39 protein-coding genes (1 of these 39 running past the window's edge) are annotated in these 57,671 nt (G+C 50.1%); 9 read left to right on the forward strand and 30 right to left on the reverse strand.

Annotation, left to right across the window (positions count from 1 at the left end; translation table 11 throughout):
* The coding region (locus C162_RS37140) for a hypothetical protein (protein ID WP_235218558.1) at window positions 1-205 on the reverse strand (205 nt) is incomplete at its 3' end.
* Between C162_RS37140 and C162_RS28490 the strand changes: the two genes are divergently transcribed.
* Window positions 204-470, forward strand: coding sequence for a DMT family transporter (locus C162_RS28490; protein ID WP_442792481.1), 267 nt, complete (start codon window positions 204-206; stop codon window positions 468-470). The genes C162_RS37140 and C162_RS28490 overlap by 2 nt on opposite strands.
* 39 nt (window positions 471-509) lie before the next feature.
* Complete coding sequence (locus C162_RS28495) at window positions 510-1,436, forward strand: metallophosphoesterase family protein (RefSeq protein WP_036700348.1); 927 nt, start codon at window positions 510-512, stop codon at window positions 1,434-1,436.
* Between the two features lie 89 nt (window positions 1,437-1,525).
* Here the strand turns inward: C162_RS28495 and C162_RS28500 are convergent, their stop codons facing one another.
* The 15 genes from C162_RS28500 to C162_RS28570 all read right to left on the reverse strand — a co-directional run bounded on the left by C162_RS28500 (window position 1,526) and on the right by C162_RS28570 (window position 20,723).
* A complete protein-coding gene (locus C162_RS28500; RefSeq protein WP_036700350.1) occupies window positions 1,526-2,353 on the reverse strand; it encodes a MetQ/NlpA family ABC transporter substrate-binding protein in 828 nt (275 codons plus the stop codon).
* Window positions 2,354-2,408: 55 nt separating this feature from the next.
* Window positions 2,409-3,071, reverse strand: a complete 663-nt coding sequence (locus C162_RS28505) for a methionine ABC transporter permease (protein ID WP_036700352.1) — start codon at window positions 3,069-3,071, stop codon at window positions 2,409-2,411.
* On the reverse strand, window positions 3,064-3,825 hold the full coding sequence (locus tag C162_RS34735) for a methionine ABC transporter ATP-binding protein (RefSeq protein WP_084649077.1): 762 nt from the start codon (window positions 3,823-3,825) through the stop codon (window positions 3,064-3,066). The genes C162_RS28505 and C162_RS34735 overlap by 8 nt, the downstream gene beginning before the upstream one ends.
* 293 nt (window positions 3,826-4,118) lie before the next feature.
* Window positions 4,119-5,081 carry a carbohydrate ABC transporter permease gene (locus C162_RS28515; RefSeq protein WP_036700355.1) on the reverse strand — a complete coding sequence of 321 codons (963 nt, stop codon included), beginning with the start codon at window positions 5,079-5,081 and terminating at the stop codon, window positions 4,119-4,121.
* Entirely contained in the window at window positions 5,081-6,055 is a 975-nt protein-coding gene (locus C162_RS28520; RefSeq protein WP_036700357.1) for an ABC transporter permease, read from the reverse strand. Before C162_RS28520 ends, C162_RS28515 begins: the two co-directional genes overlap by 1 nt.
* 90 nt (window positions 6,056-6,145) lie before the next feature.
* Complete coding sequence (locus C162_RS28525; protein ID WP_036700360.1) at window positions 6,146-7,846, reverse strand: sugar ABC transporter substrate-binding protein; 1,701 nt, start codon at window positions 7,844-7,846, stop codon at window positions 6,146-6,148.
* Between the two features lie 112 nt (window positions 7,847-7,958).
* The gene (locus tag C162_RS28530) at window positions 7,959-9,506 is read right to left on the reverse strand and encodes a response regulator transcription factor (RefSeq protein ID WP_036700363.1); all 1,548 of its coding nucleotides are present in this window, start codon (window positions 9,504-9,506) and stop codon (window positions 7,959-7,961) included.
* Window positions 9,507-9,509: 3 nt separating this feature from the next.
* Window positions 9,510-11,333: a cache domain-containing sensor histidine kinase gene (locus C162_RS28535; RefSeq protein WP_036700366.1), complete on the reverse strand. Its 1,824-nt coding sequence runs from the start codon at window positions 11,331-11,333 to the stop codon at window positions 9,510-9,512.
* Window positions 11,334-11,544: 211 nt separating this feature from the next.
* The gene (locus C162_RS28540) at window positions 11,545-13,092 is read right to left on the reverse strand and encodes a response regulator transcription factor (RefSeq protein WP_036700369.1); all 1,548 of its coding nucleotides are present in this window, start codon (window positions 13,090-13,092) and stop codon (window positions 11,545-11,547) included.
* 513 nt (window positions 13,093-13,605) lie between these two features.
* Entirely contained in the window at window positions 13,606-15,009 is a 1,404-nt protein-coding gene (locus C162_RS28545; protein WP_036700371.1) for an ADP-ribosylglycohydrolase family protein, read from the reverse strand.
* 3 nt (window positions 15,010-15,012) lie between these two features.
* On the reverse strand, window positions 15,013-15,969 hold the full coding sequence (locus C162_RS28550) for a nucleoside hydrolase (protein WP_036700373.1): 957 nt from the start codon (window positions 15,967-15,969) through the stop codon (window positions 15,013-15,015).
* 34 nt (window positions 15,970-16,003) lie between these two features.
* Window positions 16,004-16,942 (reverse strand): ABC transporter permease, encoded by a 939-nt coding sequence (locus C162_RS28555; RefSeq protein ID WP_036700375.1) that lies wholly within the window; start codon window positions 16,940-16,942, stop codon window positions 16,004-16,006.
* A complete protein-coding gene (locus C162_RS28560; protein ID WP_036700383.1) occupies window positions 16,939-17,985 on the reverse strand; it encodes an ABC transporter permease in 1,047 nt (348 codons plus the stop codon). The genes C162_RS28555 and C162_RS28560 overlap by 4 nt, the downstream gene beginning before the upstream one ends.
* Window positions 17,978-19,540, reverse strand: coding sequence for an ABC transporter ATP-binding protein (locus C162_RS28565; RefSeq protein WP_036700385.1), 1,563 nt, complete (start codon window positions 19,538-19,540; stop codon window positions 17,978-17,980). Before C162_RS28565 ends, C162_RS28560 begins: the two co-directional genes overlap by 8 nt.
* A 40-nt stretch (window positions 19,541-19,580) precedes the next feature.
* Complete coding sequence (locus C162_RS28570) at window positions 19,581-20,723, reverse strand: BMP family ABC transporter substrate-binding protein (protein ID WP_036700387.1); 1,143 nt, start codon at window positions 20,721-20,723, stop codon at window positions 19,581-19,583.
* Window positions 20,724-21,050: 327 nt separating this feature from the next.
* On the opposite strand from C162_RS28570, the gene C162_RS28575 reads away from it, so the two are divergent.
* Together C162_RS28575 and C162_RS28580 are read left to right on the forward strand one after the other, a co-directional pair.
* Window positions 21,051-21,806 (forward strand): AraC family transcriptional regulator, encoded by a 756-nt coding sequence (locus C162_RS28575; protein ID WP_036700390.1) that lies wholly within the window; start codon window positions 21,051-21,053, stop codon window positions 21,804-21,806.
* A gap of 198 nt (window positions 21,807-22,004) precedes the next feature.
* Window positions 22,005-24,245 carry an AraC family transcriptional regulator gene (locus C162_RS28580; protein WP_036700392.1) on the forward strand — a complete coding sequence of 747 codons (2,241 nt, stop codon included), beginning with the start codon at window positions 22,005-22,007 and terminating at the stop codon, window positions 24,243-24,245.
* 1,124 nt (window positions 24,246-25,369) lie between these two features.
* Here C162_RS28580 and C162_RS28590 read toward each other — a convergent pair.
* The 3 genes from C162_RS28590 to C162_RS28600 form a co-directional block, all read right to left on the reverse strand.
* Entirely contained in the window at window positions 25,370-26,968 is a 1,599-nt protein-coding gene (locus tag C162_RS28590) for an extracellular solute-binding protein (RefSeq protein WP_036700396.1), read from the reverse strand.
* A 149-nt stretch (window positions 26,969-27,117) separates the two neighbouring features.
* The gene (locus C162_RS28595) at window positions 27,118-28,011 is read right to left on the reverse strand and encodes a carbohydrate ABC transporter permease (protein ID WP_036700398.1); all 894 of its coding nucleotides are present in this window, start codon (window positions 28,009-28,011) and stop codon (window positions 27,118-27,120) included.
* Between the two features lie 36 nt (window positions 28,012-28,047).
* Window positions 28,048-28,914 carry an ABC transporter permease gene (locus C162_RS28600; protein WP_339314977.1) on the reverse strand — a complete coding sequence of 289 codons (867 nt, stop codon included), beginning with the start codon at window positions 28,912-28,914 and terminating at the stop codon, window positions 28,048-28,050.
* Between the two features lie 573 nt (window positions 28,915-29,487).
* Between C162_RS28600 and C162_RS28605 the strand changes: the two genes are divergently transcribed.
* A complete protein-coding gene (locus C162_RS28605) occupies window positions 29,488-30,369 on the forward strand; it encodes a helix-turn-helix transcriptional regulator (protein ID WP_036700400.1) in 882 nt (293 codons plus the stop codon).
* A gap of 49 nt (window positions 30,370-30,418) precedes the next feature.
* Here C162_RS28605 and C162_RS28610 read toward each other — a convergent pair whose 3' ends face one another.
* Both C162_RS28610 and C162_RS28615 read right to left on the reverse strand, forming a co-directional pair.
* Window positions 30,419-33,484, reverse strand: a complete 3,066-nt coding sequence (locus tag C162_RS28610) for a glycoside hydrolase family 2 TIM barrel-domain containing protein (RefSeq protein ID WP_036700402.1) — start codon at window positions 33,482-33,484, stop codon at window positions 30,419-30,421.
* 108 nt (window positions 33,485-33,592) lie between these two features.
* Entirely contained in the window at window positions 33,593-33,985 is a 393-nt protein-coding gene (locus C162_RS28615) for a MerR family transcriptional regulator (RefSeq protein ID WP_036700403.1), read from the reverse strand.
* Window positions 33,986-34,142: 157 nt separating this feature from the next.
* Between C162_RS28615 and C162_RS28620 the strand changes: the two genes are divergently transcribed.
* Window positions 34,143-35,063: an aldo/keto reductase gene (locus C162_RS28620; RefSeq protein ID WP_036700406.1), complete on the forward strand. Its 921-nt coding sequence runs from the start codon at window positions 34,143-34,145 to the stop codon at window positions 35,061-35,063.
* Between the two features lie 67 nt (window positions 35,064-35,130).
* On the opposite strand, the gene C162_RS28625 is transcribed toward C162_RS28620, so the two are convergent.
* Window positions 35,131-36,090, reverse strand: a complete 960-nt coding sequence (locus C162_RS28625) for a carotenoid biosynthesis protein (RefSeq protein ID WP_036700408.1) — start codon at window positions 36,088-36,090, stop codon at window positions 35,131-35,133.
* Window positions 36,091-36,254: 164 nt separating this feature from the next.
* Here C162_RS28625 and C162_RS28630 point away from each other — a divergent pair, with 164 nt between their 5' ends.
* Complete coding sequence (locus C162_RS28630) at window positions 36,255-36,824, forward strand: TetR/AcrR family transcriptional regulator (protein WP_200869242.1); 570 nt, start codon at window positions 36,255-36,257, stop codon at window positions 36,822-36,824.
* Between the two features lie 80 nt (window positions 36,825-36,904).
* On the opposite strand, the gene C162_RS28635 is transcribed toward C162_RS28630, so the two are convergent.
* Together C162_RS28635 and C162_RS28640 are read right to left on the reverse strand one after the other, a co-directional pair.
* Complete coding sequence (locus C162_RS28635) at window positions 36,905-37,171, reverse strand: hypothetical protein (protein WP_235218556.1); 267 nt, start codon at window positions 37,169-37,171, stop codon at window positions 36,905-36,907.
* Window positions 37,152-37,667: a MarR family transcriptional regulator gene (locus C162_RS28640; RefSeq protein WP_036700409.1), complete on the reverse strand. Its 516-nt coding sequence runs from the start codon at window positions 37,665-37,667 to the stop codon at window positions 37,152-37,154. The genes C162_RS28635 and C162_RS28640 overlap by 20 nt, the downstream gene beginning before the upstream one ends.
* 209 nt (window positions 37,668-37,876) lie before the next feature.
* Between C162_RS28640 and C162_RS28645 the strand changes: the two genes are divergently transcribed.
* Both C162_RS28645 and C162_RS28650 read left to right on the forward strand, forming a co-directional pair.
* A complete protein-coding gene (locus C162_RS28645) occupies window positions 37,877-38,554 on the forward strand; it encodes a FadR/GntR family transcriptional regulator (protein WP_036700411.1) in 678 nt (225 codons plus the stop codon).
* Window positions 38,551-39,792, forward strand: coding sequence for a CynX/NimT family MFS transporter (locus C162_RS28650; RefSeq protein ID WP_036700414.1), 1,242 nt, complete (start codon window positions 38,551-38,553; stop codon window positions 39,790-39,792). The genes C162_RS28645 and C162_RS28650 overlap by 4 nt, the downstream gene beginning before the upstream one ends.
* Window positions 39,793-40,055: 263 nt before the next feature.
* On the opposite strand, the gene C162_RS28655 is transcribed toward C162_RS28650, so the two are convergent.
* The 6 genes in view from C162_RS28655 to C162_RS28680 are tightly spaced (at most 40 nt apart) and all read right to left on the reverse strand, a layout consistent with a single transcriptional unit that may run on beyond the window.
* On the reverse strand, window positions 40,056-41,966 hold the full coding sequence (locus C162_RS28655) for an ABC transporter ATP-binding protein (RefSeq protein WP_051494004.1): 1,911 nt from the start codon (window positions 41,964-41,966) through the stop codon (window positions 40,056-40,058).
* A complete protein-coding gene (locus C162_RS28660) occupies window positions 41,963-43,687 on the reverse strand; it encodes an ABC transporter ATP-binding protein (RefSeq protein ID WP_036700417.1) in 1,725 nt (574 codons plus the stop codon). The genes C162_RS28655 and C162_RS28660 overlap by 4 nt, the downstream gene beginning before the upstream one ends.
* A 31-nt stretch (window positions 43,688-43,718) precedes the next feature.
* Window positions 43,719-44,762: a methyltransferase gene (locus C162_RS28665; protein ID WP_036700419.1), complete on the reverse strand. Its 1,044-nt coding sequence runs from the start codon at window positions 44,760-44,762 to the stop codon at window positions 43,719-43,721.
* A complete protein-coding gene (locus C162_RS28670) occupies window positions 44,755-51,459 on the reverse strand; it encodes a non-ribosomal peptide synthetase (protein WP_051494005.1) in 6,705 nt (2,234 codons plus the stop codon). The genes C162_RS28665 and C162_RS28670 overlap by 8 nt, the downstream gene beginning before the upstream one ends.
* The gene (locus C162_RS28675; protein WP_051494006.1) at window positions 51,452-52,993 is read right to left on the reverse strand and encodes a phytoene desaturase family protein; all 1,542 of its coding nucleotides are present in this window, start codon (window positions 52,991-52,993) and stop codon (window positions 51,452-51,454) included. The genes C162_RS28670 and C162_RS28675 overlap by 8 nt, the downstream gene beginning before the upstream one ends.
* 40 nt (window positions 52,994-53,033) lie before the next feature.
* On the reverse strand, window positions 53,034-57,671 hold the 3' portion of the coding sequence (locus tag C162_RS28680; protein WP_036700421.1) for a type I polyketide synthase. The gene runs 180 nt beyond the window's last position; the window shows 4,638 of its 4,818 coding nt (coding positions 181-4,818); its start codon lies off the right edge, out of view — the gene reads right to left on this strand; its stop codon occupies window positions 53,034-53,036.

Below are 57,671 nucleotides of genomic sequence, written 5' to 3' on the forward strand. Positions count from 1 at the left end.
CACGGACCGGCTGATGCGGGCCGAAGCGGGCTGGCGGCAGACATGCAGGCTGCCGGGAGGACTCTTTTGCCGGATGCAGATTGTGTAGTGTCGTCTTATGCGGAACTTGGCGTACGAAGGACTGCACGATGAAGGCCGAAGGGGCCTTGGCCTGGGTATTTCTTGCCTTGGCTATTGTCTTCGAGCTGTCCGGAACGGTCTCCATGAAGCTGTCTCATGGCCTCACCCGGCCCTGGCCTTCTGTGCTGATGTTCCTATTCTACGGGATCAGCTTCACCTCGCTAAGTGTCGCACTCACCTCCATCAAGGTTGGAGTCGCTTATGCCGTATGGTCCGGGGCGGGTATCCTCCTGATTTCTCTGGCGGGGGCCTTGTTTTTCGAAGAGCGGCTATCGGGTTCCTCCCTCCTGTGGGTAACTGTGATTGTAACCGGGATTGTTGGCTTGAACATTAGCGCCAAGGGGCATTAATCTGACTTAGAAAATATTTCAAGGAGGCTTCGCTTGCCTATGGATACATCCGCCACACCGGGCGTTACTGAACCGCTGCTGACGTTCCAGGTTATAACCGACACCCATGTCACGGCCGATCCGGAGCACGAGTACAACCAGAACTTCAGACGGGCGCTTGAGGATTTGGCATTACATGCTCAAGGCAGCAGCGGGATCATGCATATTGGAGATATAACAGACCATGGCTTTCCGAACGAGTACGAGGAGGTTCAGCGTATTCTTGAGCAGCATCAGGCGTCCTTGCCGCAGCTTCGTTATACCTTGGGCAACCATGATGTCGGTCTCGGCCACTGGGAATCCCGGCTTGCGATGTATACTTCCCGCATGGGTATGCCGGGCCCCTATCATGACCACTGGATCGGCGGGTATCATTTCATCTTCCTAGGCACGGAGGAAGGGCTGCCTACGTTCTGTAATCTATCTGCTGAACAGCTTCAGTGGCTGGACCGCAAGCTTGGAGAAGGCGCACCGGACAAACCGGAGCCTGACGGGCAAATACAGCCGCACCCGGAACAGGTTCACCTGCCGGATCAGCCCGTCTTCCTCTTCCTGCACCAGCCGCTGAAGGATACGGTAGCCGGTTCGTTGGAATCTCAGGAATGGTATGGGGTCACTCAGGATCAGGAGCTGCGTACTATTCTGTCACGGCACCCGCAGACCTTACTGTTCACCGGGCATACCCACTGGGAGCTGGAGGTCAGCAACACGATGGTTCCCGGCAACGGACAGACGGCTACGATGTTCAACGCTGCTTCGGTGGCCTACCTCTGGACGGATGCGGATGAACACAAGAGCGGCAGCCAGGGCTATTATATAGAAGTCTATGCTGGTAAAGTGCTTGTACGGGGACGAGATTTCACTACGGGAACCTGGATTGAAGCGGCGCAATATGAGGCAGTCTATCCTGTTAGCGCTCTACGATAAGTTATGGAATCATTGATGTTCTACTCAAAATAAAAAGCTGTCCCAAGCAGCCATTTCATGGCTGTTGGGACAGCTTATTCGTTTATCTACTATTTAAAGGCAGGCAGCGCGATGTCAGCGTAATTATCCTCCAGGAACTTCTTCACTTCCGGGCCGCTGATCGCCTTGGCCAGCTTCTGGATGGCATCGGAATCCTTGTTGTCCTCACGGGCAACGAGGGTAATGGTGAAGGCTGAATCTTCACGCTCGGTGATCAGCGCATCCTTCTTCGGGGTCAGACCCAGCGGGCTCGCGTAGGCTGGCGTCATCGCTACCAGATCTGCATCATCCAGCATCCGGGCCAGCATCAGCAGATCGACCTCCTCGAACTTATAGTTCTTCGGATTGGCGGTAATATCGGCTTGCGTAGCCTGAATCCCTATACCATCCTTCAGCGTAATCAATCCGGCATCTGCGAACATTTGCAGGGAACGCCCAATGTTGGACGGATCATTCGCCATCACGAGCGTTGCTCCCTCCGGCAGATCGGCAATGTTCTTGAAGCGTTTGGAGTACCCGCCGTAGATGGCATCATACACAGGCTGAACGGGCACCAGCTTTGTGCCTTTGCTGGCATTGAACTGTTCCATGTAAGGGACATGCTGGAAGAAGTTCGCGTCCACCTCTTTGTTCGCCAGCGCTTCGTTCGGCTGCACGTTATCGGACAGCACGACAACCTCCATGTCCACGCCTTCTTCCTTCAGAATCGGCTTCACGATATCGAGGATATCCGTCATTGGCGGAATCAGCGAGGCTACCTTGATCTTCACAGGCCCGGTGCTGGTTGCCGCCGGTGCCTTGTCCGCTTCTTTGCTGTTGCCGCAGCCTGCAAGTGCAAGCGTCAATACAAGCAGTACCAGTGCAAACGTGGTAGTCATTCTTCTTCCTGTTCTCTTCATAATATCTCTCAAGCCCCCATTATTGTATAGTATTCTAGCGTTTGTCGAGCAGTCTGGCTAGCGTGCTTCCCGTGAATTGAATCAGCTGCACCAGTACAATCATCACGAGAATGGCGTAGATCATCACCTCGGTCTCGAAGCGCTGATACCCGTAACGGATGGCGAAATCGCCCACGCCGCCGCCGCCGACAACTCCCATTACGGTTGAAAAAGAAATGAAGCTGATCGTAGACGCAGTAAGTCCCAGCACCAGCCCTGAACGGGCCTCCACATATAGAAACTTGAAAATCATTCCCGGCTTCGATGCCCCCATCGACAATGCCGCCTCAATCGTTCCGCGCGGAACCTCTAGCAGGGACTGCTCCACCAGCCGCGAGTAATACGCAATAGCAACGATGGATAGCGGCACCGTGGCCGCTAGTGTACCGATCGCCGTACCCACAACCAGACGGGTGAACGGAATCAGCGCCACCACCAGCAGCAGGAACGGAAAGGAACGGACGACATTGACGATGCTATTGAGCACTAGAGACAGTCCTCTATTCTCATATAACTGGCCTTTGCGGCAAAAATATAGCAGCGTCCCCAGCGGAAGGCCCAGCAGCAGCGCAGCGCCTATGGCAATACCGACCATGACAAAGGTCTCTCCGATAGACTGCCACATCTGATCCTGGTATTTAAGCATGCTCTCAAACATGGGCCTCCCCCGTTCTGCCGGTGATCCGCTCCCGGAAGGAGCCTGAATGCGTTCCCGGCGGAAGGAAACCGCCCTCCCCGCGCGAGAAGGAATCTACGATCCGTCCGCCCTCCATGACGGATACCTCGGAACAGATGCTCCGCACTACATCGAGTTCATGCGTAACGATCACAATCGTTACGCCCAGGGAAGCATTGATATGGCGCAGCACCCCCAGAATATCCGCCGTGGTGCCCGGATCAAGCGCAGATGTCGGCTCATCGCACAGCAGCAGCTTCGGACTGTTCGCCAGTGCCCGGGCAATCGCTACCCGCTGGCGCTGCCCGCCGCTGAGCTGGGCCGGGTATTGCCCGGCTTTGTCCGCCAGGCCTACGAATTGCAGACATTCCTCCACCCGCTTCATCCGCTTCGCACGCGGCACTCCGGCAAGCTCTAGAGAGATCGCCACATTCCTGCTGACAGTGGCATTACCGATCAGATTGAAATGCTGAAAGATCATACCGATTCTCTGCCGCTGCCGGCGCAGCTCCTTGTCCGGCAGCTCCGTAAGCCGCTGCCCGTCAACTATAACTGTTCCTTCATCGGGCCGCTCCAGCAGATTGATCAGCCGCAGGAGCGTGGATTTGCCCGCGCCGCTGGCGCCAATAATACCGTGAATGGCACCCGCCTGGACTTCAAGCGATACCTGATCAACAGCCGTATAAGGGCCGTCCTTCAGAGTGAAGCTCTTGCTAACCTGACTCAGCGAAAGAATATGAAGCCCTCCCCTACAAACTGCCTGGACATGCTCCCTGAACCTAAGAACTTATTGTACTATAATTATTTAAAATCTGTTTCATTAAAAATCTCTTTAAATAATAAGGTATTTCTTCCGCTGTGTCATCATTTATTTCAAAATGATTACTAAGTCCTTGGAAGAGCAGAGCATTATAAGGATGCTCGTGGCTCTATGGGATTATTCAATGGAAGTAGAAAAGGGGTGCGGCCCCTGATAGGACTGCACCCCTTTTGCTATTTTGCATGGACAAGTCTATTCGCTCTGAACACTTATTCTTTCACACTACCTACATTGAGGCCCACTACGAAATACTTCTGCATGAACGGATACACCAGCAATATGGGTACGGAGGCGACCACTGTGATCGCTGCCCGGATCGAGATTGGCGTGACCATCGCTCTGGCTGAATCTTGGTCCATCCCTACCCCGTTCGAGACGTTAGGGTTCCCGTTGGAGTTCATCGTTGAAGACAACAGCTTCATCAGCTCATACTGCAGTGTACTGAGATGCTGCTTGGAGGAGGTGTAGATGAAAGCGTCGAACCAGGCATTCCAGGCTCCGACCGCCACAAACAGTGCAATCGTTGCCAGCACCGGCTTACAGAGCGGGAAGACGACCCGCATGAAGATTTTGAAATCCCCTGCGCCGTCAATTCTGGCCGATTCCATCAGGCTCTCCGGTATCGTGCCGATGTAAGTACGGATGACGATCATATTGAACGCGCTGATCATCGATGGAATAACGTAGACCCAGAAGCTGTTCAGCAGGCCCAGGTCCTTAATCAGGAAGTAGTTCGGGATCAGACCTGCGCTGAAATACATCGTCAGCACGAAGATTACCGTAATAAACTTACGGAATACATACTCTCTGCGGCTTAAGGTATAGGCCAGCATGGTGGTCAGAAAAATATTAAGCAATGTAGAAACCACTGTACGTGCCACAGAGATCAGGAAAGCATCGAAGATCGTCCCAGTGGCAAAAATTGCCTTGTAATTCTGAAAGGTCCACTGTCGTGGCCATAAGTAAATGCCGCCGCGGATCGTATCATTTCCTTCATTAAATGATACAGCAATCGTATTGATGAATGGATATAAAGTCACAACCACCAGACAGACCATGAAGACCGTATTGAAGGAAGTGAACAAAAACGGTTCAAGTCTGCCGGTGCCTAGGTTTCTTTTCGCCGTAAAGCCTGCTTGTTGCCCAGGGCTAATCTGCCGGTTATCCGCCATTATAACAACCTCTCTTCCCCAAGCCGCTTGGAAATCCCGTTAGCCATAAGCAGCAATGTCACGCTGACCACCGTTTTGAAAATCCCGCCAGCGGTTGCGAGTGAATAATTCCCTTGTGCAAGTCCGTATTTAAGCACGAAAATATCTATCGTTTCGGCCCAGTCTACTACCAGTCCGTTGCCGAGCAGGTACTGCACTTCAAAGCCTGCTTCCAGCACATGTCCTATGGACATAATCATCAGAATAACAATGGTCGCCTTGATGCCAGGCAGGGTTACATGCATCATTTTCTTGTAACGGTTCGCACCGTCAATCTCCGCAGCCTCATACAGGGCAGGGTCAATGGAAGCGATGGCTGCCAGATAGATAATGGTATTCCAGCCCACTTCCTTCCACACATGTGAAGCCCCTACGATTCCCCAGAAATACTTGCCTTCACTGAGCCACAGAATCGGCTCTTTAATCAGATGCAGCTTCATCAGAACGATATTTACAATCCCGTCATTAATGGACAACGAGGTGGCCACAATACCGGTAACGATAATCCATGATAGGAAATGGGGCAGATAGGAGATCGTCTGCACGGTTCTTTTCCAGAATACTTTCTTAATCTCGTTAAGCAGCAACGCCAGCACGATAGCTGTAACGAAGCCGAGGATCAGATTGATAACCCCCATGGCCAGCGTATTGCGCAGGACCCGAATGAAGTTATCATCGGTGAACAAAAACTTGAATTGCTTCAGTCCCACCCATTCCTGCTCGCCGAAGGACTTGGCCGGTCTGTAGTTCTGGAACGCCATGGTCCAGCCCCATACGGGAACGTAGGCAAAAAGGATAATGTAGAGCATTAAAGGCACAGACATCCAGATCAGCTGATTCTGATTCTTAATTACACGCCAGGTAATCGGCTGCTTTTTCTTCTTGTTCTTCTTCGGACGCCGGACGCCAGTATCTATTTCTAAGGTCTCATCCATATTCGTTGTCTCCTACTCCATCAAATTAATGTAAGGTGGAAGGCCGTCACCCGGCCTTCCACCTTCTAAAACCCGGTACCAGACCTTAGGTTATTTACTCCAGTTCTCGATTCTCCACTTAATCTGCTCATTGATCTTGTCTTCGTAAGCCTTCACATTGGCTTTCTCGATCTGTTCCGTATAATCGGTCCATACGGAATCGAATTCGGCCGGCTTGGCAAGAATGGCTTTCGGCAGGAACTTGGTCTGCAGCTCATTTAGCTTGGTACTGGCAATTTTGGCATCCGAGCCTTCAATCAGATCGATGGACCAGGCAGGATAATAAACAGGGTTTGGCGGCGGATCGCTGAAGAAGTCCACGTAGGAGTTGAAGCCATAGGCATCCAGAACTTCCTTATCGAACGGCTTCAGACCTGCTTTGTACTCTTCAGGCTGAGCAGCGGCATCTGTGGAGTTGCCGTCGCTGAAGCTTCCTTCTGTTTTAGGCAGATACTCAAACAGTGACTTCGCTTTGTTGCCAAGCTGCCATGTAGCATCGGCTGCATCATCACGCTGCTTCTGGGTTCTCATGAATCTGCCGTTCTCAACGATATAATCCTCGCCTTCCACACCCCATGAGAACAGCTTCTGCCACTTCTCATCCATCAGGGTGTCGAGCAGCTTGATAATCTTCACCGGATCTTTGGCATTAATGCTGATGCCGAAGCCGTTGTTGAGGTTGAGCACCGCAAGATCGCGGTAGTGGTCTTTGGTCGACTCATCGTATACCAGCGGAAGACCTACATAAGTGCGTTCGATTTTATTCTGGGTCGTTAGTGAATCCTCAGCAGCGTTGAAGTTCCAGTGCTGGTCAAACATCCCCAGAACGGTTCCGCTGGACAGCTTTGCCATATACTGGTCGTAGTTCTGCACGAAGGTTTCCTTGTCGATAATGCCCTTTTCGTTCATCTCGTTCAGCTTCTGATAGTACTGCTTGGCATAATCCTTATTGGCAAATACCTCGGCTACGCCGTCATTTACAACTACGCCGCCATCATTCGGATGTCCGATCAGATGCTGCGGAGCGTTGAACAGCCCCCAGTTTTTCCAGTCATAGTTCAGAATTTCGAACCCGATGGTCGGGCTTCCGTCAATCTTTGGATACTTTGCTTTATATTGCTCAATCAGGTCAAAGTACTGATCCAGTGTCTTAACCTTCGGATAGTTGAATTCCTTAAGCACTGCTTTTTGAATCCAGAAGGCCGGTCCCGAATACCATGAGCTGTTGACCTTACCGTTATATACACCGTAGTTAGGCAGAATATAAATATGTCCGTCATTCGGGTCCTTCATCATGTTCCAATAGTCTGCATAATGCGCTTTCAAGTTCGGCGCATATTGTTCAATCAGATCCTCAAGCGGGATATAAGCCCCTGCTGCTGTAAGCTTGGTACTTCCGGTCATAAGGTCCGGATAATCCTGACCTGCAATCATAACGCCCAGCTTCTGGTTAATGTCGCCTGCTAAGAATTCCATATCGAAGCTGGCACCGGTCTCCTCTTTGATCTTCTTGTAGATCTTGTTATCCGGTGTCGGCTGTTGCCCGGCTACACCGATAAATGCGCTAACCTTGAACGGTTCAATTTTTCCTCCCGTGTTAGATGAAGCAGAATCCGTTGCAGTTGTCTCCTTAGCTTTGTCAGTTGAAGCAGCATTCTTGTCGTTGCCTCCGCCGCAGCCTGACAACGCGAAGCTAAGGGTTAATAAAGCAACCAGGGAATACTTAAACGTCACTTTCGACTTGCCCCCCATAAAGCACCTCCATAGTGTATTGTCTTTATTTTGTAAGCACTTACACAAGTAAATTATAGAGGTGAACAGACCGCTAAAATACGACCGAACTAAAGGTGTACCCCCGAAAATTTTAGAACTTGGCATGCCGGTACTCATTCGGGCCCATGTGCAGCTCCTTCTCGAACCGTTTTAGAAACTGTCCGTAATTGGCATAACCGACACGTTCGGCAATCTCTGAGAGCTTCAGCCTGCTCCCGCGCAGGAGCTCAGCTGCCGCCTGAATCCGCAGATGATGCAGCTGCTCATTGAAGGTCATCCCGTTCTTCTTAATCAATAGCTGCCCCAGGTATACCGGATGCAGGAAGAAGATCTCGGCCAGCTTCTGAATGCTAAGGCTCTCCTGATAATGCTCCCCGATGTACTGGTTGATCTCCCGGACAATCCCATGCGACTTATAGTTCTGCTCACGCACTAACAGATCTATGGCCTTCCCGCCGTAGGACAATAGGCGGCTGAGCAGCCCGTTCAGCGGGGTCATCGCCTGCTGAATCTCTGATACCTCAACACCCGAGGCTATCCCGCCCTCTTCGCCTGCGGCCTCTGCCCCGGGTGCGAGTGCGAATATCCGGTACATGAGGTGGATTACGAATTTGCGCACCACCTCTGGCGCCACCTGCTGTTCCCGGAAGCTGCGGGCCGCCGCCTCCAGTGCCTCGCGGTAGCCGTCCGCGTCCAGAAGATTCACGCAATCCAGCAGAGCATCCATCAGTCCGATATGGTCGTAGTGATAACTGAAGGGCTTATTCTGCACCCCGCTGTAAGCCAGCACCCCTGCCTGCTCCGGCTCGTAAAAGAAATGCAGCAGGGTCTCTTTGGCCCGGCCATAACTACCCTTTATGGACAACAAGGAGTCCTCCGGGGTTCCCAGTGCGATATGGACATTCCCTCCCCTGTACTCACCCAACAGAGTATTCAGCACTTCAGCTATTCCGCCAGCGTCCCCGCTGCCTGCCGTCATCCCGTACACGATCCCGAGCAATCCCGCCTCCAGATCGATCGTCACCACTGCCTTATATCCGGCCAGCAGGGAGACTGCACGGCTCCTCACCTCTGTATACAGCTCCGGGACCGTCCGGATCAGGCAAACATTCCAGGAAAGACTCTCCTTGAAGCCGGGCAGAGTCTCCAGCCATTCCATAAGCTCGGGTTCTTCCTTTTTGCCATATAACAGCCCCTTGATTAAGGTTGCCGCCTCTTCCCCGGAAGCGGTCTCATGGATTCTTCGGCGGTTCGCCTCCTGCTCCAGCTCCAGGCGGATCTCCCGCAGCTCCTCGGTAGCCTCCTCCGGGAAGACCGGCTTCAGCAGATAGTGATTGATTCCGTAGCTGATGGCTGTGCGGGCATATTCGAACTCACTGTAGCCGCTCAGAATGACGAACTTCGTCGAATCCGTCCCCTCCTGCCGCCACTCCCCGATCATCTCCAGACCATTCATCAGAGGCATATGGATATCGGTAATGACCAGATCCGGCTGAAGCTGCTTCATCATCTGCAGCCCCTCCCGGCCGTTGCCGCAGGTTCCGCACAGCTCGAAGCCCAGCTCCTGCCAATCGATCCACATCTCCATACCTTCCAGAGCGCTAGGCTCGTCATCGATTAATAACACTTTGTATTTCATCGTCTATACCTCTCTTTCCGGGGAATAATTCTGCTCAAGCAGCTTCAGGGGAATGCCAAAGGTCACTACGGTTCCCTGATCCGGCGTACTGGATATCTCGAAGCGCACCTGATCTGCGTAATTCAGCTCCAGCCTGCGGTATACATTGCGAATCCCGATGTGGGTGCCCGAGTAATCCTCCTTGCGGACCGCGAACATCAGCTCCTTCAGCTTCTCCGGATCCATGCCCTTACCATTGTCGGATACTGTAATCTGCAGCCTGTTATCCAGCACGGCCGCAGCCACCTTGATTATCCCCAGCCCCTCAATCGTCTGCAGACCGTGCTTGCAGGAATTCTCGACCAGCGGCTGCATGCTCAGCTTCGGAATTTTATAGTCCAGGGACTGCTCATCAATCTCAAAGGTATAGTCGAATTTATCCCTGAACCTGAATTTCTCAATCCTCAGATACATGTCGATAAATGCGATCTCCTCGCGCACCGACACCAGATCCTCCTTCCAGCTCAGCAGTCTGCGCAGCAGCTTCGACAGGCTTTTTACAATATCGGTGACATCGTTATATTTGTTCTTGGTGCAGACCACCAGAATCGCATTCAGCGTGTTGAACAGGAAGTGGGGGTTCATCTGGCTCTGCAGGAAATTCAGCTCCGCCCTGACGCGCTCCATCTCCAGGTTCTTGCTCTGGATCTCCAGCTTGTACACATCATTGATCAGGGAATGGATTCTGGAGGTCATCCGGTTAAAATTGTGGATTAGCCCGCCGATCTCATCCCGGCCCTCATCGATGGCAATCAGCTCGAACTTCTCGTTCGTCACCTTCTGCATGTGCCGGGCCAGGCGTTTCACCCGGTAATTATAGGAGCGCAGCATGATATATATGAATATGCTGGTCAACAGAGTAAGCGTTGTCGCTAGGCCCGCTGCGTACAGACGGATATCGAGAACCGCCTGGGAGATCCGCTCCCCCTGCGTAATTCCGACAATCCGCCAGCCTTTGAGATAATTCGCCGTCCCTACAGCCATTACCCGCACTCCCTCGCTGTCGTCCTGGCTGTCCCCCCACTGATCGAATACCGGATAGGGATTATCTGTAACGTGCTGATAGCCGCTGTCCGCTGACATCACAATCTTGTTCTCCCCATTGATCAGATACAGGCTCAGGTAATCCCGTTCCCGGACGATAATGTCATAGATCTCACTGATGTCCAGATCAATCCGCAGCACCTTCTCATAGCTGTTCAGATTACGGTAATTGTCCATGGTCTCAATAATGCTGAGCGTAGGGGTGGACGAGGCCAGATTCTTGTTCTCCGTCGTCCGGTAAGCCGCAACATATACCTGGGTGGTGGCCTTCTTCGCCTGCTGGTACCAGTCACTTAACCATACTTTATCGTTCATCACCTGATAATTGCCCCCGGATACAACCGTCTGGTTGTTCGTGTATATACTGATTCGTTCCAGCTGATTATTAACAGGCATATAACTGTTCATCCGGTCTCTTAGCTGTTCGTTGAACATGCTGTAGAACTCGATAGAGTCCGTATAGGTGCGGTCCAGCATCTCGTACAGGTTCTTATCCGCAGCCAGCGTGTAGCCGACAGAGACCCCCCCTTCAATAAAATCATGAATGTCCTTCCGCGCCCGTTCCATGGAAATCTCCAGATTCTGCTGCTCCCTCGATTTGATGAGATCCGTAATCCGCTCCAGGAATACCAGATTCAGCACCATGATCGGCAGGAGCACACCCACAATGTAGATGAGATAGAACTTGTAGCTTAGCGGAATATCATTGACGATGGTGCCGAATTTAAACCGTTTTGTCGCCATCCCTCACACACACCCGGCTTTCCTATCATTATAGAATTTATAAGATTTCGGGGTCCCCGCAAAGTACCTGAGTAACCTTCGAAGCCAAAGCCCCGCTTTGTGGGGTTATCTTAAAATATAAGAATGTATTGGTTTCAAACCATTCATTTATCCTTCTATTTCTCGCTGAAACGGTACCGTCCTTATAAAAGGATGGCAAGGCCGTTTCCACTTAGAGCTGTTTATTGTTGTGGGCATTCTTGTACACCGAAGGTGATGAACCCACCTTATTCTTGAACTTGTCGATGAAATAATCGGTATTGGAAAAACCCACCTGCACCGCGATATCCGATATCTTGAGCTGCGTGCGCTTGAGCAGGCTCTTGGCTGCTTCGATCCGCTTCTCATTCAGATAATCGCTGAAGCTGCGCCCCGTCTCCTTGCGGAACAGCTGGCCCAGATAGGCCGAATTCATATGAAACTGCCGGGCGAGGTCCTGGAGCTGCAGCTTGCTGCGGAATTCCAGATCCACGTATTGAATCACATTATAAATGGTGTTCCCCTCGTTGTTGGCCCGTAGCTCGGTGAGGTACGCCGCTGTCTCCAGGCAGAGCCGGTCCACATACAGGCTGAGCTTGTAATAATCCGTGAGTCCGCCCAGGTTGCCGTACTCCTTGTGCATCGCACACATGATCTGGTCGGGATCTCCCTGCATCTCGGTAATGCTCCGGCATAAGGTCATCTCCAGATGGGCTACCTCGGCCTGTGCAGCTTCAATACTCACCCTCTTGGCAGTCATGGCTGCGAAGGCTTCCCTGGCAGCGGCCCGGATTCTCTCCGGCACGCCTTCCTTCACCTCATCCAGCACACGCGTAAAGTGCCCGTCTGTGAATTCCGGAGACAAGCGGGCAGTACGCAAATCGTTGTAGTAGAAAATTCCGCCCCGCTCCTTCCGGTACTTGAGCCCCCAGACCTCAAGCGTCTGGGTGTACAGCTCCTGGATGGAGCGCAGGCCGTTTCCCCGGCTGCTGATCATTACAGCCACCGGCAACCCCAGCTTCTCTGACTGCACCTTCTGCACCTGGGCGGCGGCTGCCTCCAGCGCTTCCGGGGACAGTCCGGCTGAGCGAACCAGGAGTCCGGCCCTTCCGGCCGGGTCGTGGAACACATAGCCCAGGTGATCCGGGAAACCCTCGGTATCGCCTTCGTTCAGGCTCACCGTCCCTGAACCTGAGATGGCAGCAGCCAGAATACACTGCAGCTCTGTATCAGGCTGAAGCCCCAACAGACCGGAGGCGGCATGTTCCAGCTCCTCACTCCAATCCCCCTGGACACAACGGCTGATCAGATTATGTACCAGGATATTGTGCTTCTTCTGCCCCTCTAATCTGGAAGCGTTTTCACGTTGGATAATAGCACGGATCTTCCCCAGCAGTTCCTCAATCTCCTCATCATCCACCGGCTTCAGCAGGTAGCCGTCCACCTTATGACGCAGCGCAATCCGGGCATAGTTGAAATCGTCATACCCGCTCAGGATCACGAACCGGGGCGGAGGGTCCACCGTCTCCTTCACCGCCGCAATCAGTTCCAGGCCGCTCATCACCGGAAGATTGATATCCGTCAGCAGCAGATCCGGTCTGTGCTCCCGGATCAGCCGCAGCGCATCCCCGGCGCTAAGCGCTTCGGCGCATACCTCGAATCCGGATTTCTCCCAGTTCACCATCGTCCTGAGTCCTTCCAGAACCCAAGGTTCATCGTCTACAATCATGACTTTCAGCATGAGCTCTGCCCCCATCTCAATATCTAAATTTGGTAAGTAATAGAATTACAAGTAATGCTAACATACAAGTTCAATCATGTGAATGTTAACTTAAAAATCAAAGCTTGGTCCTCACTGCGGTGAACATTTGGACTTTCGGCCGCTGTTATATTTGGACTTCCTTGTGGGAACTGCTCCTCGCGGTAGAAATCCAAATATAGCCTATGCTTACGATGCGAGCTTTCCTTCGAAAAGCTTTCAAGAAATCGCTACCGCTCCTCCAGTTCCAAATTTCCCCTGTGTATCAACTCACCTTCTCAGCGGCACATTGTATTCGGTTTTTCACATACATTCTAGGCTCCTCATTTTAAATGCATCTGAGCACTTATGCCCCACTGTATACATCCAGAACAGTGGAGGTAATAACTTCCCGGAAGACAAAAAAGACGCCCAACCGCACCGGATGTTTTCCCCTGAAAACATCCGGTGCGAGGCGACCTCATAAAAAGCGCTTAAATATAATTAGTATCTGTATTATCCCTTTTCCTCTTCTCCCAGCTCCGCCCGCAGCTTCAGAAACACCTGATAACTACGCTCCGCGACCTCAGAAATGGCGATCGGGTGGAAGCCTGGCAGATCCGCATACAGCAGGTCGTTCAGCGGAGCGGTCCACTTAACCGGCAGCTTGGCAGCACCCAGCTTCGCTCCCATAATAGAGCCAACGGTAGCCCCGTTGCAGTCGGTGTCCATTCCGGCTGATACGGAGGTGACCACTACTTTCTCAAAGTCGTCGCCGCCGTAGATCAACGAGGCCGCCACAATGGCAGCGTTGTTGTTCGTATGCACCGGGTCGTAATGGCTGAACTCGTTCCAGAGGGTGCTGACCAGTTCACGTTCACTCTTTGCCTGCTGTGCAATTTCTACGCCCCTCAGCACATCCTTAGCCAATCTGCTTGTCTGCGGAATCTCGCTCAGGCCGATCTGCACAATCTCTTGATTGCTGAGGCCTGCGAATGCCGCTGAGATCATCGCGGCATTGAACATTTCGCCGTAGATTCCGTTCTTCACATGCGAGAAGGAGGCATCCCGCCAGCCCAGCTCTGCCGCCAGCTGGGGATGTCCGGCCGCTCCATAAGCCAGGGCATCCGCGCGGATCGCCGCACCGATCCATTCCCGGTACGGATTCAGATGCATCCGTACCCGCTCCTGCCGCAGCGGCCAGTCCGCCGGCTTCTCCCCGTGCAGATGGGAGGTCTCCTGAGCAAAGTTCATATAGCTCTGCGTTTCCGCCGTGCAGACCTGACTGTAGGTCAGATGGCCGTGCCACAGTTTGCCGATATCCCAGGAGTCCCAGTTCAGCCCTTTTTGCTCCAGCAGTATCAGGCCAAGCACGGTATAACGAATATCATCATCGCTCTCCATGTAGCTGATCTTCTCGCGCGTGCTGGTGAATGACCAGTCGCTTAAGCCCAGGCCATATTCCTTCCTTGCCGTGGAATGCTCAGGAGTATAACCTGTAATCGGCCAGGCATCCGCACCGCGGAACCACAGCTCGATATTCTCCCAGCCGGTCCGGCCATCCTTCCCGTAGAGATAGTCCCAATATTCCAGCGGCTTGCCCAGCGCGCAGCCTACACTCCGCCCGAGCCAGGCGCCGTAGAACCTGTCTCTCCACTGGTCCGCCGTCCAGTCCACCGCAAGCTTGCGCGGACCCTCCGGGCGAAGCTGTCTGATCGCTTCCAGATCCGACGGCTCCTGGTAAGGAAAGCTTGTATCCACGGGAAGTGCCATCAGCTCCCGGTATACCTCCATCAGCTTGTCCTCATCGCTCCCGGCTGCATCCAGCTTCTCCGCCAGGCTGCCCGGCTGGCAGCCTTCCTCGATCCGCTGCTGCAGCTCGAACCTTACCGTCTCCTGCAGACGTTCCCAGCCTGCCATCTGCTAAGCTTCTCCTGCCGGCGACTCGAGCTGCCGGTCTAACCGGTCCAACGAATCGAACAGCAGCTTGATGAAGGCTTCGCGGTCCACACCAAGCAGTACCTCCGTATTCGCAGGCTGGTCCGGCTTCTTGCGGCGGTCGGCCACGGTCATGCCGCGGGTAAGCTTGCCTTCGGTCTCTACCGTTACATACAGGTGCTCGGATTCGAACAGCTCCGGGTGCAGCAGCCAGGCAATGGCGCAAGGGTCATGCAGTGCATTGCCGACAAAGCCCATTTTCTTCCCGTAGATCGAATAGAAATCCAGCAGCTCGCCGACCATGACGGACACGGGGCCGCGCGTCTTAAGCTCCTGAATCTCCTCTTCGAAGATCGCCGCCTTATCTGTCACATCCAGTCCGCTCATGACAATTGGAATGCCAGATTCAAAAACGATCCGCGCCGCTTCCGGGTCCACATAAATATTAAACTCCGCTGTCCGGGTCACATTGCCGTAAGCCAGCCCGCCGCCCATTAGCGAGATCTTCTCGATCCGCTCCTTCACTTCCGGGTAAGCGGTAATCAGCAGGGCGATATTCGTCAGCGGGGCGGTAGGCACCAGGGTGATCTTCTCTTCCGAAGCGCGGATAATCTCCAGCATGAATTCTACTGCTCCCTGCTCTACCGGCTTGAACTTGCTCGCTGGCAGCGCCGGGCCGTCCATGCCGGACTCCCCGTGGGCTTCCTCCCCGGTAACAAGCTTGCCCAGCAGCGGCGCCGCCGCTCCCTTGGCCACCGGAATATCTGCATTTACAAAGCTGAGAATCTTGAGCGCGTTGTCGGTAATTTTATCCAGAATCTGATTGCCGCCAACAGTTGTAATCCCCCGGATATCCAGCTCTCCCGGATGTGCCAGCGCAAGTAGAATGGCAATCGCGTCGTCATGCCCCGGATCGCAGTCAATAATGATAGGTGTTGGCATCGTTGTCGCTCCCTTGTAGGTTGATCTTTGCTAATTATTTCGTAACAGTAGCCTTAAGCTTCTTATTCTTCTTCCGTGTCTCGGAGATGGCGTAGATGATCAGGCCGATGACCGTTGCCACATAAGGTAGCGTAGCGATTAGCTCAGCTGGAATTTTCAGCACCTGAAGGGCATTGGAGAGCGCGTCGGCTGCGCCGAAGAGCAGTGAGGTCAGCGCTGTGCCCACGGTGGTGCTCCGGCCCATGGATTCGGCAGCGATTGCAATCCAGCCCCGGCCAGCGATCATATCGCGGGTGAACAGTGACAAGTAGCCCATCGACATATAGGCTCCGCCCAGACTGGCGAAGAAGCCGCTGAGCAGCAGTGCACTATACTGAATGCGGACCACACTGACGCCTACGGACTGGGCCGCGTGCGGATTCTCGCCTACGGAGCGGATTCGCAATCCCAGCGGTGTACGGTTGAGCAGATAATAGACTACGAGCACTGACAATATAGAGAAATACGTCAGAATGTGGTGCCCCGACAGAATCGGGCCCAGCACCGGAATATCCTGCAGGAGCGGAATATTCACACTCGGCAACACTTTACTCGCTAAGGAGGTGGAAGATCCTTTGTCGCCGCTCAGCAGATACAGAATAAATACCGTACCCCCGGAGGCGAACATATTGATCGCCACCCCGCCCAGAATAATATGGGTCTTGAATTTCAAGGTGAAAAAGGCCAGAATCCCCGCAATCAGCGTACCCGACAGCACCGCCCCAAGCAGTCCCACCCAGGCGCTCTGCGTATACGCGCTCACAATAACCCCGGCCAGCGCCGAGACCAGCATGATCCCTTCCATCCCGATGTTGATAATTCCGGCACGGTTCGAGATCAGCGCCCCCAGTGCAGCGAACAGTATCGGCGTGGTTACACGCAGGACAGAGAAGGCAAAATCCGTCGTCAGTATGACATTCAGCAGACTGTTCATGCTTCCTTCGCCTCCTTCAGCAGCATGCGGTTCTTCCAGAACTTGAGGAACTGCTCAGCAGATATCAGCAGAATAATGACAGCCTGAATGATCGAAATCATCTCGGACGGCACATCGGAGAGGCGCGACATCATATCGGCGCCAATGCGGATATAGGCCAGGAAGAGCGCCGAGACAATGACGGAGAACGGATTATTCTTGGCCAGCATGGCCACCAGCGCACCATCCATACCGTAGCCCGGCAAGGAGGTCCACTGAAACCGGCTGTACATCCCGAGCACCTCCACCGAGCCGCCCATACCGGCAATGAACCCGGCGATCAGATGGACCAGAATGATCACCTTGGCCGTCTTCATCCCCGAATAACGGGCGAAATCCCGGTTAACCCCGGTCATCCGCAGCTCGTAGCCCCATTTGGTCTTGTAGAGGAATAGATGGGCCAATACGATAAGCACCAGCACAATAATAAGTCCGGTGTGAATCCGCGTCCCTGCAAACAGCTTGCTGAGCTGGGCCGTTTTCTCAAATTTAAAAGAAACGTTGGCAAACGCCTTGGCATCCCGCAGATGATAGTTCAGCAAGTACAGCCCCACCCCGAACAGGATGTTATTGAACATCAGAGAGGTCACCAGCTCATTCGCATTCCACTTGGCCTTGAGAATACCGGGGATGGCCGAGAGCAGCGCCCCCACGATGGAGCCTGCAAGAATCGCCACTACCGGATGGAACCAGCTGTTCAGGCTGAGATGAATCGCCAGTGCAGTAGTCACCACTCCGGAGAAATAAAAGATTCCTTCTGCCCCCAGGTTGAACATATTGGCCCGGAACAGCAGGGAGACCGCAAGTCCGGTGAACATCAGCGGGATCGCCATTTCAATGACGTTGCCGATATGGCCCTTCGTGGACAACGGCTCCCAGAGGAAGATTCCGATCGTCTTCACCGGGTGGTCACTGACCAGCGAGATGATCAGGAACGCGATAATAAGTGCAATGACGATGACCGCCGCTGTGCGGATCGCCTCGAAATATTTGACTTTAAACATGATTTGCGGCCCTCCCGGTCTGCTCTTTGTCCTGCCGGTTAATTCCCAGCATGTAGAGCCCCAGCTCTTCCTCACCGACTGCCGACGGATGTTCGAAATACGCCACAATCTGGCCCTCATACATCACAAGAAGACTGTCGCTCAGCTCCAGAATTTCATTCAGATCTGCCGATACCAGCAGCGTCGCACAGTTCGCCGAACGCAGCTCCAGCAGCTTCTGGTGAATGAACTGGGCAGCCCCGATGTCCACGCCCCGGGTCGGCTGCTCGGCGATCAGCAGCTGCGGATTCGTGGAACACTCCCTGGCTACGACCACCTTCTGCATGTTACCGCCGGACAGCATGCCGATCGGCTGCTGCGGACCGGAGCACCGCACCTTGAATTCCTCCACCAGCGCAGAGGCCAGCGCAGCAATTCTGGACCCGTGCAAAAATGGCCCTTTATTCATATCCTTCTGACGGTAGCGCGTGGAGATCAGATTGTCGGCAATGCTGGCCTCTCCGGCAGAGCCCTGACGCATCCGGTCCTCAGGGATATAGGATACCCCCAGGTTGCGGATGTCCAGAATATCCAGCTCACGGATATCCTTCCCCTTCACCTGTACCGACCCGCTGCCGCCAACCCCTCGCAGGCCGCCGGTCAGCGCCTCGATCAGCTGCGTCTGTCCGTTCCCTTCAACGCCGGCGATGCCGACAATCTGGCCTTCACGGACCGAGAAGCTGATCTCGGAGAGCAGCGCTTTGCCCTGGCTGTCTGAGACGCTCAGCCCTTCCACCGCAAGCACCGGCTTGCCGTAGGGAAGATCGCTTTTGTCGTACTTCAGGACCACATCCCGGCCAACCATCAGCCGTGAGATCTCCTGCTCCGTTACTTCCTTGGTCTCGAAGACGCCTTCGCTCCGCCCGCCGCGCATGATGGTAATCCGGTCACAGATGGCCTTGACCTCCTTCAGCTTGTGCGAGATGAACACAATCGTGTGTCCCTGCTCTTTAAGCTGCTGCAGCTCATGGAACAGCTCCTCTGTCTCCTGCGGAGTCAGCACCGCTGTCGGCTCATCGAGGATGAGAATTTTGGCCCCGCGCACCAGCGCCTTCAGAATTTCCACCTTCTGCTTCATGCCGACGCTTAGGTCCTCGACCTTCGCCTTGGCATTCACTGAGAGATTATATTTACGTGCAGTTGCTTCCGTCAGGCGTACGGCCTCTGCATAATTGAAGCCCACGCCCCTCTTCGGCTCCATACCCAGCACCATATTCTCCGCCACCGTAAAAGAAGGCACCAGCATGAAATGCTGATGCACCATACCAATGCCGCGGTCAATCGCGTCCTGCGGAGACTGTAGCTTCACTTGTTCTCCCCGAATGTAGAGCCCGCCTTCGCTTGGGCTCTCCATTCCGAACATAATTTTCATCAGAGTCGATTTACCGGCTCCGTTCTCACCCGCAATCGCATGGATCTCGCCTTCGCGCAGAGAGAACTCAACATCCTTGTTGGCAACCACACCGTTCGGATACACTTTGGTGATTCCCCGCATTTCCAGCAGAGCATTTGCCATGGGTCATCAACGCCTTTCAACCAAAGTTTTATTCATGTCCTTAAGGTTTAACGGCATTACGGATCGCTTCCACTTCAGAGGTCTCCATACCCATTGCGTTATCCACCTTAATTTCCTTATTGATCAGCTTCTGCTTCACTTCTTCAATTTTGGTCTGAAGTTCCGCCGGGAATGCCGCCTTGTAGATCTCGTTCTCGGCAATGCCCACGCCGTCTTCAACGAAGCCAAGCACATCACGTTTACCCATTTCAAGCGTGCCGTCCTGCAGTTTCTTCACTGCACCAAGGATGGCCGAATCAATCTTTTTAATCGCAGAAGTAACGATCAGGTTGGCTTTCACACTATCTGTATCCTTCAGCAGCATCGCCTGGTCAGAATCGACGCCGATTGCATATTTGTTCTTTTCCTTCGCTGCATCGAAGATACCAAGGCCCGTACCGCCCGCTACGTTGAAGATAATATCCACACCCGAGTTATACTGGATCAGCGACAATTCCTTGCCCTTGGCAGGGTTCACGAAATCTCCGGCATAAGAGACCGCTACCTTCACTTCCGGATCAACATACTGTGCTCCCTGAATGTAACCAACCAGGAAGGCATTGATGCCGGGAATGTCCATTCCGCCCAGGAATCCGATCACATTGTCCTTGTTGGCATTAGGCATATCAGACTGGGTAGCAAGCGCAGCAGCAGCCCCGGCCAGGAATGAGACCTCATTGGTCGAGTAAGACATATTGTACATATTGGCAGGCGCTTCCTCGATGTCAGTATCATAGTTGATGAATTTTTTATCAGGATTCGCTTGAGCCGTTGCATTGAACATTTCTGTAATTTCCGAGCCGCCGGAGATAACAACATCCCAATCCTCAGCAGCGATATCATTAAAAGTCGGCTCCCATTTCGTCTTGTCAGCGCCCATTTCCACAACCTTCGTTTCTGCGCCAAGCTCGCTTTTCACCTTCTGCAGACCATTGTTCGCCGCATCAAAAAACGATTTATCCCCCAGCGTCCCCGGAATCAGCAGCACCACCTTGAGCTTGTCCCCCGCAGCCGCGCCGCCGCCTTCCGCATCCGTTCCCGGAGTTGCTGCCGCACCATTCCCGTTCCCGGACTTGTTGTTCCCGCACGCAGCGACCAGTACCATAACTGCCAGCAACATTAAAGTGAGCATTTTCTTTTTCATTTTCTAAGTTCACACCCCTATTTGTAATAGATCCATCCAGCTGAATAGCATAAAATCCCAATTACACGTTTTGTTGGTCCCTTCGAATCGGGCAGCATGAATAAGCGACTGTTGAAATTCTGAAAATAAGCAATTTACTCTGAAAACCAAACATTTCATGTTACATTTCGCTAAAAAACCGTAAAATATCCGAACAAGATGGCCAGTCCAGTTGAGAATCTTCGGTTTTATTGATAAGATCATATCAAATGAAAACATAAATATTTATATATTTTCGGTCATGTTTTTGTACGATTCGGCTAAATGACTATCAAGGGAGGCCTCATCATGGATCGTGTCCTATATATTGTAAATGCAGAACATGAAGCGGGTACCTATATCCCTCCGCACCAGCATGAGTGCTTCGAGCTTGTCTATTATATCCATGGTCAGGGCACCTGCAGCATCGGCCAGCGCAGCTATCACTTCCGGCCCTATACCTTCGCCCTCATTCCGGCAGGCTTCAAGCATGACGAGAATCATCAGCCCAGCCCGGAGGTGCTGTTCGTCGGCTTTCACTGCGGCAATCCCGTGATTAATTCGCTGTCCGGTGTGTTTGACGACGATAAAGAGCACACAGTACTACAGACCCTGCAACGGATGAGCGCCGAGTTCAAGCGCAAGCGTGACGGGTTCAGCGAGCTGCTGAATCTGCAAATGAGTGAAATTACCGTCTATCTCCAGCGGCTGCTCAGCGCCTCCGATTTCCATTCCCCTGCAGAGGATCAGATGCAGTATGTGCTCAATTATATGAACGAGCATTACCGTCACAAGCTCTCGGTGGCTTCGCTGGCAGAGATGTCCGGCTACAGCTACGACCGCTTCCGGCATTTGTTCAAGGAGCGGTTCATGCACTCCCCCCACCGTTATCTTTTACTAAAACGCCTGGATTATGCCAAGTCGCTCCTCCTGCACAGCCAAATGCATATTTCCGAGGTCTCGGCTGCAGCCGGATTCGTCAACGATGCGCAGTTTTGCAATATGTTCAAACGGGAGATCGGCCTCTCCCCGCGCACCTTCCGCATTCAGAGCAGAGTCATATAGGGAATAGTCCCCTCCTGTCACAAGTAGCTTTTGTACACGAATCTTGCATTTGTTCACTGTTCAGGGGTCCGGCCTGTTCACTGTTGTAAGCTTGTTCCACTGTCCTGTTCATAGGCTGGAGCTTATAATCTTACTATGAACATTTAAGACAAAGGACAGTACCCGCAAGAATACACAGTGAGTTAGGGGGCTACTTGGATGAGACTGAACAAGATCGGCAATCAACGGGCACTGTACAGCAGACTGCTAGTCAGCATTACGCTTTGCGTCTCCTTAACCTTTCTGGTCTCCACCATCATTTATTACAACTACTATATCGGCGTAGAAAAGAAACAGACCTTCCAGTCCGACCTCGGCAACCTCACACAGACCAGCCGGGAGGTCATGAACATGACTGATGCTGCGCAATCGCTTTCTTTTCAAATCTACCGCAACAGCACCATCTCCAAAATTGTGTTCTACGATAAGCCGGACATCTACGATGTCACCGCCGCCATGTCCGAGCTGGGCAACTATCTAAGCTCTATGCCTTATATCGAATCCATCTATGTATATAATCCCAAGGGCGGGCAGCTGTATGTTGCCTCCTCCCATGGCCAGAACGGTGTGTATACCGAAAAGGAGCTGGTCGATACCTCCATTCTGGATATTCTGAGCCATTATCAGAAATATAAGGCGTTCACTCCTATTCCTAGAGTCTATTCTAACGGCGCACAGGAGAACGATCAGGTCCGGGCCTACACCTTCCTCTGTCTGGATGCCATCGGCTGGGACCGGGCGATTAATTCGGCAGTGATTGTGAATATTTCGGCTCCTTGGATTAACAAAGAGATCGCAAGCCCGGCGGATTCAACCAGCGCCACCTATATACTGGATGATCAGGGTGCCTTCCTGTCCAGCAACAGCCTGAAGCAGCAGGAGCTTACCCCGGAGGAAGCGGGATTCATCGAGCAGCGGATCAAGGGCCGGGAGGCCGGGTATTTCATCGCTCCCTTCGGGGGTGTGAACTCACTGATCTCTTATACGGCACCGGACGATCTAAGCTGGCAGTATGTACGAATTACGCCATATGAGATCATTACGAAGCAGACCAACAACATCCGCAACACCACCCTGCTGATTGCAGGTCTTGTGCTGGTGGCCGGCATAGGCCTTTCCTGGATCATGTCCAGAAGCCTCTACCTGCCGATGAACCGGATTGTCAGCGAGATGCATATCCTGGAGACCGAGAAGCGCGACAGCATGTTCATGATCCGGCAAAATACACTGCGTGACCTGATCCTCGGCCTGAAGCCGCTGCAGTCCATGCAGCAGGTCGAGAAGCTGCGCCAGCTCGGCATTCATTTCACCTTCAATGATGATTACCGGCTGATCCTGCTGCGGATTGACCGTTACCGGGAGTTCCGGGAAGCCCGCTCCTCTTATCTGCTGGCCTCCAAGTTCGCCATCATGAACATCGCCTCCGAAATCTGCGGCCAGACCTACCGCGTGGAGACTGTGGATATGAACGATGACGGAATCCTGGTGCTGCTGAACATTATCGATCCCGTGGAATATACGGATACCGGACTGATCGAAGCCCTGCTCCGGCAGATTCAGCAGGCCTGCTCCGACTATCTGAAGATCAGCCTTACGCTGACCTACAGCCATATTGACCGTAATGCCAGCCAACTGCATCAGCTCTATCAGCAGGTCCGCGAGGCGTCGAATCACCGCCTGTTCTATGGACATGGCTGTATCCTGAATGCCCGGGATATCTGCGCCCTGGAGTCCAGCACTTATCATTATCCGGCCGACAAGGAGAAAAGATTAGCGGATGCGCTGCTGAGCGGTAAGCTGACGGACGCTGCCGAACAGTTCAGCGCGATGATCCGCGAGACAGAGGCCTTCCCTTACCAGACCGCGCAGTTAACCGTGTCCAGGCTCAGCGTCACTATAAGAGAGATCGTGAATACTATCCAGAAGCGTAATCGCTTACAAATCGATGGAGTGGCCGAGCTGCCCAGCCTTGACGCCATCGAGACGATAGACGAGCTTGAGGAGGCCTTCGCCGCCCTCTTCCATACCCTGCAGGAGCAGCTGGCAGGCAAAAAGAACACCAAGCAGCACGACCTCATCTGCCAGATCAACGCCATGATCAACGAGGATTACATGAAGTCTCATCTGAGCCTGAACCAGATCGCCGATGAGCTGGATATGTCACCCATCTATATCAGCCGCCTCTACAAGCAGCAGACCATGAACAGCATCGTCGATGTCATCCTGGAGGTGCGGATGCGTGAGGTGTGCGCCCTGCTGGAGAACACCGACCTGCCCGTCACTGCGATAGCCGAGCGCTGCGGCTTCACCAGCAGCTCTTACTTGCACCGGATGTTCAAGCGCAGCTTCGGTACAACACCTACCGATTATCGCCGGTTGAAGAGTGTGCGGATGAGTTAGGGGTTTATACAAACTAGCCTGATCAAAATGTTGCAGATACTGCAACCTGGAGACGTGATACTTAGCTTCTGTGTTTAATTGTTTCACCAAATGCAGCAACTCGCTCAAGTATCCGCTAACCCTAAGCGAACTGCTGCATTCCCTGCAACATTTCCTGCTCAGGCCCCATTTATAAAGTATAATGATGCAATTTGTGCAGGATTTCGTATTGGGGCCGCTTTTGTTTTTGCTTTGGTGGAACACCAAGCCCCGCAGTTGCCCTCCCCGCTTTGGTGGAACACCAAGCCCCGCAGTTGCCCTCCCCGCTTTGGTGGAACACCAAGCCCCGCAGTTGCCTTTCCCGCTTTGGTGGAACACCAAGCCCCTGCCGTTAGCTTTTCTGGTTTAGTGAAGCACCATGCACCTCAGGTGTCACTAACCCGCACATTGTCGAGATACACATATCATTTGAACAAACTCGGCCAGTCGAGATGTTGCAGTTAATGCAACTTGGAGCCCCTATCCTTAGCTATTTAGTTGAATTGTTGCACCAAATACAGCAACTCACCCAAGTATCAGCCGAATTCAAGTGAATTGCTGACTTTTCTGCAACAATTCCCACCTTGAGCCAGTTTTAGAGTGTCGAATGTTGCAATTCATGCAGGATTTTAGAAATTGAGTCGTTCCATGCTTTGGTGGAACACCAAGCCCGCAGTTATCTTTCCGCTTTGGTGGAACAACAAGCCAGTGTCTTGGCACCTTGCATTGGCTCTGTCACGCTTTAGATGTGGAACAACATCAGCCCGTCTCCAGATCCATGGAGACGGGCTGATGCTCTTCCCTCCTGCCGCGGAGGCCGTAGGGCTGACGCGGCCCCGCAGCTGTGGTCCGGTTACGCCTAGCGCTTAAACAGCGGAGAAAACGGAATGAATGTGGAGAAGCGGAGCGTTCGCCTTTGTGTCCGGATTTTCACCGCTAAGGTAGAATAGATAAAATCCGGACACAACAGCGATCGGAACATCATTCCGTTTTCGGAGCGTCCGCCCAAGCGCCCAAACGCCCCACCCAACCACCAACCTGCGCACCAAACGCCCCGCCACAGCAAAAAGCCCCAAAAGCCTTTCGGCTCCCGGGGCTCCTCTCATCTACTTAAGACCCTTTTCAGCAACATAAGCCTCCCACTGCTTCGTCCACTCCGCCTGAATTTTCTCCAGGCCCGCCTGCTTGGCCTTCTGCATGAAGGTCTCCAGGCCCTTATCCACATCATCTACCAGTCCGGCCTCCAGCGGGAACAGGTACTGCTTCTCTACCTGTTCTAGCGCAGCCTTTTCTGCCTGATAGGAGCTGTAGTCCTCGGCGAAGCCCAGGAACAGATCCGGCTTCTGGATTTTATCCAGCTCATCAAAGATCGCCTTGACCCCGTCAAAGCCCTTGTCGAACAGCATATACTCTGGATTTCTCCACGCCCAGCCGTTCATGCCCTCACGAGTGAAGCCATTGGAGGTACTGGTGCCGACCAGCTTGTAATAGCCGTCTTCCACCGTGTAGTTCTTGCCTTCAATGCCGTATTGCGTCAGCTGATTATAGCGTTTGTCCAGCACCATCTTCTGATAGAAGGCCAGTGCCCGTTCCGGGTTCTTGCTGCTCTTCGGAATCGCGAATCCGTTGTGAATCGGATGGACCGGAGTCGCATAGCCGGTAGTCAAACCAAACGGAGAATAAGCCATTTCCCAATCCGGGTGAGTCGTGCTGATCTTCATCTTCATATCATTGAAGCGGTTAGGGTTGTCTCCGAACATACTGGCGGCTTTGCCGGAAGTCATCGGGTCCTGCATCGTATCCTTGATGTTCAGCACGTTCTTCGGAATGAAGCCCTTGTCCGCCCAGCGCTTCATCGTCTTCAGCTCTTCCTTCTGCTCCTCCGAGCCCCAGTAAGAGTAGACCGTTCCCGGGGAATCATACTTCACACCCATCCCGTAAGGGAGCGCGCCGATCATCTTGTTCAGCTCCGTATAGATGTAGTGCAGATTGTTGCCCACATCACTGTTCAGGGACATCGGCATCATGTCCGGCTCATTTTTGACAATGCCGTCCATGTAAGCCTCGTAGCTGGCCAGATCCTTCGGCACGGGAAGATCGTACTTCTTGCGCAGATCCTCGCGGTAGACGAACCCGTTGGTGACATACTCCTTGAAGGTCGCCGGAACCGTGTAGATTTTACCGTCAACCTTAACGTCCTCCCACATCTGCTCCGGAACGAACTTCTGCAGCTCAGGAGCCGCCTTCGGAAGCAGGTCATCCAGCGGCAAGAAGGCACCGCGCTTCGCATAGGATTGATATTGAGTCCAGTCTGCCGTAAAAATCAGATCAATCGCCTGCCCGGAGGACAGCAGCAGCTTGTACTTCTGATCCCAGTCCGTCCAGCTCGTGAAGTTGAACTTCACCGTGGCGTTCAGGTCTGCCTCAGCCATTTTGTTGACTTCAGCCTGGATGGCCGGAAGATCCTTAGGAGCATCGCCGAGCATATAGAATTGCAGCTCCACCTTCTTCGAGGTGTCGATCCCGGTGTCCGCTGCCTTCGCCGCTCCCTCTGATGCAGCCGGTGTGCCTGCGTTGCCGTCCTTCCCGGCACTGCTGCCGGTGTTGCCATTGCTGTTCCCCCCGCCGCAGCCGGCCAGGAGCGATAGAGCGAGCAACCCTGTTGTAAGCGTAGCCAAAGATCGTCTGCCTGCTTTCTTTCTCATGAATGAACCCTCCTAGAATTTTTTGTAAGCCCAGGCTTCCCTGATGCTCCTCGTGCAGTTCTCTCCCCGGAAGCATACCGCCCTTGTGTGTGACTCTATGTTAGCCGATATAGCAGCTGTACGGTAAAGGTACAATCTGCCACACGGTTCTAACCTTTGACCGCTCCGATCGTCAGCCCCTTCACGAAATAACGCTGGATGAACGGATACAGGAACAGAATCGGCCCCGTGACCACAATGGCCATCGCCATCTTGGTGGATTCTGTAGGCAGATCGCTGCCTAAGCTGACCCCGGTACCCGCGCCCATATTGGCGATGAAGGAAGCCGAGTTGATGACATTATACAAATGGAACTGCAGCTGATACTTATGCGGATCATTAATGAACAGCGACGAGGAGAACCAGTCGTTCCAGTAAGCCAGTGCGAGGAACAGACCTACGGTAGCAATCCCGGGCATCGAGAGCTGCAGCACAATGCGCCAGTATATTTTGAAATCCCCCGCCCCGTCAATCTTGGCCGATTCGAACAGCTCCTCCGGCACCGCCGAGCGGATGAAATTCTTCATCAGAATAATCAGGAACGGCGTCATCAAGCCGGGGAAAATCAACGCCCCATAAGAATCGGTCAGATGCAGATACTTAGTAATCATAATGTACCAGGGCACCAGCCCCCCGCCGAACAGGGTCGTGAAGTAAATATAGAACGAGAAGGTATTGCGGTATTTGAAATCCTTGCGGGCCAGCACATAACCGGCCATTGTCATGAAGAACAGTCCCAGTGTCGTCCCCGTCACCGTAGTGAACAGCGTCACCCCATACGCCCGCAGCACCTCATCAGGGAAAGTGAATACCGTCTTATAGCCCTCCAGCGAGAACTGCGCCGGGATGAAATGATACCCGTCCTTGATGATGGACTCATTAGCCGTCAAGGAAGCCGAAATAATCAGCAGGAACGGAATCAGACAGGCTAAGGAGCCCAGTATAATTACCGTATAAGCTACTCCCTGCAATAGCCTGGTGTACGAGTCGTCTTTGATTTGCATACTCTTTCTCTCCTTCCGCAGCAGGTTCCGCACAACCTAGAACAAGGCGTAATCGTCATTTATTTTACGGATGATATAGTTGACCGTCATAATCAGGATGAAGCCGAACAACGATTGATACAGGCCGGCCGCCGTTGCCATCCCGACATCGAAGGTCACCTTGAGCGAGCGGAACACGTACGTATCCAGAATATCCGTTGTATTGTACAGCACCCCGTTATTTCCAATCAGCTGGTAAAAGAGGTCAAACTGCCCCTTCATAATACTCCCCAGCGAGAACAGCAGCAGCATGACGAAGGTCGATTTCAGCATCGGCACCGTGATATACCAGATCCGCTGGAAAATGTGGGCACCGTCAATTTTGGCCGCTTCATAATATTCCTCGCTGATACCCGTGATGGAGGCCAGGTAAATGACCATGCTGTAGCCGAGATTTTTCCAGAGATAAAAGAGAATGATCAGGAAAATCCAGATGACCGGATTATTATAGACATCCACAGGATTCGCCCCGAATTGCGTCAGCAGCGTATTCAAGAAACCGTTATCATAATTGAACACATTGTAGACGATAACGCTTAAGATAACGAACGATACGAAGTACGGCAGGAACATGACCGATTGGGTCAGCTTCTTGAACCATTTCACCCGCAGCTCGCTAAGCAGAATAGCACAGATAATCGCCAGCACATTCCCGAGTAAAATAAATGCCAGATTGTAGCCGATCGTATTGAGCGTAAGCTTCACCAGCGTGCCGGACTTCCAGAGAAATTCAAAGTTCTTCAGCCCCACGAAGGGAGCGTCGAACAGCCCGGAATTGAAGTCGAACTGTGTGAACGCATAATAGACCCCCACCATCGGAAAATACGAGTTAATTAGAAAGAACAACAGCGTAGGCAGCAGCATCAGGAACAGAATCCGGTTATGGACCAGCTCATGCACGAAGCCCTTCTTCTTTTTCTTCCGGGTACCGGAGTCAAGCTGCGGGGACAGCCCGCTTGTTCCCTTCAGGGGAAACTGGGCGACAAGCGGCATACCGGTCTTGCGTTTGCGGTGTCTCAAAGCCTTCACTCTCCTATGCCTATAGATAAGTTGCCGCGTCACTTGGTCCGAAGCCTCCGTCCTTGATGGCCCCTATAGCTTCGTTAAGTCCAAGTGTATGACTTGTATGACCTGAGTATAGAAGAAGCCTCCTGCGGCTGAACAGTGAAGCTTCGGGATATTCCTGTACATTACGGCTAACCGCACTGTGCACTTATCATACATTTGTGCAGTAATCGCAAGTTCAACGCAAATAAGCCCCCGGAATACTCCTTAAGGAGAAGAATCCGGGGGAATTCTGATGGTCGCGCAGGACCTATCCGTAGCCTTACGATTTAAACTTGCCTGTAATAAATTATAGGTGATATACTCTGGAAAATGTACTAATTCTCCAACCTAAACTTTCAATATCCAAACTTTTCTTCAGGAGGCCAGCCCATGAACCCGCTTCTGTTCCGCATCCCTCCCCTGCCGCATTATATAGCCAGCGGCCTCAATCACTGCCAGCCCGGCTATCAGCACCGGAGCCGCCAGCAGATCAAGGTATTTGATTTGCTCATTGTCCAGCAGGGATGCCTGTATATCGGCGAGGAGGAGCAGCGGTTCACCGTGAAGGCAGGCGATGCCTTGATCCTGCGCCCCGACTGCCACCACTTTGGAACCGAAGGCTGCAAGGAGGAGACGGCCTACCACTGGCTCCACTTTCAGACCTTCCATGGCCGGTCTGCCTCATCCATAACAGGATCCGGTCCCGGCAACCCGAACGAGACTGCAGGAGAGCTTCCCGCATCTCTATTCGATATCAGCTCCTTCAATCTGGTGTTATCCCAGTTTGTTAACTTGCTTCTGCCCGACAGAGCTTACGAGGTATTGGAGCAGCTCACGCAATTGCAGGCCACCGCCCACCTCGAAGCCGTCCGCTTCCGGCAGCAGCTCCTCTTCCAGGACCTCCTGCAGCAGCTGGCCGCTTCTGTGAATCCGGAGCACCGCAGCTCCCAGACCACCCTATGTGCCGAGCAGGCCGCCTCCTATCTCCGCACCCACTACCGTGAAGAGATTACAACCGCCATGCTGGGAGACAGCCTCAACTTCCATCCGGTATATATTGCCCGATGCATGAACAAGGTATATAGCTGTTCACCCATGGAATATCTGCTCCGCTACCGGATCGGACAGAGCAAGCTGCTGCTGATGCAGACCAGCTTCCCGATCGCCCGGATTGCCGAAGAGGTGGGCTTCAACCAATCCTCCTACTTCAGCTCCAGCTTCATGAAGCTGGAGGGGTTGTCGCCGCGCGAATTCCGGCAGCGGTTCTCATGAAACAGGCCATCAGCGAAGCTTGCGCTGATGGCCTGTTTCTCTATGATTCTTACGCCTCCGGCAATGCCGCCGTCAGCGTGAATTCGAATTCCAGCTGCTGACCCGCTGCGATCCGGTATTCCGGATGCACCGGCGCTCCCCAGCTGTCATCCCCGCCCACACCCATCTGCTCTGCCGCGAGGGTGACAACCGTATAGTGCACCTGAGGCAGCTCATAAGCATGTGCTGCCTGCTCCAGCTCGAACGCTGTATACGGTGACAGCGTACATTCTAGCGGCTGGCCTGCAGCCGCCTGAACCTGCAGCCCATACCCCCGGCTGTCCGTGATGCTCACCTCACGGACACCCGTCCGGTTGCCGGATTCCTGCGGCACCAGATACGGTGACGGCAGCTCCGTCACCTTACGCCGGAAGCGGATGAGCCGCGCTCCATATGCGCGGTCACTGTAGTTCTCTTCCGGTCCGCGGGCATACCACTCGGAGGCCTCGTAGTCTGCCGACATCCGGAAGGATACTGCCACCACCGGTACATCCGGTAAGCCGTCTGCCCCGTCATAGACCATACGGACACGGACGCTGCCGTCGGCATGGACCGTGTATTCAATCCTGGTCTTCAGCTCACTGCTGATGCTGAAGGCATAGTCGAAGCTGACCGTAGCCCGGTCTGCTTCGGTGTGCAGGCTGACCGCCGTACACTGGCGGGCTAGACTTGCCGCGAACCAGCCGCCGGCATGGTACCCCAGCGCAGTCCCCTTATCATTGTCGGTCGTTGCCCGCCAGAACAGCGGAACCGGCGGAGTCGCAATCATCTCACGCCCCCCATAGCAGAGCGACACCAGGGAACCTGCCTGTTTGGAGAATAACGCCGTAAAGCCCCGGCCGCTCACCCCAATGTTCACATCCCCTTCAATGACGCCGAACTCCGCTGCCGCAGGCAAGAGCGCCGCTTCCCCGCCTGCTGTTATTCCGGCCGCTTCTACGCGGAAGACATGCTCTCCATAAGCGGTCTCGAACCCCCGCTCCGCCCATAGCTCGGCCTCCTTCAGCACCAGACCTACAGCCAGAGTATACTCCCCAGGAGCTGCTGACACATCCGGCAGTTCCAGCGCAATCCGCGCCTCCTCCTGCGCAGCCACATGGATCTCCTTCTGCCCCTTGAAGATCTCCCGTCCCTCTCTCAATAACCGGAACTCCAGCAACAGCCGCTCCGTCCCTTCGAACAGATTGCCGTTGATCACCGTCACCGCGTCCCGTTCAGGAACCAGCCGGATGTTCTGGTAGAGGAAATTCACCTCTTGCATCTTCGGCGTGATCGTCCGGTCAGCGAAGACAATCCCGTTGCCGCAGAAGCTGTAGTCCGTTGGCCGGTCATCGAAATCCCCGCCATATGCCAGATACTCTTCACCGTAACGGTTCTTGGCTACCAGCGCCTGATCGATGTAATCCCAGATGAAGCCGCCCTGATACAGCGGATAACGGCTCTCCAGCTCGATATATTTATGGAGTCCCCCTACCGAATTACCCATAGCATGCATGTACTCACAGCTGATATACGGCTTATCCGGCTGATTCTCCAGGTATTCTACAATATCGGCGGGCTTGGCATACATCCGGCTCTCCATATCACTGCTGTCATTATATTTGCGGTTATGGAAGACTCCTTCATAATGCACCAGCCGTCCCGGATCAGACTTGCGGAAGTAATGGGACACCTTCAGAATCACCTCGCCCGCATACGATTCATTGCCGCAGGACCAGATCAGGATCGACGGATGATTTTTATCGCGCTCCAGCATCGATACCGCCCGGTCCATGACAATCCCCTCCCACTCCGGCTTATCCCCGGGAACGTTCCAGGACGGCTCAACGGCGCCCATCTTCTGCCACGAGCCATGGGATTCCAGATTCATCTCATCAATCACATAGACCCCGTATTCATCACACAGCTCATACCAGAGCGTCTGATTCGGATAATGCGAGGTCCGCACCGCGTTGATATTGTTCTGCTTCAGGATGATGATATCCTTAATCATATCTTCCCTGGAGATGTTCCGGCCTGTGCGGGGGTTGAACTCGTGGCGGTTGACACCTTTGAACATGATCCGTTTGCCGTTCAGCAGCATCAGCTTGTCCTTCAGCTCGAAGGTGCGGAAGCCCGCCCGCTGCACAATTGCCTCCACCAGTTCCCCTTGGCTGTTATATACAGAGATACAGACGTTATACAGGTACGGATTCTCGGCGCTCCACGGGAACACCTTGCCTGCCTCCACGCTTAGATCCGCCTTGCCCGCCACAGCCCGTCCTTCTGCTTCCGCTACCACAGCACCTGCCGCATCCTTCAGCTCCACCCGAATCACAGCCTCAGCCTCAGTTGCCATGCGAAGTTCAGCCGTTAGCTTACCTTTCTCATAGGAAGCATCCAGCCCCGCCTGAATCCGCAAATCCTGTACGTGCAGCTCAGGAACCGTATACAAATACACCTCACGAAAAATCCCCGAGAACCGCCAGAAATCCTGATCCTCCAGCCAGCTCCCCGTACAGCGCTGATAGACCTCAACCGCGAGCTTGTTAGCTCCTTCCTGCAGATAAGGTGTCAAATCGAATTCCGCAGGGGTGAAGCTGTCTTCACTGTAGCCGACGAAGTGCCCGTTCAACCAGACATAACAAGCCGCCTCCACGCCCTGAAAAGAAATAAAGACCGGCCCCTGCTCCATAGTCGCCGGAACCTCAAAAAACTTCACATAGCTGCCCACCGTATTACTGCTCACCGGAATCTCCGGCGGCCTTACAGCATCCAGACCATCCCACGGATACATCGTATTCGCATATTGCGGCCTGCCGTACCCCTGAAGCTGGATATGACCCGGCACCTGGATGTCCCCCCAGCCGCTCGTATCATATTCCGTCTTATAGAAATCCTGCACACGGGCTGCCACATTCACCGCATAACTGAATTTCCAGTCTCCGTTCAGAGAGTGGCGCAGCGCCATGGGGGCTTGTCTCTCCGCTTCCTCCATCGTTTTATAATAGCGGTGATCCGAATGCGCTTCCAATCGGTTCACCTTAAATACAGATACATCACTTAGCCAATCCAGATTTGGTTCATTGCCTGACATTATAGTGTCCTCCTTCATCTTCTTGAAGTGAATCTGTTCCTTATTCTACCCAAAGTTTGCCCCGGCTCCAAGAAGCGGATCACAACTTCGGTGCAGATAACTTACTTTTCAGGTGGTTTTATGATTTCCAGAGGCTTTCGCTTCATTCTCCAATGATGCAAAATAAGCAATCTTATGGTCAATCTTCCGGGCAAAGCTCTGAAAGAACTTGATCTTCTCATCGATATGCTGTTTATGCTCCTGCAGCAGTCTACGCTGGTCGGGCAAGGCTTCTCTGCCTTCCTGCGAGAGCGCGATGAATTGCTTAATATCCGCTATAGCCATTCCGGTATCCTTCAGGCAGCAGATTAGCGAGATTAGCTCCAGATCCTCATCATTGAAGCAACGATTACCGTTCACATCCCTTGCCACAACCGGCAATACACCCTCCCGTTCGTAGTAACGCAGCGTATATTGGCTCAGTCCGCTTTTTTGTGCTATGGTTTTGATGCTGTATCCCATCATGCAGCTCCTTTCTGCCAACCATGGCTGGCTTCACCTATATGTAAAGGTAACACCAATCCGTTTCTATGAACAGCCACTCTATGATTCTATTGACTTACACCTAACTCTAAGGTCTAAGCTAACACTATACCTTCATTTAAGGAGTGAATGATTAATGGTAAAAAGAATTAATGTAGCTAACGGTACACTTGAGGTTTCCGAGATTTCACTCGGCTGTATGCGGATCGCTGATTTGTCTCCCAAAGAGGCTGAAGTCCATATCCACAGCGCCCTTGAGGTGGGCATAGACTTCTTTGACCATGCGGATATTTATGCTGGTGGTAAAGCGGAGGAAGTATTCGGTAACGTACTGGCTGCAAATCCCGGCATGCGCGACCGGCTGATGATTCAGGCCAAATGCGGCATCCGTAACGGCTTCTTCGACTTCTCCAAAGAACATATTGTGAGTTCAGTAGAGAACAGCCTGAAACGGCTGCAGACCGATTATGTAGATGTCCTTCTCCTTCACCGTCCCGACACCCTGATGGAGCCGGAGGAAGTGGCCGAAGCCTTCGATGATCTGGAGCGCAGAGGGCTCGTCAAGCATTTTGGCGTCAGCAACCAGAACCCGCTACAGATTGAGCTGCTGAAAAAGAACGTCAAGCAGCCCCTCCTGTTCAACCAGCTTCAGCTCAGCATCATGGTTACCGGCATGATAGATTCCGGCTTCAATGTCAATATGACCAATGCCGGTTCCGTAGTCCATGATGGTGGAATCCTGGAATACAGCCGCCTGCATGATATGACCATTCAGCCATGGTCGCCGTTCCAATACGGCTTCTTCGAGGGCGTATTCCTCGGCAACGAGAAGTTCCCTAAGGTGAACGAAGTCATTAACGGTATCGCCGCGGACAACGGAGTAGCCGACACCGCGATCGCCATCGCCTGGCTGCTTAGACACCCGGCCAAAATGCAGCCGATTGTCGGCACCACCAACACCGCCCGCCTGCTCGACATCGCCAAGGCCTCCGATATTACCCTCAGCCGCGAGGAATGGTACGAGATTTACCGCGCCGCCGGGAATGTGCTGCCTTAACGCAGAAGGCAAAAATACACCGCCAGCTATAGACGGAAGAGGTCTATAGTCTGGCGGTGTTTTTTTACTACCTCGCGATTGGGCTTGCTTTTTTACCCATCTTATAAATTCCAATCCAGGCTAACAATAATACGATTTGAGCCAGAACGACCAGCCACAAGACTTCTGTGTACCCACCTATAAGGCAAAATATCGTATTAACCAAGGGGAATCCTAAGAAAGTGAACATGATCGGAAAATCTTTTTTGGGAGTGATTGAATAATTAGCCTTCCGGTCCCAGAACTTTAGGAAAGCTAATGCTAAAACTCCAATTGTAATGACAGAAAGTACAATCAAATTAACCCATTGCATATTAGAGGTTCTTTCGAAGAACGGCCCCATATAGTTAAAGAAGTTAGATAAAGGTGAGAACATACAAGCCAATGACGCAAGGGCCGCCAGAAACGGATAGATGTAACCCACGTTTTTACTGTAGCCTTTCTTTTTATGCCACCATTCACCAATTAGGATAAAGACGGTCCAATACCCCGCTATATAAATCCATCCTGTAAAATTCATCACAGGCTCCCCATAGATCTGAGGTTCACCGGCCAGTGGATAATAAGTCCATCTTGCAATGCTTCCTTCCATGGTCTGAAATACTTGTTTAACGGCCACCGGGTCGAGTGAAAAGTCAAACACCATAGCGCTTAATCCCGTAATAAAGGGTTTCGTCCAGGACGGTATATTTACAGACTTCAGAACACGCAAGGTTGAATAAATGATCAGAAACTCAATAATAGGTACAGTAATCGGTATATTAAATAGCATCAAAATACTGCGCCCATAGGCGTAGAACCCTTCCCCAAGCGATGAAGCCGTAATTTCAAAAACAGCGGCGTAAAAAAACACAAAACCGATAAATTGCAGTAGAACGGTTTTGGGATGTGTTTCCTTATCAAGGATATAAAAAACCATTAGAATAGCAGCAATTAAGACGGTAACATCTTGAATTATCCATACAGGGACTACTGTTATATCACCCATATTGTTCCTCCAATTAATTTAATTTGAATCGAACGTTCAAATAAATTATAATATCACCGTGTTAGTAAAACAACAGACTGTTCGTTTGAATTCTGTTAGTTATTATACAAATCATTTTAAATTTGTTCATTTACTATTTAATTATTTTAACTCAGGAGGATACGATGTCAGACAAAAAAACAGATCACAGAGTGAGATATACAAAAATGGTGATTAAAGAAAGCTTGTTGAAGCTGCTGACAGAACGGTCAATCAATAAAGTTACAGTGACCGACATTTGCAGCGAAGCAAATATTAACCGCAACACCTTTTATTCACACTATGCGAATCAGTTCGAGCTTCTTTCTACGATCGAAAATGATCTTTACGAAGAAATTAAGCAACTCGGGATGAGTTCTGCAAGCCCTCAAAAGCTGTCTTATGAATTATGTAAGTATATAAAAGCGAATAAAACGATATGTGAGGTTCTGTTCTCCGAAAATGGCGATAAAGAATTATTGGAAAGAGTCCTTTATATCAGCCACGATTTAACCATTGAGCGCTGGAAGCAGGAATTGAAATATTTCGATCCGCAATTATTTGAGTCCTGGTATACGTTTACCGCTCATGGCAGTATCGCCATTATTAAAAAGTGGGTGAGCAGTGGTCTGAAGGAAAGCCCGGGTAAGGTTGCAGCTTTTATTGATAAAGCAACCGAGGCAGTATCCAAAGCATTTTATTCCGAAGAATTATAATTTAATAAAATAAAGCGGTCCCTCTTTTTGAAGGCCGCTTCTCTGCTCTTTTTCCAATCATTTCATTCCTTATTCATTACTCATTCCGATTGCTCTGATTGCTCTGATTGCTCCTTTACCTTTTGTATAAGTGCGGTCTCTTGAGCGGAAAGCTCCTTTAAAGTCATATAAATCGGCTCTACAGGTATCATCACAGCACAGCTTGCGCTGAGTCCTAACATCATATTGAGGTAAAATTGGATTTTCTTTTTCTCGCGGGCAATTTGCTCTAATTCTGAGAGACCCGAGTTTTTTTCTTCATTACCTGATGCTTCCTTCCGGTTCGAATTAAATATCTTCATTTCCATTAAACTTCCCCTCGGAGTATTCTTCGGCGCGCGCCAACAAATCACTCATGAATTTCCCAATCGTCTGTATCTCAGCTTCTGAATAAGATTCAATAAACTGGTAAAAGCTGTCTTCTTTCGCTTGATGCATCTTTTGGTGCAGTTGATAAACCTGTCTTCCCTTATCCGTTAAGCTAAAATAAATCTCCTTCCGGTTGTTATTTAGTTGATTTTTCATAATGAAGCCTGTTTCCAACAGCTTGGAACTAATACTTGTAATGCTTGCTTTGGACAGATTCATTCTTTTGGTAATTCCGGTATGATTGATCGGCTCATGATCACCAATGCAATCAATAACATGCACACTGGTAATATTATTGGACAGCATATCGATCTGAAGCTTTTTGGCTTGCTCACGAAACAGATTAATTTCATGTTCTGTATATAATTCATTCAAATGCAGCATTCTGATATATTGCTCATAAAGGTGACCTTTAGAATGATTTTGAAATTCCACTTGCCGGTTCTCTCCTCTCTTGTACTTCATGCAGACCATGGTCAGAGGCAGCAATCCATTGCTTTTCTTTTTGTTCACCACTGAACAAAATTATATTAACACGACTGATATTGAGAATCAATATCATTTTCATCTTTTCAAGCCGAATACTATCTGCTATAATTCAACCAAAGTACCAAACATCCTACGTTTGCAAAGGAATGATATTATTGTTAGCTCAGACTCAACGTTTAACCTTGGTGGAACAGGTGGCCTACCAGATCCAAGAGAAGATCGAAAGCAGCGAATGGCAAGTAGGGACGCGTATTCCTCCAGAGCCGGAGCTAATGGAGCAGCTTCAAGTCAGCCGTAATACCTTAAGGGAAGCGATTCGGGCTCTAACCTATGCAGGTCTGCTCAAGACCAGGCAAGGCGATGGAACTTATGTCTGCTCCTCCAGTGTTTTGGGGTCAGTGATTAGAAAAGTGATTCAGCATACGGATAAGCTTGAGAGCCTGGAGGTCCGCTATGCACTGGAAAGAGAAGCTGCTGCCCTGGCTGCGCTCAGGAGAGGCGAGGAAGACCTGGCTGCACTACGGACATGCCTGGACCAGTGCAGACAAGCTGCCGTCCAGCAAGATCTTGAAGCTTATGCCCACTGGGATGTGGAGTTTCACAAAATGGTGATAGCCGCTTCACACAACCAATTGATGGCGAATTTGTACAATCATATTTCCGAGGCGCTGCAGAACATGATTATAGAAATGAAGGATTTGAAAAATGTGGATTTTTATCTTGACTCTCATGCCCTGCTCTATCAAGCTATTGCCAATCAGGATGGTCATCAAGCGGAAGAGGCTGTCCGTTCATACATTGAAAAGACCCGTACACAGGAGGAACACATATGAGTTCACCAGAACAATTGTTTAACAAACAGGATGGAATATCCAGAACCGGCATACGCAAGCAAGCGACTGTCTGGTTCATGATTATAGGAATTATTTTTATCGCAGCGAATTTGCGTGCCCCCCTCACATCAGTGGGACCCTTGGTCAGCCTTATTCGGGACAACGTGAATATTTCAAATACATTAGCAGGCCTGATTACCACAGTACCACTAATTGCATTTGCCTTGTTATCACCTTTTGTACCCAAATTAGGACATAAATATGGTATAGAACGAATTATCCTGATTTCTCTTATTTTTTTAGTCATCGGTATTGCTGTCCGGTCGTTATCCGGAGCAGCGACTTTATATGTTGGAACTGCAATTCTGGGATTTGCTATTACTATATGTAATGTATTACTTCCCAGCCTGATTAAACGGGAATTTCCGCAGCAAATGGGGATTATGACAGGCGTTTATTCGGTTTCCATGAATCTATGCGGGGCAATTGCTTCCGGTATTAGTATTCCCTTAGCTGTAGGAGCAGGCATGAACTGGCAAGGTGCCCTGGGAGTATGGGGAATACTTAGCTTCATCTCCATTCTCTTTTGGATACCGCTGCTCAAGACTCCAACGAAACCCGCCATTATTAGTAACAGCACAGGTAACAACCATCAGGTTAAAATATGGCGCTCCCCATTAGCTTGGCAGGTGACTCTGTTTATGGGAATACAATCAGCCGTTTTCTATGTGCTGGTAGCCTGGCTGCCTGAAATCCTAAAAGAGCAAGGCATCAGTTCAAGTCAATCCGGCTGGTTTCTCTCGGTTATGATTATGGCTTCCCTCCCCTTTGCATTTATCGTTCCAGTTATGGCAGGGCGTATGGCTAACCAGCGGTCCTTAGTGGTTATTACAACAATCCTACTTTTGATCGGGACACTTGGGCTTCTCTATAGCAGTATCCAACTGCTTCTGTTGTGGGTGATTATTCTTGGCATTGGAGCGGGCTTTGCCTTTGGCTTGTCTATGATGTTTTTCGGCTTGCGCACTCAAAGTGCCCATCAGGCGGCGGAATTATCCGGCATGGCCCAATCCATCGGATATCTGCTGGCAGCCACCGGCCCGGCGCTGATTGGATACCTGCATGATGCCACTCATAGTTGGAATGCTCCACTCCTGATCTTGGTTGGCGCTTCTGCCCTACTCGGTATCATTGGTCTAGGTGCAGCGAGAAATCAATTTGTGGGTTCGGCGAAGTAAGTTTATGATGTAAGCACTCAATTACCAAGCAACCGACAATCACTTAGATCTTAGACATTGCGAATATAAAAAGAACTGTCTCTGTGTTGTAAGATACACAGAGACAGTTCTTTTTTACCGGCGTTGATTACCCATATTAAAGGAACCAAAATACCTAGATGATCTTTCGCCTGAGCAGATTAAATGGAACGGGCCACCAGATGGACCCGCATTACAGCAAAGGGGGGTGCGGACTTTTCATCTTGAAACATATTGCTCTTTGTCTACACCTGCGCATATCCTGATGTATATATACTTTGCTGTTCAGGTGTTACAGAAACATATTGACTATTAAAAAGATCATGATAGACCCCTTTTCTAGCCAACAGCTCATGATGACTGCCTTGTTCAATAACCGTTCCCTTATCAATCACCAGGATCATGTCAGCATTCCGGATTGTAGATAATCTGTGGGCGATGACAAAGCTGGTCCTTCCCTTCATCAAAGTATTCATTGCTTTCTGTACATAAATCTCTGTACGGGTGTCCACGCTACTGGTCGCCTCATCCATGATTAGAATGGGCGGGCGGGTAAGAAAAGCCCGGGCGATGGTCAACAGTTGCTTCTGCCCCTGGGATAAATTCGAGGCTGCTTCATTAATCACAGTATCATAGCCATCCGGTAAGGTCCTGATAAAATGATCTGCGTGAGCTGCCTCCGCCGCTTGGACTACTTCGGCTAACGTACAATCCGGGCGGCCATACGCGATATTGTCCCTGATTGTTCCATAAAATAACCAGATATCCTGAAGAACCACGCCGAACATCCTTCGTAAATCAGCCTTCTGCATATCTCTGATGTCCACGCCATCAATCCGGATTTCTCCATGTTCCATTTCATAGAACCGCATCAGCAGATTGATTAACGTAGTTTTTCCGGCTCCGGTTGGACCTACAATCGCAACAGTGCTCCCCGGTTCCACCTGAAAATCAACATGCCGCAACAGTGTCTCTCCCTCATCATATGCAAAACTGACATCGCGGCAGCTAACCCGCCCCTGGGGGTTCTCAAGTGCAACTGCCTGTGAAGCATCCAGGTCTTCCCACTCTTCCGGAGCATCCAATACCTCAAAAATCCGTTCAGCGGATGCTACCGCAGACTGAAAACTATTCATAATATTGGAAATTTGATTGATGGGGCGGGAGAATTGCTTAGAGTACTGAATGAACGCTTGAATATCCCCTATCTTGATTCTTCCATCAACAACAAAAATCCCGCCTAGAACGCACACTACAATATATCCGATATTATTGATGAAATCCATTAATGGCATCATGAAGCCGGTAATAAACTGCGACTTCACACCTGCTTCACATAGTCTGCCATCGAACTTCATGAACTTCTCTTCTGCTTCTTGTTCCAGACCGTAAGCCTGTACAACAGTTAGACCTGAATACACTTCCTCAATATGTCCGCTAAGCCCGCCCGCCGCTCTGCGCTGTGCGATAAAATAAGGCTGTGACCGTCCCGCCAGGAACTTGATTGACAAGATACTTAAGGGAATTGTTATTATTGTTATTATTGTTAATATAGGACTGATTAAGAGCATCATCGTCAGCACACCCGCGATGAGAAGGACAGCGGATATCAGTTGAGTAAGATTCTGCTGCAGGGCGATACCTATGGTATCAGCATCACTAATTACCCGGTTTAACAATTCGCCGTGGGGATGTGAATCAAAAAATTTCAGGGGCAAGCTGGCCAGCTTCCGGTTCAAATCTTCTCTTAATTGAAAAATAACTTTTTGTGAGATTTTCACCATAACATGCTGCTGCAGATAAGAGAAGGCAGCACTAATCAGATAGATGATCAGCAGAATGAACAGAATATTTCCGAATGCAGCAAAATTAATGGTGGTCCCGGAGGAACCCTCCAGTCTCCCGTATATCCCTTCTGCCAGAATATTGATGCCATCCCCCATTATTTTAGGGCTAAGTATACTGAATAGTGTACTGGCTACAGTCATGAGGCATACTGTTAGTACCTGCCATTTAAAGCGCTCCAGATATCGCAGTATTCTTTTGAGAGTAACTCTATAGCTTTTGACCTTTTCCTTGGGATGACCTATGGAGCCTACTGGATTTAGGCCTCTCATGGATTTATTCATTAATGAGGTTTTATCCTCCTTGCTCATGCTGATTCCTCCCCCGGAAGCTGTGAGGAGACAATTTCCTTATAAGTCACACAGGTATTAAGCAGCTCTGTATGTGTCCCCATGCCAACAATACAGCCCTGATCCATAACAAGAATGATATCTGCATCAATCACTGTACTTACTCTCTGGGCAACAACGATTACTGTGGCTGCCAAGGTTTCATTCTTAAGTGCAGTCCTCAAATGAAGGTCTGTAGTGAAATCAAGCGCGGAGAAGCTGTCATCCAGTATATAAATATCCGGTCTGCGGACCAGCGCGCGGGCTATGGCAAGCCGCTGCTTCTGGCCGCCGGACAGATTCGTCCCGCCCTGCGTTATTTCTGCATCATAGCCGCCTTCCATACTTAGGATAAATTCGTGAGCCTGTGCCTTCTCCGCAGCCTTCCGGATCTCCTCCCGGCTTGCCGCCCTATTGCCGACACTAATATTATCAGCAACTGTACCCCTGAAGAGAACATTCTCTTGCGGAACCACGCCTAATCTGGCTCTAAGGATCTGTAATGGCATCTCCTTGATATCTGTACCATCCAATAGAATACTTCCCTCCTGTACATCGTAAAAGCGGGGGATGAGATTTATTAAGGTAGATTTCCCGGAGCCGGTACCTCCAATAATAGCCACGGTCTTGCCCGGTTCCGCCCGGAAGGAAACATTCAGTATAGCTGGCCGCTCTGCCCCCGGGTAGCTAAAGCTGACGTTCCGGAATTCAATGCTGCCTGCGCCGTGTTCATCATTGCGGCGCTGACGTTTATCCATAATGTCCGGACTAATGGCAAGAACCTCCTGAATTCGTTCTGCCGAAGCTTTAGCTCTTGGCATTGCTGAGAACATCATTGATACAAACACAATGCAGATAATGATCTGCATCATGTATTGGACGTAGGCCATTAAATCCCCAATTTGCATACTCCCGCTGCCGGTAAACAGCCCTCCGTACCAGAGAGCTGCCAAAGTAGCTACATTCATAATCAACATCATCAGTGGCATAACCAGCGCTATCGTCAGGTTAGCTTTTATAGATATTACCGTCAGATCTTTGCCCGCTGCATGAATTTTTTCGGTCTGTCCCTCCATCTGATGAAATGCGCGGATCACCCTGACCCCCTTCAGGTTCTCCCGGACAATCATGTTTAACCGGTCTAGCTTATCCTGCATGGTCTTAAAAAAACGCATACTGTTCTTCCCGATCACAACCGTACATAGTCCGAGAATAGGCAGGACTGCCAGAAAAATCAGAGAAAGCTTTGCGTTTTTGGAAACGGCCATAAGGATGCTTCCGATCAAAATCATCGGAACAATGATCATCCGCAGCATTGCTGTGAAGATCTGCTGAAACTGCGTAATATCATTAGTTGTACGGTTAACAAGGGAAGCTGTCCCCATACGATCCAGCTCGCTCAGCGAAAAGCTTCGTACTTTGGCAAACACAGCCTTACGCAGAGAACTCCCGTACCCTACAGTAACCTTCGCAGAGATGTAACTGGTCAAAGCAATAACCACTGCATTGAATAGAGCAACCAGGATCATATACTCCCCGATTTCCAGAATATAGTGGACATCTTTTTTTAAGATTCCCTTATTCACTATCTCTGACATCAAGGTTGGCAAGTAGACCTCTGCCATAGCCTGACAACAAGCTAATATGAAAATCAAACCGAGATAGACCCGATAAGGCTTCAAAAATCTTAACAATTTGGCCAACTTCCAGACCTCCCGCTATACAGACTTTGGCTTACCGGACTGCACATTCAATTATTGAATATTTACTTGGGGTTTGTCTGACGCTCAAGATATCCAGACCGGCTTCGTTAGCCAGCTTACCCAGTTCATCCAGAGTACGGACACTTCCGCCTTCGGAGCAGACCAGAAATAATAGATCACGGAACGCCTCTTCGGGAGACATCCCCTCTTTGTCCGGAAGATTCTCAATAATAATCAGCCTTGTTCCGCTTGTCATAACCTTACGGATATTTGCAAGAATACTGACGACATGCTCGTCATCCCAGTCATTCAGCACCTTGCTGATCATATACAGACTGCCGCCGGAAGGGATCTGCTCAAACATGCTGCCTGAAACAAATGCACAACGTTCTCCGGTATCTGCCATACCGGCATTCATTCTGGCTCTTTCTATCGTGTCAGGAAGATCGAATAGGACCCCTTTGGATTCTGGAGCCGATTGCAGCACTCCTGAAATCAGCTGGCCCAGCCCTCCAGCCACGTCTACGATGACATCATATTGATCGAACGGGTACGAAGCCAGCAAGGCCGGAAGACTCATTCTGGAGTAGATTTCCATAGCCTTGTCCATGGTTTGCAAATAATCATCTTTCATCTCATGATTTCCATACCATTGCTCCCCGAAGACCTTCTCAAATGCAGGTCTGCCTGTTTGGATGCTGTACTTCATCTCAGCCATTGACTGTACTACAGTCTCATGGAGCAGATATTTCACAAGCGGCTCAAGAGACCTTGGTTTCCCGGTGAGAAGGGTGGCTCCATACTCCGTAACTTGATAGCTCCCGTCTTCGTCATGAGTCACCAGGCTTACTGACTGCAATGCCTTTAACAGCCTGGACAAGGCCGGAGCATTTAGAGAAAGAGATTCAGCTATAGCATTCACTGTCTTTTTCCCGTTGTTAATTGCATCGAACACACCTAGTTCCACTGCAGTTTTGACGGCAAGAGAAAAACCTACGCCGGAGACAATCTGCATAACTGCAGCCTGTGGAAAGATTTTGTTCACGGGCTGTTCACTTTTAATTGTATTAGTCATTGTAAAGACCTCCATTTGTTGTGATTAGCGGTTTGGCAGCTGCTTTTTGCAGATACACCATGTATTGCTGCAGCAGAGCATGTACAGTCTCCCGGGTGTATTGCTGATGATTATATTCGATGCCCACAGTCAATTGGTTCATTTTTATAAAGCTGATGAATTTAAGTTTATAATTCCAGACCTCTTCTCCGCTCCGCTCCTCCCCACCAGTTATAGGCGATATCCTGAAGATGTCTGTATTAAACTCCGCATCAAATTGTCCCATATAGTTAAATGACAGTTCAGGATTCAAGCGGAATTGCAGCCCTTCCTGAGGACTGCTCAGATATTTCAAGACCCCATGCCCTCCTCCTTGCTTAGGAATTCCTCCCAGGTACTCTCTGACATACTCCAGACATGAACCAATATTTCTGTCCTCCGGAAGTTGCAGGGCCACAGGGTAGAGGGTTGAGAACCGGCCTACAGTTCTGAGAATATCAATATCTTTACTGTTCAAATCACGGCCATGATTGCCCAAGTTCACCACAACCTCCAGATTACCTGTCCAATCACAGATCGTCATGGCCAGAGCTGTCAGCATGACACTTTCTGTTGTGAACTTCCGGTTGCCCCGGATGGATGACATGATTTGTTCCGTTTCTGTGAAATCGAAGGCTTGGTATAAGGTGAAATTATCTTTTACTCTGGCTTCATCTGTTTCATAATCGGTAGGCAGCGGTGTAACCTCTACACTCTCTACCTGATTCCAATATGGCTTCTCACAGAGCAAGTCTGTACTGTGCGCATACTCATGCAGCTGATTGGACCACTGCAGAAATGATGCTGTTTTAGGAGGCAGCCTGATATCCTCCTGATTTATTAATTGTCTGTAGACTGTATCCAAGTCTTCCAGAACAATTCTCCAAGACAGGTGGTCGATGATCATCTGGTGAACAACAATTAACAGATGTTCACCGTCTTTGGCTTTAATTAAGGCCAGCTTGACCAATGGCCCTTTCTCCAAATCCATACTGGCCTGTACTTGGTTCACTGCAGCCTTTGCATCCTCAATGGAGGAATGCGATTCTGCAAGATCTATCCGATAGAAATCAAACAATTCTTCCTCGGACCCCCGGTTGTACTGCAGCTTGTGACGGTTATGATCTTTGAATACCATCCTGAGGGCATCATGGTGCTTGATGAGCTCAGTAAAACTCTTCTTGATATACTCTTCGCCGAAGCCGGCCTCCCTATAGAGCACAAAAGAAAGATTTCTATGATGCAGAGTATCTTTACAGTGTTCAATCATCCAGCTTTGGATAGGCACTAGTGCGGCTTCCCCAGTTACTGCTCCGTATTCGGCAGGATCCGCCCGGTCCTGTACCTTTTTGGAAACCTCACTAATGGTCTGATACTGAAAGAGATATTTCGCTTCAAGCCTCAAATTGTACTTTTCCATCCTGGCTGCAGCCTGGATGGCCTTGATGGAATCACCACCTGACCCAAAAAAATTATCATTGATTCCAATCCGCCGAAGTTCCAGCACCTCGGACCAGACTGTGCATAATATCTCTTCAACATAATTTCTCGGGGCGGCATATCCCTCAGCATAATCTCTTGTTTCCTGCAGATCCGGCAGCCGGGAGGTATCGACCTTGCCGTTGACAGTCACCGGAATCTGATCTATGGGTATAATCGCTTGAGGGATCATATAATCAGGCAGGTAATCCTTAAGATATTGGTTAAGCTCCGGCAGAATCTGCCCATCCCTGCACACAACATATGCACAAAGATAGGGTTCCTCCCGCTGGTCCTTTTTAACTGCAACAACTGCCTGCTGTACTCCATCACAGGAAAGCAATCTATGCCTGATCTCATCCAGTTCAATACGGAATCCCCTGATTTTCACTTGATCGTCGGCTCTTCCAGCGAAATAGATTTGCCCGTCCTCCATCCATCTTCCTATATCTCCAGTTTTGTACATGTACCTTCCTGGCGTACAGAAATCTTCAACAAAACGGATGTCCGTTAACTCCTTATTATTACTGTATCCTCTTCCAACCCCTTGGCCGCCGATGTAGAGCTCTCCAAGGACTCCTGTTGGCACAAGCCTCTTTTGCTCATCAAGGATATAGACTGAACAGTTTTTGATAGGAGAACCAATCGGCAGGGTCTGTAGTTCTCTCAATTCCTCTGGCTTAATTGTGAAGGCCGTGGCATCCACACAACATTCGGTGGGGCCATAAACATTCGTTATATAAGGACGGCTGTAACCGCCATAATTGTTGTAGAACCGCTCTACCTCTGTTAAGGACAGCGCCTCACCGCCGATAATGAAATGCGAAACCCCCATCCGTCCGCACAGAGACGTCTCTGACAGCAGACGTATATACGCCGGGGTCCCATCCGATATATCAATGTTATGCTGCTTGTAATATTCCGTTAGCTGAATGATATCCTGGCGTACCCCTCCGGGTACAATATTCAGATGATGCCCTTGAAGAAGCGCTGAAAAGATCTGCTTCACGGATGCATCAAATGCAAAGGGGGCAAGCAGAGCCACATTAAGGTGCGGACCATGCAGACTGTAAACTTTCTCATGAAGTGCATCTACAAGGTTTGTTACGCTTCTGTGCTCGATCATCACTCCCTTAGGTTGTCCGGTAGAGCCAGAGGTGTAAATTACATAAGCCAGGCTATCAGGAGATGCTTGTATTTCAAGATTTCCATTCTCCCCGGAGCAGACTTCCACTTCTTCAAGACATACTTCCTTAATTCCATGCTCCAGCTCCTTCCGGTGAACTTTATCGGTAAGGACAATACAGGCCCCGCTATCCTCCAGCATAAATCGTTTTCTGTCGGGGGGATAAGCAGGCTCAATGGGCAAGTAAGCCCCGCCAGCCTTCAATATCCCCATAATCCCTACTGCAAAATTTGTACTGCGTTCTGCGATAATACCTACTACTCTATCCTTACACACTCCGTTTCCGATAAGCACTCTGGCCAGTTGGTTAGCCCGTTCATTCAACTCACGGTAATTTAATGAGCCGTCAATCCCGGATACAGCCAATTGGTCCGGAACCCTTGCTGCTTGCCCCTCGAATTCTTCAGTTAACGTCTTGGCATTGTACGGGGCTGACATTCCTGACTGGCTATAACTTCTTATGCTCCGCAGCTCGTCCCCGTCCAGCATATCAATCTCACCAATAAGAATATTCTCCAGCGAAACAACATGCTCCAGAATCTGCAGGAACCGTGTGGCAAACCTTGCAATGGTACCGGGCTTGAATAATTTGGCAGCATAAGTGAATTCAAATTTAAGCTCGTCCCGGCCCGGAAAGGCCTGCAGCACAAGATCAAATTTAGCTGTTTTATTCTCAAAGGGATACGGCGCATATTTCATACCATTGACTTCAATGGCCGGGTTATCCATCACTTGAAGAACAAACATGACATTGAACAAGGCTGTTCCGTTTAGATTTCTACCCATATTCAATTGATCTACCAATTCCTCAAACGGATAATCCTGATGCTCGTATGCCTGCAGCGCCTTCTCCTTAACCCCGGCAAGGAAGTCTCTGAATGCCATTTGAGCAGATGGACGGTTCCTGAGAGCAAGTGTATTGACAAACATTCCTATCAACTGCTCCAGCTCCTTGTGCTTCCGGCCGGCAATAGGAGAACCCACAATGATATCCTCTTGACCCGTATGCTTGAACAGGAATACATTGAAGGCTGCCAGCAAAGTCATAAACAGGGTAGTCTTTTCCTTGGAGCAATATTTACTTAACCGTTGCGTCAGATCCCTGCTTGCCTTAAAAGTTAACCGCTCCCCCTGCACTCCCTGCTCGCTGTCTCTGGGATAATCATACGGCAAATTAAGTGTGGGAATTTCACCGGAAAAGGTATTTATCCAATACTTCTTTTGCTTATTCATGTAGTCTGTCTTAAATAATTCATTCTGCCATTTTGCAAAATCTTTATATTGAACATTCAATTCCGGCAGCGGGTTATTCTCATACAAATAGATGATCTCTTTCTGCAGCAGCGGAATCGAAGCCCCGTCAGCAATGATATGCTGTACATCAAGCATCAAGAGATGCTTGCCTTTGTGAAGTTCAACCAACCCCGCCCGGACCAGGGGAGCCTGGCTTAGATCAAACGGACGGATAAATGCTCTGGTGATTGCATTCAATTCCGTTTCGTCTTCTGCACGATATTTTTCAATCGCCAGATGAACATGATCCTCTACTACCTGGACAAGCTGCTTATCCGCGAAGCTAAAAGAAGTTCTCAATACTTCATGCCGCTGGATAAGCAAATCAAGTGAGCGTTCGAGGCGCTCTTGATCCAGTTCACCTTCAATCATTATAAAATGCGGAATATTATACGAGGTGCTCAAGGTGTTCAGCTGGTTCAGAATGTAGATTCTCTTCTGGGAGGAAGACACCTCGTAGTATTGTGCTTCCGGGATACGTGGTATTTCCGGATTCCCGCGCGTATCTTTATTGCTCTCAGCACGGCAATCGATATAGGACGCCAGTCTTTGTATATTGGAGTGCTCGAATAAATCCGGCACCTGCAAACTGAGATCCAGAATTGTATTAAGAGTATTTACAATTTCTATGGCAATAATTGAATCTCCGCCGATCTCATAGAAGTCTGCCGTTATAGACATCGGGTTCATTCCCAGGGCTGCTCCCCAAATCTGGCCGAGACTGATCTCCGTTTCAGAATATTGGCTGCTGGCTCTGCCTTCAAGCTGTATGCTTGCCGCTGCAGCCTCAAGGCTATTTTGCCATGTGATTGGATGCACACTTGGTTCTGCTGCTCTTCTACTTTCCATACTGATCCAGTGTCTTTCCTTCAGGAACGGGTAGAGCGGAACACTGGTTTTTTTCCTCTGTTCTCCTTCATATAAGCTCTCCCAGTCCACCTCTCCCCCTTTTTCATACAGGCTGCAGATCTCATTCAATATACTCATTTCTGTTTTGCCGCCTCTTGTGTAAGCCTCAACCTTTTGCCGGGCGGTATTTTTCAATTCACGTTCCTCCGCAGGAGAGAGCCTTCTGGGATTCAGGAAATGGAGGCTATCACTCAGTTTGTTCAATTCCCTTTTCAATTCAGCCTTGTCCTTAACCTTCAGGCATATCCTATACTCACAATGCTTCCTTCCGGTATTTGCTGTGTAACAAAGGCTGGACAGATCGAATAGATCCTTATCCAGAAAGTGAATATAATTTTCAATTAATTTCTCGAGTGATTTTGTATTCTTGGCAGACAGTGTCAGTACCTCAACCGGTTGACCAGGCTGGGCATCTGCCGCTTGCCCCGGTGCTTCCTCCAGCACAACATGGCAATTGGTTCCGCTGAATCCAAAAGAACTGACACCGGCTCTTCTTGGCCCCGCCCCGCTCTCCCACACAGCTGCCCGATCACTCACATATACAGGAGAATTGCTGAAATGAATCAGCGGATTGGGCTCATGGAAATTAATGCTGGGGGGAATTACTCCCTCCTTAATCGCCAGAATTGCTTTAATCAAGGAAGCAATTCCTGAGGCTGCCACGGTATGGCCAATATTGGGTTTTACTGAACCGATGCCGCAGAACTGCTTTTTAGTTGTATATTTTTTAAAAGCATTGGTTATTCCTTTGATCTCTATAGGATCTCCCAGAATGGTTCCGGTACCATGAGTTTCAATATATCCTATGGTTTCCGGGTCTATTTTGGCATTCTCCCAGGCTCTGACAATCAGTCCCGTTTGAGCTTCCGCATTCGGAGCTGTTATTCCATTGGAGGCCCCGTCATTGTTAATGGCACTCCCCTTGATTACTGCGTAAATCTGATCCCCATCCTCCACAGCCCGGTCTAGAGGCTTTAAAACGAGTGCAGAGATCCCTTCTCCCCACATAGTGCCTCCCGCATTTTTATCAAAAATACTGATCTGGCCATTGCCTGCTTCAATTTCATTCATCATCCCCGTTTGCTGCGGCAGGAGAAACAGATTGACCCCGCCGGCAATGGCCATACTGCACTCTTCATTCTTCAGCGCGTTACAGGCAAGATGAACGGACACCAGCCCTGAAGAACAGGCCGTATCAACAACAAGACTCGGGCCTTTGAGATTGAAGATATAAGAGGTTCTGCTTGCAAGAATCCCGGGGTAGGTGCCTGTCATTGCAATCATATCCGCATCCTTGATGAAAGAGGCATAGGAGATCTTCAGTTCCCCGCTGTGGTCATGACCTACGTACATGCCTGTATTAGACCCGTATATTTTGGGGCCGGCATACCCCGCATCCTCAATAGCATGATACACTGTCTCCAGGAACAGACGCTGCTTCGGGTCCATAAGCATCGCTTCCCGGGGTGATATTCTAAAAAAACCCGCATCAAACTTATCAATCTCCTCTATGAACCCTGCCTGGAAGTAGGCTTCCTTCCCGGCATCGTTCATCAGCGGGTCCAGATCCGCCTTTCTGCCATGGGGCAGATCTCTGATGCACTTCATCGAATTCAAAATATTGCTCCAATACTCCTGTGTGTTATCTGCATCAGAGAATTTGCAGGCCATCCCGATCACAGCAATGTCATTGCTGCCCTTCTTCTCTTTTTGGGTTAACAGCTTCAATACCTTCAGCGCAATCTCGCTGTCCATGCTTTGAGCTTTAACCTGCTCCAGGATATATTTTTTGATGATAGAGGCATCATCCACGGTTGCTCACCCCAAGGGAAGACTCTCCAATCGTCGTAGAGAACGGCTGTCCATTTTCCTTACAAAGAACCTGCACCAAATTCCGCGCCTGCAGCACCACACTCGGCAATCCTCCGCCTACCTGCGTCCAATGCCCAACCATATAAAAATTCGCCAGTCCGGGCAAAGACCGTTTCAGCTTCTTCTCCTGCACAATGTTATCCATATGCTTCTCCCATCCCATCCAACTGCCATTCCGGTTACTTGTATATCTGGTAATGGTACACGGTGTTGAAACATCCACTACTTCAATATGCTCTTTTATGTTTCCGAGCCGTTCTTCCAGCAGCCCGATAATCTCATCAGCTACGGCTTTCTTTTGCTCATCATAATGGTGCGGATTCGTTTCCTTCAGATGTTCCCAATACCCCATGGGAGTCTTCGCATAGACTACGACGCTCGTTTTGCCCTTTGGCGCGAAGTCCGGGTGTTTATTGAATATTTTCACGAATATATTATCCGTCTTGGCATCACCATTTGCATTCAGCGGCTTGTCCAGCTCCAGGCTCATATAGTGCGGCATATCATCAAATGTCCGTGATATCCCCAGCCCTACATAGATCTGCGCAGTTTTGGTACTGAAATTCTCATAGCAATATCTCAGATCATCGTCTGCGTATTTCCCCTCCAGCATTTCAAAAATAGTGCTGAAGCCGTCAGCGGCCGAAATCACCTGATCTGCGGGGTAGATTCTCCCGTTATCCAATTCAACACCTGTTGCCGCACCCTCATCAACAATGATCCGTGAAACTCTGGAATGATATTGAATTTTCCCTCCAAGCTCCAGATATCTTTGCTCAATGATTTTAGAGAGGTGCAAAGAACTTTCTACCGGATAACCTGATGCCTTAGCATGAACCCAGCCCATAGTAGCCATGAAATAAGCAACGGCCGTATCCGCATTAAACCAGAATATTTTGCGGTAATTCGTTCGTACAAATTCACTTTTGAATTGCTGGGCAAAGTCCTTAATCGTCACACCGCCCCACTTCTTCATTACTTCCATATACTCGCCAGCTTTGGCTTTGAAGGCTTGAAAGTCAGTAAGATCGAACAACTCAGGCGCTTTATCAATTCTCAAATCAACGTTTGAGATTATTTTGATTGCATCGGTCAGGGTCTTTATTATTGCTGCATCTTCGGGTGCGATTCTAAGAAATTCCTGCTCCAGCTTATCTGCATCAGCATACAACGTAAATTGTGTCCCGTCCTTGAAATTAACTACAGCAAATTCCTCATCATTAACAAACGTCATGTTCTGGATCACATTCAATTCACTCCAGAATTTGTGAAAGGTATTGTTGGGGCCTGAGCCTACCAGCCAGCTTAGACAGCCGTCAAAAAAATACCCCTTCCTTGTCCACCCGGTGCACAATCCGCCCGGCAGCGCTCCTGCCTCCATAATCAGGGTGTCATACCCGTTCATCTGTAAGTAACATCCCGCAGCAAGTCCGGCGATTCCCGCTCCAATAATGATAGTTTTCTGATTGTCCATTGTTTCTCCCTCTTTCGGCAAATTATTAGAAATCCGTTTTTCAGCTTTCCAGAATTTTCAGGCCATCCATAATATCTATCGTTCCTTTTTGCAGGTTCTCAATTAAATCTTTCAGTTCCTGGTCCGCTGGTTCGGCAGCAGGCTCTGCTTTCCCCCTCGCGGGCATATTGTTTTTCCGGGTTTCCCGGTCAATATATTCGGCCAGCTCTACCACTGATGAATAGGTGAAAATGTCAGAGATATCAACGACATCAGGATACTGTGTGTCGATCAGCTTCAGTAATTGAGTCGCCATTATTGAGTCTCCTCCCATAGCATTGAAGCTTTCATACAGATCAAGTTCGTGTCTGTCAAGAATTGAAGAATACATCTGTGCAATATTCTTCTCGGTTTCAGAGTAGTCAGCGCCTTTTCCTTTGAGAACAACGTCCCCTGCCGCCTTTCTTTCGGCGCCTTCTGCAGCTGCTATTCCGGCTGTCCCCACATCCCTCAGCTGGTCTCTGACCGCTGCTGATAAAGCAAACGGCAATTGGTCTTGAGCGGCAGCCAGCACCGGACAGTTCAGTCGGCCCGGAATCGCTTGGGCGATATCTCCTGCTGCCATTCTGTCCATAAGCTTCAGTGCTTCTTTTACCGGTAACATGTGAAATACAGATAAATCGCCGTTAATTCCATAATCGGCTGCAATTCCCACCTCGCCCCACGCCGGCCAATTGACGGATGTTGTACGCGCATCTCTTTTATTACGTGAATAGGAGAAGGAATCCAGGTAAGCATTGGCAGCAGTATAATCCCCTTGCCCGGAGCCTCCAAAGACCGCATTAATGGATGAGAAGAGCATAAAGAAGTCCAGATTTTCCTCTTTTGTTGCCTGATCCAACACCCATGTACCGGTTATTTTGGGGCTGACTACCTCTTTAAATACGGCCTCGGGCTTTCTGAAGATAAAACCGTCGCCTGCCACACCTGCACAGTGGAAAATGCCCTGGATACTGCCGTATTTCATTTTTAGCTCCTGAACCACTTCATTGACCTGATCCGGGTCGGTAATGTCACAACTGTAGCAATATACACCTGAACCTGATTCTTTTATCTCATTTATCGTTTTGAGCTTGCTGGACAGCTTATGTTCAGGATTCTCCTGAATCATTTGCTCCCACAGCTCTGCTTCCGGCAGCTTCGAACGGTTAATCAAGGCAATATGGACGGAGCTCTTCCCGGCCAGATATTTGGCAATTTCTAATCCTATACCACCTGTACCGCCTGTAATGATATAGACCCCGTTCTCCTTAATCTCCAGTTCTTTCTCTTCCTGATTCTCTGGCTTATACAGATCCAGTTCAGAGGTGTATCGCTTCCCGTTTCTGAAGGCAACCTGATACTTGGGTTCAATCCGCTGAATCTCTCCAATGATCTGCTCTGCCGGAGTCTCGTTATCTACATCAACCGCTCTGCAATGAATGTTCTTGGACTCTTGAGTAAGTACAGAACCCAGACCGAATAATGCCGCCCCCAGGGCATTGATCTTCTTCTCTTGTCCTGTCACTTCCGTAGCATGATCAGAGAGCAAGACTACATCAATATTCTCTTTAATCTTGTTGCTGCTGATGCTTTTGGCTAAATAGAACAAGCTGTACAAACTCCGGTTCTGCTGGTCCTCCAATTCCTTATAAGTAGCCGCCTCACCCGCGATCGAGGACAAATGAAGAATTTGCCTGATATTACGGCCCTTGAGCTCATTCATCAGATTAATGTAATCATTCTCCGTCCCACGGATAATGTAATGATTAGAGGTGAGCCTTTGAAAGACTTCTCCGAATTCAATCTGAATCGTATTCATAGGTTCATGCTGCAATTTCCCGGCAAGCTTCTCATATACTCCTTGCTTATCTTTAAATACCAGCAATGCTCCTTCACAGTCTCTGCGGCCTTGATCTGCAGGTTCATCCGGTATCCAATTTAAATGATAGAAGCTGCTGTCCAGCTGTTCATTGTCTTTAAAAAGGGTCATCAACCGATTGACCTTTTTAAGTACATAGTCCTTAATTTCCATAAAAATCTTGCCTTGCATATCTATTAATTGAAGATCGCATGTCTTAGTTTCCTTGTTACCTGATTTTTTGTGTACATAAGCGTAGAAATGCTGCGGCATCGCAGAATAAATTTTAATATTTTTATAGGAGAGCGGGAGAAACGTACTATCATCATCGTCCTCTCCAATAAATACATTTGCCGCATTATCCAGCAGGGAGGGATGAATAATCAACTCCTTCAGATCTCCCTTAAAGGCTTCCGACAATTCCAGCTCTACTAATTGTTCATTATTATCCATAAGGATTTCTTTAAAATTCAGCCAACGCGGACCAAAAGAGAACACTTTACTGTTTAAGCTGGAGCCTTCATATTTAACTTTAATGCGTTCCTTTTTGCTGTCATTCCAGGCAGTGTTCAGATCGAACGTTAAGGGCTGTGCATCCGGAGAAGTTCCGCTGAAAAGATAGGCTTTTCCTTCCGCATGAGTAGTCCATTTCCCCTGGTCTGCACTGGCAATAATGAAGCGGGCATGGTCCTTTTCCTTCTTTACAATGGTATGTACCAGCTTGTCTTCTGTTGGCCCTACCGAGAACGGTGTAAAAAAGAAGATATCTCTTAATTCAAGAAAATCCGTGCCGTACAGTTGCGAACATGCCTTTCTTCCCATCTCCAGATAGGTCGTTCCGGGAATCACGCTTACCCCCATAATTTTGTGGTCACTGAGCACCCAATGCGAGTTCACGCTGAATGTTGTAGCATAGATGGTTTCATCCAGAGAATCTGCCATACAGTGGTCGATCAGAGGATGGCTGATACTTTTGGCCGCTGACTCCATTCCGGATCTTCTATCTTTCACTTCACCCCAATACATCACTCTATCGAATTGATATGTGGGTAACGATACGATTCTTCTTTTACCGTCCCGGTACATCAAGTTCCAGTCAATTTTCGCCCCTTTTACATATAACTTGCAGATCTCTGCCAGATTCAGAATCAGATAGTCGCTTCGGTCTTGGATAACCTCTTCCATAAGATGACTAGCTTGGCTACTCAGCTCCCTATGTTCTGAAAGTGTAATTTCTCCTTGATCCCTGATAGGCTTCCGGTCAGATCCGATTTTATGGAAATCATAGAATACACCCTTACCTGAAAGATCACTTAATCTGCTGGAGGACAGCGTGCTGATTTTTTGTTTAAGTTCTTCATAGCTGTGCACAATCAAGGCTAGCCGGTAGGCGTAATGGCCTCTTCCAGTTGTAGCCGTATAACAAATGTTATTCAGGCTGGTTTCCGACCCCTGTCTGAAGAATTCCTCATACCGGTTAATCAGTTGGAGTAAGGATGCCTCTGACTTCGCGGATACTGCAAATATTTCATACCCGGGAACTGCAGCCTCCCCATGCTGCTCTTGATCCGGGGCTTCTTCTACAACAACGTGGGCATTCGTCCCCACAAAACCAAACGAATTAATTCCTGCTCTTCTAGGCTGAACCCCTTTGGGCCAAGGCAACGGCTTCTCCGTAACAAACATCGGTGACTTAATGAAATTAATTAGCGGATTAGGCTCTTTGAAATGAATACTTGAAGGAATTACATGATGCTTCATGGATAAGACTACCTTGATTAGAGACGCCAGACCTGATACAGCCACTGTATGGCCAATATTTGCTTTAACCGATCCTATACCGCAGAACTGGACTTTATCGGTATGTTTAGCAAAGGCATTGCTAAGCCCTTTAATCTCTATGGGGTCGCCCAGCTTGGTTCCGGTTCCATGGGCTTCAATATATTGAATGGTCTCAGGGTCAATCCGGGCATCCTCCCAAGCCTTCAGGAGAACCTCCTCCTGGGCTACCGCATTAGGTGCAGTCAGTCCGTTGGAAGCCCCGTCATTGTTCACTGCACTTCCCTTAATAACAGCGTAGATATGATCTCCATCCTGCTGAGCTTTGGTTAAAGGCTTGAGAATCACCGCGGCCACACCGTCACTGAAAAAAGTGCCGTCTGCATGTTTATCAAAGGTCTTCACCCGGTCATCCTGGGATTCCATCATAGATTTGCGGGCTGCACGGAATCGCGGGAAGATGCCCAAAGAGATCGCACTGACAATAGCCATCTCACATTCTTTGTTCTTCAGAGCTTTGCAGGCCAAGTGTACACCCAGTAATCCGGAACTGCATGCAGAGTCCAGCACCATAGAATTCCCTTTCAAATTTAACAGGTAATTAATCCGTCCTGCCATTAATCCCGGCCAGTTTCCTGTCATGCTTGTGGATTCATCTTCGGTGACATAGCGATATAAAGTATCATTCACATGATCCTTACCGACATACAGTGAGGTGCGGCTGCCATATATTTTATCTCCGGCATAACCGGCATCTTCTATAGCGGTCCAGACGCTCTCCAGCAACACTCTATGGGACGGATCCATCGTTTTAGCTTCTTTGGGGGAGATGTTAAACAACTCGGCATCAAACTTATCGACATCTTCCAGATACCCGCCCAGATTACAATCCTCTGCTTCTTCCTCTGTAAAAAACCTCCCTCCCATAAATTCCGCATAAGCTCTATTATTTACAATAGGTTTGATATGCTCGAGCATTCTTTTTGGAAATTCAACCTTACAATCTAACTCTTCCATCAG

This window comes from Paenibacillus sp. FSL R7-269, from assembly GCF_000517865.1.
Lineage (GTDB): Bacteria > Bacillota > Bacilli > Paenibacillales > Paenibacillaceae > Paenibacillus_AQ.

Bases quoted from the DNA above. Each gene is read 5' to 3' on its own strand.
- C162_RS28490 (WP_442792481.1), top strand. From the start codon at position 204: ATGAAGCTGTCTCATGGCCTCACCCGGCCCTGGCCTTCTGTGCTGATG.
- C162_RS28495 (WP_036700348.1), top strand. From the start codon at position 510: ATGGATACATCCGCCACACCGGGCGTTACTGAACCGCTGCTGACGTTC.
- C162_RS28500 (WP_036700350.1), bottom strand. From the start codon at position 2,353: ATGACTACCACGTTTGCACTGGTACTGCTTGTATTGACGCTTGCACTT.
- C162_RS28505 (WP_036700352.1), bottom strand. From the start codon at position 3,071: ATGTTTGAGAGCATGCTTAAATACCAGGATCAGATGTGGCAGTCTATC.
- C162_RS28515 (WP_036700355.1), bottom strand. From the start codon at position 5,081: ATGGCGGATAACCGGCAGATTAGCCCTGGGCAACAAGCAGGCTTTACG.
- C162_RS28520 (WP_036700357.1), bottom strand. From the start codon at position 6,055: ATGGATGAGACCTTAGAAATAGATACTGGCGTCCGGCGTCCGAAGAAG.
- C162_RS28525 (WP_036700360.1), bottom strand. From the start codon at position 7,846: ATGGGGGGCAAGTCGAAAGTGACGTTTAAGTATTCCCTGGTTGCTTTA.
- C162_RS28530 (WP_036700363.1), bottom strand. From the start codon at position 9,506: ATGAAATACAAAGTGTTATTAATCGATGACGAGCCTAGCGCTCTGGAA.
- C162_RS28535 (WP_036700366.1), bottom strand. From the start codon at position 11,333: ATGGCGACAAAACGGTTTAAATTCGGCACCATCGTCAATGATATTCCG.
- C162_RS28540 (WP_036700369.1), bottom strand. From the start codon at position 13,092: ATGCTGAAAGTCATGATTGTAGACGATGAACCTTGGGTTCTGGAAGGA.
- C162_RS28545 (WP_036700371.1), bottom strand. From the start codon at position 15,009: ATGGCAGGCTGGGAACGTCTGCAGGAGACGGTAAGGTTCGAGCTGCAG.
- C162_RS28550 (WP_036700373.1), bottom strand. From the start codon at position 15,969: ATGCCAACACCTATCATTATTGACTGCGATCCGGGGCATGACGACGCG.
- C162_RS28555 (WP_036700375.1), bottom strand. From the start codon at position 16,942: ATGAACAGTCTGCTGAATGTCATACTGACGACGGATTTTGCCTTCTCT.
- C162_RS28560 (WP_036700383.1), bottom strand. From the start codon at position 17,985: ATGTTTAAAGTCAAATATTTCGAGGCGATCCGCACAGCGGCGGTCATC.
- C162_RS28565 (WP_036700385.1), bottom strand. From the start codon at position 19,540: ATGGCAAATGCTCTGCTGGAAATGCGGGGAATCACCAAAGTGTATCCG.
- C162_RS28570 (WP_036700387.1), bottom strand. From the start codon at position 20,723: ATGAAAAAGAAAATGCTCACTTTAATGTTGCTGGCAGTTATGGTACTG.
- C162_RS28575 (WP_036700390.1), top strand. From the start codon at position 21,051: ATGGATCGTGTCCTATATATTGTAAATGCAGAACATGAAGCGGGTACC.
- C162_RS28580 (WP_036700392.1), top strand. From the start codon at position 22,005: ATGAGACTGAACAAGATCGGCAATCAACGGGCACTGTACAGCAGACTG.
- C162_RS28590 (WP_036700396.1), bottom strand. From the start codon at position 26,968: ATGAGAAAGAAAGCAGGCAGACGATCTTTGGCTACGCTTACAACAGGG.
- C162_RS28595 (WP_036700398.1), bottom strand. From the start codon at position 28,011: ATGCAAATCAAAGACGACTCGTACACCAGGCTATTGCAGGGAGTAGCT.
- C162_RS28600 (WP_339314977.1), bottom strand. From the start codon at position 28,914: ATGCTGCTGCCTACGCTGTTGTTCTTTCTAATTAACTCGTATTTTCCG.
- C162_RS28605 (WP_036700400.1), top strand. From the start codon at position 29,488: ATGAACCCGCTTCTGTTCCGCATCCCTCCCCTGCCGCATTATATAGCC.
- C162_RS28610 (WP_036700402.1), bottom strand. From the start codon at position 33,484: ATGTCAGGCAATGAACCAAATCTGGATTGGCTAAGTGATGTATCTGTA.
- C162_RS28615 (WP_036700403.1), bottom strand. From the start codon at position 33,985: ATGGGATACAGCATCAAAACCATAGCACAAAAAAGCGGACTGAGCCAA.
- C162_RS28620 (WP_036700406.1), top strand. From the start codon at position 34,143: ATGGTAAAAAGAATTAATGTAGCTAACGGTACACTTGAGGTTTCCGAG.
- C162_RS28625 (WP_036700408.1), bottom strand. From the start codon at position 36,090: ATGGGTGATATAACAGTAGTCCCTGTATGGATAATTCAAGATGTTACC.
- C162_RS28630 (WP_200869242.1), top strand. From the start codon at position 36,255: ATGTCAGACAAAAAAACAGATCACAGAGTGAGATATACAAAAATGGTG.
- C162_RS28635 (WP_235218556.1), bottom strand. From the start codon at position 37,171: ATGGAAATGAAGATATTTAATTCGAACCGGAAGGAAGCATCAGGTAAT.
- C162_RS28650 (WP_036700414.1), top strand. From the start codon at position 38,551: ATGAGTTCACCAGAACAATTGTTTAACAAACAGGATGGAATATCCAGA.
- C162_RS28655 (WP_051494004.1), bottom strand. From the start codon at position 41,966: ATGAGCAAGGAGGATAAAACCTCATTAATGAATAAATCCATGAGAGGC.
- C162_RS28665 (WP_036700419.1), bottom strand. From the start codon at position 44,762: ATGACTAATACAATTAAAAGTGAACAGCCCGTGAACAAAATCTTTCCA.
- C162_RS28675 (WP_051494006.1), bottom strand. From the start codon at position 52,993: ATGGACAATCAGAAAACTATCATTATTGGAGCGGGAATCGCCGGACTT.